The 57,671-nt window shown below is 66.1% G+C and carries 37 protein-coding genes and 2 pseudogenes (1 of these 39 running past the window's edge); 25 read left to right on the forward strand and 14 right to left on the reverse strand.

What is annotated here, in order from left to right; genetic code table 11:
- A pseudogene (locus NA5_RS41340) lies at positions 1 to 448 on the forward strand (IclR family transcriptional regulator); the annotation flags it as partial.
- A gap of 675 nt (positions 449 to 1,123) precedes the next feature.
- On the opposite strand, the gene NA5_RS19500 reads toward NA5_RS41340, so the two are convergent.
- On the reverse strand, positions 1,124 to 1,759 hold the full coding sequence (locus NA5_RS19500; RefSeq protein ID WP_062988224.1) for a TetR/AcrR family transcriptional regulator: 636 nt from the start codon (positions 1,757 to 1,759) through the stop codon (positions 1,124 to 1,126).
- Between the two features lie 109 nt (positions 1,760 to 1,868).
- Here NA5_RS19500 and NA5_RS19505 point away from each other — a divergent pair, with 109 nt between their 5' ends.
- Positions 1,869 to 2,240 carry a DoxX family protein gene (locus NA5_RS19505; protein ID WP_062988089.1) on the forward strand — a complete coding sequence of 124 codons (372 nt, stop codon included), beginning with the start codon at positions 1,869 to 1,871 and terminating at the stop codon, positions 2,238 to 2,240.
- A 195-nt stretch (positions 2,241 to 2,435) separates the two neighbouring features.
- Here the strand turns inward: NA5_RS19505 and NA5_RS39405 are convergent.
- The 3 genes and pseudogenes from NA5_RS39405 to NA5_RS19520 form a co-directional block, all read right to left on the reverse strand.
- Positions 2,436 to 2,678 (reverse strand): annotated as a pseudogene (locus NA5_RS39405) (acyl-CoA dehydrogenase family protein); the annotation flags it as partial.
- Between the two features lie 303 nt (positions 2,679 to 2,981).
- Positions 2,982 to 4,424 carry an MFS transporter gene (locus NA5_RS19515; RefSeq protein ID WP_062988093.1) on the reverse strand — a complete coding sequence of 481 codons (1,443 nt, stop codon included), beginning with the start codon at positions 4,422 to 4,424 and terminating at the stop codon, positions 2,982 to 2,984.
- 297 nt (positions 4,425 to 4,721) lie between these two features.
- On the reverse strand, positions 4,722 to 4,925 hold the full coding sequence (locus NA5_RS19520) for a hypothetical protein (RefSeq protein ID WP_062988095.1): 204 nt from the start codon (positions 4,923 to 4,925) through the stop codon (positions 4,722 to 4,724).
- Positions 4,926 to 5,078: 153 nt separating this feature from the next.
- Here NA5_RS19520 and NA5_RS19525 point away from each other — a divergent pair, with 153 nt between their 5' ends.
- Positions 5,079 to 6,362, forward strand: coding sequence for an FAD-dependent monooxygenase (locus NA5_RS19525; RefSeq protein ID WP_084484270.1), 1,284 nt, complete (start codon positions 5,079 to 5,081; stop codon positions 6,360 to 6,362).
- Positions 6,363 to 6,510: 148 nt separating this feature from the next.
- On the opposite strand, the gene NA5_RS19530 is transcribed toward NA5_RS19525, so the two are convergent.
- Both NA5_RS19530 and NA5_RS19535 read right to left on the reverse strand, forming a co-directional pair.
- Positions 6,511 to 7,566 carry a threonine aldolase family protein gene (locus NA5_RS19530; protein ID WP_062988097.1) on the reverse strand — a complete coding sequence of 352 codons (1,056 nt, stop codon included), beginning with the start codon at positions 7,564 to 7,566 and terminating at the stop codon, positions 6,511 to 6,513.
- On the reverse strand, positions 7,563 to 7,958 hold the full coding sequence (locus NA5_RS19535) for an ectoine synthase (protein ID WP_062988099.1): 396 nt from the start codon (positions 7,956 to 7,958) through the stop codon (positions 7,563 to 7,565). Before NA5_RS19535 ends, NA5_RS19530 begins: the two co-directional genes overlap by 4 nt.
- A gap of 286 nt (positions 7,959 to 8,244) precedes the next feature.
- Here NA5_RS19535 and NA5_RS19540 point away from each other — a divergent pair, with 286 nt between their 5' ends.
- Positions 8,245 to 8,625, forward strand: coding sequence for an avidin/streptavidin family protein (locus NA5_RS19540; RefSeq protein WP_062988101.1), 381 nt, complete (start codon positions 8,245 to 8,247; stop codon positions 8,623 to 8,625).
- 101 nt (positions 8,626 to 8,726) lie between these two features.
- Here NA5_RS19540 and NA5_RS19545 read toward each other — a convergent pair whose 3' ends face one another.
- The 5 genes from NA5_RS19545 to NA5_RS19560 form a co-directional block, all read right to left on the reverse strand.
- Complete coding sequence (locus NA5_RS19545; protein WP_062988103.1) at positions 8,727 to 9,185, reverse strand: MarR family winged helix-turn-helix transcriptional regulator; 459 nt, start codon at positions 9,183 to 9,185, stop codon at positions 8,727 to 8,729.
- 162 nt (positions 9,186 to 9,347) lie between these two features.
- Positions 9,348 to 11,396, reverse strand: coding sequence for an ArnT family glycosyltransferase (locus tag NA5_RS19550; protein WP_062988105.1), 2,049 nt, complete (start codon positions 11,394 to 11,396; stop codon positions 9,348 to 9,350).
- Positions 11,397 to 11,420: 24 nt separating this feature from the next.
- Complete coding sequence (locus tag NA5_RS42870; RefSeq protein ID WP_281201727.1) at positions 11,421 to 11,546, reverse strand: hypothetical protein; 126 nt, start codon at positions 11,544 to 11,546, stop codon at positions 11,421 to 11,423.
- A gap of 71 nt (positions 11,547 to 11,617) precedes the next feature.
- Positions 11,618 to 13,165 (reverse strand): sensor histidine kinase, encoded by a 1,548-nt coding sequence (locus NA5_RS19555; protein ID WP_062988107.1) that lies wholly within the window; start codon positions 13,163 to 13,165, stop codon positions 11,618 to 11,620.
- Positions 13,143 to 13,883 (reverse strand): response regulator transcription factor, encoded by a 741-nt coding sequence (locus tag NA5_RS19560; RefSeq protein WP_157110523.1) that lies wholly within the window; start codon positions 13,881 to 13,883, stop codon positions 13,143 to 13,145. The genes NA5_RS19555 and NA5_RS19560 overlap by 23 nt, the downstream gene beginning before the upstream one ends.
- A gap of 172 nt (positions 13,884 to 14,055) precedes the next feature.
- Between NA5_RS19560 and NA5_RS40515 the strand changes: the two genes are divergently transcribed.
- From NA5_RS40515 to NA5_RS19570, 3 genes are all read left to right on the forward strand, one after another.
- Positions 14,056 to 14,223, forward strand: a complete 168-nt coding sequence (locus NA5_RS40515) for a hypothetical protein (RefSeq protein WP_157110524.1) — start codon at positions 14,056 to 14,058, stop codon at positions 14,221 to 14,223.
- Positions 14,224 to 14,338: 115 nt separating this feature from the next.
- Positions 14,339 to 14,623, forward strand: coding sequence for a hypothetical protein (locus tag NA5_RS19565; RefSeq protein ID WP_062988111.1), 285 nt, complete (start codon positions 14,339 to 14,341; stop codon positions 14,621 to 14,623).
- A gap of 246 nt (positions 14,624 to 14,869) precedes the next feature.
- Positions 14,870 to 15,415, forward strand: coding sequence for a DUF2165 domain-containing protein (locus tag NA5_RS19570; RefSeq protein WP_218020127.1), 546 nt, complete (start codon positions 14,870 to 14,872; stop codon positions 15,413 to 15,415).
- A 30-nt stretch (positions 15,416 to 15,445) separates the two neighbouring features.
- On the opposite strand, the gene NA5_RS19575 is transcribed toward NA5_RS19570, so the two are convergent.
- Both NA5_RS19575 and NA5_RS19580 read right to left on the reverse strand, forming a co-directional pair.
- The gene (locus NA5_RS19575; RefSeq protein WP_218020128.1) at positions 15,446 to 16,279 is read right to left on the reverse strand and encodes a 2OG-Fe(II) oxygenase; all 834 of its coding nucleotides are present in this window, start codon (positions 16,277 to 16,279) and stop codon (positions 15,446 to 15,448) included.
- 69 nt (positions 16,280 to 16,348) lie between these two features.
- On the reverse strand, positions 16,349 to 17,086 hold the full coding sequence (locus NA5_RS19580) for a GntR family transcriptional regulator (RefSeq protein WP_062988115.1): 738 nt from the start codon (positions 17,084 to 17,086) through the stop codon (positions 16,349 to 16,351).
- A 187-nt stretch (positions 17,087 to 17,273) separates the two neighbouring features.
- Here NA5_RS19580 and iolC point away from each other — a divergent pair, with 187 nt between their 5' ends.
- The 10 genes from iolC to NA5_RS19630 all read left to right on the forward strand — a co-directional run bounded on the left by iolC (position 17,274) and on the right by NA5_RS19630 (position 27,374).
- A complete protein-coding gene (gene iolC / locus NA5_RS19585) occupies positions 17,274 to 18,239 on the forward strand; it encodes a 5-dehydro-2-deoxygluconokinase (RefSeq protein ID WP_062988117.1) in 966 nt (321 codons plus the stop codon).
- Positions 18,240 to 18,262: 23 nt separating this feature from the next.
- Entirely contained in the window at positions 18,263 to 19,168 is a 906-nt protein-coding gene (locus NA5_RS19590; protein WP_062988230.1) for a Cgl0159 family (beta/alpha)8-fold protein, read from the forward strand.
- Positions 19,169 to 19,173: 5 nt separating this feature from the next.
- Positions 19,174 to 20,055, forward strand: coding sequence for a 5-deoxy-glucuronate isomerase (gene iolB / locus NA5_RS19595; protein WP_062988232.1), 882 nt, complete (start codon positions 19,174 to 19,176; stop codon positions 20,053 to 20,055).
- A 145-nt stretch (positions 20,056 to 20,200) separates the two neighbouring features.
- Complete coding sequence (locus NA5_RS19600; protein WP_062988120.1) at positions 20,201 to 21,304, forward strand: radical SAM protein; 1,104 nt, start codon at positions 20,201 to 20,203, stop codon at positions 21,302 to 21,304.
- The gene (locus NA5_RS19605; protein WP_062988122.1) at positions 21,301 to 22,533 is read left to right on the forward strand and encodes an ATP-grasp domain-containing protein; all 1,233 of its coding nucleotides are present in this window, start codon (positions 21,301 to 21,303) and stop codon (positions 22,531 to 22,533) included. The genes NA5_RS19600 and NA5_RS19605 overlap by 4 nt, the downstream gene beginning before the upstream one ends.
- Positions 22,521 to 23,774: an ATP-grasp domain-containing protein gene (locus NA5_RS19610; protein WP_157110525.1), complete on the forward strand. Its 1,254-nt coding sequence runs from the start codon at positions 22,521 to 22,523 to the stop codon at positions 23,772 to 23,774. Before NA5_RS19605 ends, NA5_RS19610 begins: the two co-directional genes overlap by 13 nt.
- A gap of 6 nt (positions 23,775 to 23,780) precedes the next feature.
- On the forward strand, positions 23,781 to 24,569 hold the full coding sequence (locus tag NA5_RS19615; protein ID WP_062988126.1) for an SDR family oxidoreductase: 789 nt from the start codon (positions 23,781 to 23,783) through the stop codon (positions 24,567 to 24,569).
- Positions 24,556 to 25,134, forward strand: coding sequence for a histidine phosphatase family protein (locus NA5_RS19620; RefSeq protein WP_062988128.1), 579 nt, complete (start codon positions 24,556 to 24,558; stop codon positions 25,132 to 25,134). Before NA5_RS19615 ends, NA5_RS19620 begins: the two co-directional genes overlap by 14 nt.
- Positions 25,131 to 26,318, forward strand: coding sequence for an MFS transporter (locus NA5_RS19625; RefSeq protein WP_169811332.1), 1,188 nt, complete (start codon positions 25,131 to 25,133; stop codon positions 26,316 to 26,318). The genes NA5_RS19620 and NA5_RS19625 overlap by 4 nt, the downstream gene beginning before the upstream one ends.
- Before the next feature lie 177 nt (positions 26,319 to 26,495).
- A complete protein-coding gene (locus NA5_RS19630) occupies positions 26,496 to 27,374 on the forward strand; it encodes a CE1 family esterase (protein WP_062988132.1) in 879 nt (292 codons plus the stop codon).
- 372 nt (positions 27,375 to 27,746) lie between these two features.
- Here the strand turns inward: NA5_RS19630 and NA5_RS19640 are convergent, their stop codons facing one another.
- On the reverse strand, positions 27,747 to 28,523 hold the full coding sequence (locus NA5_RS19640; RefSeq protein ID WP_062988234.1) for an NAD(P)H-dependent oxidoreductase: 777 nt from the start codon (positions 28,521 to 28,523) through the stop codon (positions 27,747 to 27,749).
- A 141-nt stretch (positions 28,524 to 28,664) separates the two neighbouring features.
- Here NA5_RS19640 and NA5_RS19645 point away from each other — a divergent pair, with 141 nt between their 5' ends.
- The 8 genes from NA5_RS19645 to NA5_RS19675 form a co-directional block, all read left to right on the forward strand.
- On the forward strand, positions 28,665 to 29,516 hold the full coding sequence (locus NA5_RS19645; protein ID WP_062988136.1) for a helix-turn-helix transcriptional regulator: 852 nt from the start codon (positions 28,665 to 28,667) through the stop codon (positions 29,514 to 29,516).
- Positions 29,517 to 29,575: 59 nt separating this feature from the next.
- Positions 29,576 to 30,424 carry a tryptophan 2,3-dioxygenase gene (locus tag NA5_RS19650; protein ID WP_062988138.1) on the forward strand — a complete coding sequence of 283 codons (849 nt, stop codon included), beginning with the start codon at positions 29,576 to 29,578 and terminating at the stop codon, positions 30,422 to 30,424.
- A complete protein-coding gene (locus tag NA5_RS43250; protein WP_157110527.1) occupies positions 30,306 to 30,749 on the forward strand; it encodes a PaaX family transcriptional regulator C-terminal domain-containing protein in 444 nt (147 codons plus the stop codon). Before NA5_RS19650 ends, NA5_RS43250 begins: the two co-directional genes overlap by 119 nt.
- Before the next feature lie 3 nt (positions 30,750 to 30,752).
- Positions 30,753 to 32,198: an NADP-dependent phosphogluconate dehydrogenase gene (gene gnd, locus NA5_RS19655; protein WP_062988141.1), complete on the forward strand. Its 1,446-nt coding sequence runs from the start codon at positions 30,753 to 30,755 to the stop codon at positions 32,196 to 32,198.
- Between the two features lie 70 nt (positions 32,199 to 32,268).
- Positions 32,269 to 33,666, forward strand: a complete 1,398-nt coding sequence (locus NA5_RS19660; protein ID WP_062988143.1) for a hypothetical protein — start codon at positions 32,269 to 32,271, stop codon at positions 33,664 to 33,666.
- A gap of 2 nt (positions 33,667 to 33,668) precedes the next feature.
- On the forward strand, positions 33,669 to 34,121 hold the full coding sequence (locus NA5_RS19665; RefSeq protein WP_062988145.1) for a YbaB/EbfC family nucleoid-associated protein: 453 nt from the start codon (positions 33,669 to 33,671) through the stop codon (positions 34,119 to 34,121).
- Positions 34,122 to 34,182: 61 nt separating this feature from the next.
- Complete coding sequence (locus NA5_RS19670) at positions 34,183 to 35,838, forward strand: hypothetical protein (RefSeq protein WP_062988147.1); 1,656 nt, start codon at positions 34,183 to 34,185, stop codon at positions 35,836 to 35,838.
- Positions 35,835 to 57,671, forward strand: partial view of an MFS transporter gene (locus NA5_RS19675; RefSeq protein ID WP_062988149.1) — the 5' portion only. It continues 19,386 nt past the right edge of the window; 21,837 of the gene's 41,223 nt are visible here — the first part of the coding sequence; it begins with the start codon at positions 35,835 to 35,837; the stop codon falls past the right edge of the window. The genes NA5_RS19670 and NA5_RS19675 overlap by 4 nt, the downstream gene beginning before the upstream one ends.

Consider the following 57,671-nt stretch of genomic DNA (forward strand, 5'->3'; position numbering starts at 1 on the left):
CACCGCGGCATCCGATCGCGGCGGCTTCAGCCTCGCGGTGGCCGACCGAGGAAACACCATGCTCATCGGCGGCATCGGACGCGAGATCGACGAGATCTTTCCGTTGCGGCCGGGAATGCTACTGCCGCCGGGCACGGCAGCAGAGCAGGTCTTGGCCTTCGGTCACCCGAATCCCACACCGCCGGAGGGGTTTTCGTCGCGTGAATGGCGTCGCCGAGTCGACATGAGCAGCGATCTCGCCTATGACACCGATATGAGCCGATTCCGGCTCGCCTGTGTCGCGGCACCGGTGCACGGGCCCGGGGGTGAGATCGTCGCGGCGCTGGCGGCGACCGTGGCCGAAGTCCAGCGCGTCCCGGCCGTGGCCGAAGCGGTGCGGCGGGCGGCGGGCCTGGTGAGCACCAATCTCGCCAAACTTCTCAGATCACACGGGGTGCTGACGCTCTGAGCGGATACGAGACGGCCGGTCCTTGCCACATTACGGCAGGAATCGGCCTTGGATGTGGCCGTGGACTACATGCCCATCATGGAACGCAGGTAGTTCACGGCCATCCAGAACATATCCATCATCATCAGGATTTCACCTTCTTAGCTAGTAGCGCTCATAACCCGCCATACCCAGCGTTATGACAGTTACACAACGACTCACCAGCGACCGGTCGACCCCGCGCTGGGTTGCCGACGCACCCCTCACGCACCGCGGGCACGGCCGACAGCCGGGCCCGAGCAGTCTCGTACTCATCGATGAGGCGTTCGATGACGGCAGCCGTCGGACGCGCCGCATCGATGCTGCCGATGCCCTGACCGGCACACCACACATCGCGCCACGCCCTCGTATTCTTCGCGCTCCGTCGGCGAAATTCATTGCCGCGGAGTCCGATGCAGGTAGGGCATCGGGATCGAGTCCGGCCGCGATAATGCTGCCGCACAGGTAGTTGCCCGTGCGCGCCGGTAAAGAGATCGCTGTAGACGATGTCCGAGGCTGTAGGTGACGGTGTTCGTCTACGTATCCGAGGTCGCCGAGGGTGTTCCAGCCTTTGGCGTTGTATGCGAAAAGCGTTGGACGCGAACCGAGTGGGGCGCAAGATCATCCACCCAGGTCAAGCGACCGTGCGGCGCTCGGCTATCGAATCATCCTGGCATCCATCGGTTTCCGGGTGTCGATTCGTTCGATCAGCCGCTGCCAGCCGTCGGCCAATTGCTGTCGCGCGTCAGCGGTATCCGCCGCGGTCGTGGTGTGCAGATACAGCAGGACGGGGGCTTCCAGGGCCGCGGTCAGCTGGATGGCAAGGATGTCGGTGTCCGGAATGTCGACGCGCGCCTGGTTCAGCAGCATGCGGATGTGGAATTGGGAGATGGTGGCCGCGCCGACGGGGATCGGCTGATTGGCGTCCAAGGATGCGCGGGCGATCGCGACGTGGTCGAACAGGAAGTCCAGGCGGGCGCGTCCGTAGGCGATCAGTCGCTGGATCGGGGCGGCGCCGGGGCCTAGTGGTGGTTGGCCCGACAGTACCGATTGCTGGAAGGCCTTTTCGTCCTCATCCATAAGCGCGTGAAAGATGCCCGCTCTGGTGCGGAATCGGCGAAATACGGTGCCCTTGCCCAGTCCGGCGCGTTCGGCCAGTCCGTCCATGGTCACCTTTTCGACGCCGAGTTCGTCGACCAACTGCCGCGCCACATCCAGCAGATGTCGTCGATTACGTGCGGCATCGCCGCGTTCATTACGCGGCAGGCCCAGGTGTAGCGCGGTCGGTTCCACGGGTTCCAAGTTACCGTCGGGAATGAAAGCGGGGTAAAGTCCGCTTTCGATGCTGTTCGTGTTCGCCTCGCTCACCGCCTCCGGTCGAGCGATTGACTAGGAGTTCTCGATGAACGTCTTCCTCTGGATCCTGCAGGGCCTGCTGGCACTGGTCTTGGTAGCCGCTGGCGCCGGGAAACTCGCCCAGCCGCGCGAAAAACTCGCCGCCAAGATGTCCTGGGTCGAGAGCTTCACCGACCAGCAGGTCAAGGCGATCGGCGCGGTCGAGGTGGTGGGCGGACTCGGCCTCGTGCTGCCCGCGCTCACCGGAATCGTCCCGGTACTTACTCCGATCGCCGCGGTCGGCGTCGCGATCATCATGATCGGCGCCGCCCTGACGCACGCGCGCCGCAGCGAATGGGCCGAAATCGCGCCCAGCGTGGTGCTTTTCATACTTGCCGCCGTGATCGCGTGGGGCCGGTTCGGCCCTTATTCGTTCTGACGCCAGCAGCTGATCGCGGGAGGATACGCGGCTACAGCTGGCCGCACATCCTCCTCGCGCAGCACGAAGCGAAAACCACTGGCACTTCCCATGCTCGGTGGCGCCGCACTCGATCTCTCCGAAATCAGGGTCCGGATCTCGCCGGTTGTCATCGGGATTCTCAGGGTAGCCCCGGTCCGCGCTCTGGATCTGGGTCGGCAGGATCTCGTTCGCACCACCGGCGATGGTGTAGGCACGCGAATACAGGTGCGCGTCCTGCCACCAGCCCGCCGCGACCGCGTCCGGATCGGCCTCGGTCAGCAGTCCGTCCGTGCCCTGTAGCCGCATCCCGAATTCGACCAGGTCGTAATTGAGTTCGCTGAAGAAGATCTTGCCGATCGGGGCGTCGGCGGGCTGTTCGGTGTGGTGCAGCATCCGGGACTGGGCGAGGCCGACCATTGCCGCGTCGACCCGATGCGCCGCCACCTCGACGCCCTCGCCCGCTGGCACTGCCCCACCACCGCACTGCTCCGCGCCACTGCGCCTCTCCACCACCGACAGTGCTGCCGCACACCTACTGACAACCTCGCATACGGTATAGCCTGTGCGAGGCCGTCAGTGGCTATGCGGTAGATGGCGCTGGACGGTATCCGGAATGTTCAATGCATTGGCCGGGTACAGGCCACCTACTGCCGGTGCAGGTTCGGGGCGCCGTTCCCACCGCGCCGCGCTGCGCGCGTGAGCGTTGTCCGCGATTCGGTCTCAGACCCGTACGACTTCGGGTTCGGCATGTTCGGCCGGGTGAGCCGTCACCGCACGACGGACCGGAATGGCCATGGCGATCAATGCCGCGAGAACCGATACGCCACAGCCGATCAAGAACGCGACGCGGAAGCCGTCCTCGGTGGGAATGCTGTGCCCGCCGACCATGACGGTCAGCTGCGCGAGCACCGCGCCGACCACGGCCGCAGAGATCGAGGTGCCGATCGAGCGCATCAGCGTGTTGAAGCCATTGGCGGCGGCGGTCTCCGACTGCGGCACTGCACCCATGATCAGCGCGGGCATGGCACCGTAGGCGAAACCGACACCTGAGCTGCAGATGATGTTCACGATCAGTAGGCCCCAGGTGCTGCCCATCAGGACCTGCGCGGCGCCGTAGCCGACGGCCATGACGGCGGCGCCGACGACAAGGGTGAACTTCGGACCGCGCAATGCCGAAAGCTTCGCGCCCACCGGCGAAATCAGCATCATCATGATTCCGGCGGGAGCCATCCACAGACCCATCGCCATCATCGACTGGCCGAGACCGTAGCCGAGTGAGCTCGGCAGCTGCATCAGCTGCGGGACGCTGAGCTGCAACGCGTACATGCCGACGCCGATCGCGACCGTCGCGAGATTGGTGACCAGCACCTGCGGCCGCGCGGTGACCCGCAGGTCGACCAGCGGTTCGATGGTCCGCAGCTCCCACCAACCCCACACCAGCAGCAGCACCGCGGCCGCGACGAACAGGCCGAGGATGCTGCCACTCGTCCAACCCCACGTCGCGCCCTTGGACACGGCGAGGAGCAGCGCTACCAAACCACCGCCGAGCAGCACCGCACCGAGTCCGTCGAAGTGACCCGACGGCCCCTCGGCAATACCCTCCGGCACGATCACCGTGATCAGCGCGGTGGCGATGGCGACCAGCACCGCCGCCGCCCAGAACAGCACCCGCCAGTTGCTGTACTCGGTGACCGCCGCCGCCAATGGCAGACCGAGCGCGCCGCCGATACCGAGCGAGGAACTGATCAGTGCGATGGCCGAGCCGAGTCGCTCGGGTGGCAGCACGTCGCGCAGCAGCGCGACGGCCAGCGGGATGGTGCCGAAGCCGAGGCCCTGCAGGCCGCGGCCGATGATCATCGGCAGCAACGAACCCGCCATGGCACAGACCACCGAACCGACGATGAGCGGCACGGTCGAGGCGATCACCATCCGGCGCTTGCCGAACATATCGCCGAGGCGACCGGCGACCGGGGTGGCGACCGCGCCCACGAGCAGGGTGACCGTAACCACCCAGGACGTATTGGCCGCCGAGGAATTCAGAATCTGCGGCAACTCGCCGAGCAATGGCACCACGAGCGTCTGCATCAGCGACGCGACGATGCCGGTATAGGCCAGCACGGCCAGGATGGCGCCCGGCCGGACAGCGGAATCAGGCTTGTCCACGCAAATCTCCCTCGGACTCACAACAGTCATACGTGTATCATGCACTAGACGTGCATCATACATTTCGCATGAACAATACACGCGCTGTGTGTGATGCACATTCCCCGAGGACGAAGGCCAAGCGCATAGAACTGGCGTCCGAATCAGCCGCCCGCGACGTGGTCGAAGCCGGGCAGATGCTCGGCGCCGTCTGACGGCGCCCAGCAGCGAGCCAGGCCCAGCTCCGCCGCCCGATCGACCAGTTCCACCCGGAAACCGTTGGCGCCGCGCAGAAATGCGAAGAACAGGCGCCTGGCGTCAGCGGCCCGGGTGGCCCTCGGTGACGTATCCGTGGCGCACGAGTTCGGCGGCCACATCGTCGGACCAGTAGCCGATGTGATGAATCCCGGTCTCCCCCACCGGTTCCCACAGCCTGTGACCATCTGTCTGGCCAATCCGAGTGCGGTTGCTCGCATGGTTGATGCCCCCGACTGCCGAGATCACCTGGGAACGCTCGGTCATGCCGAGTTCAGGGTGTTTGTGGGAACGTGGACGCGATTTCGGCTGTACCGATGAATTTGGTGTGTATCCGTCGTCGATACCGCTGGATACACCGATTGCGGTGGGCCTGTGCTGGGACGGTTCCAGTGCGACAGGAAACAGATGGAGACAATGATGAGCGTCGACGACTCCGCACAGGAGCACACGATCCGGACGAGTGAGCAGGGGGCGCGGGTGAGCGGTCCCACGGTGTTGGTTGCGGGGGCGAGCATCGCGGGGCCCGCGCTGGCCCACTGGCTGCGTAGGCGGGGCGCGGAGGTGACCGTGGTCGAGCGGGCCCCCGAGCTGCGCCCGGGTGGTCAGGCGGTGGACGCACGCGGGGTGACCAAGGAGGTCATCCGGCGAATGGGGCTGGACGCGGCGGTGCGCGCGGCCTGTACCGAGACCGTCGGCGCGTACACCGTGGACGCGGACGGGAACGTGCTGGAGACCTTCCACGCGGACGACCACGGTGGTGACGGGTTCATCGCGGAGATCGAGATCCTGCGCGGCGACCTGTCCCGGGTGCTCTACGACGACACCCGCGATGGTGTCGAGTACATCTTCGGCGACCGGATCGCCGAACTCACCCAGGACGCGGACGGAGTCGACGTCGCCTTCGAGGGCGGCGGGCGGCGGCGCTTCGACCTTGTGGTCGGGGCGGATGGGCTGCACTCGGGGCTGCGTGCGATGGTCTTCGGGCCGCGTGAGCGGTTCGTCCGCCACCTCGGGCATGTGCTGGCCTTCTACAGTGTGCCCAACAAGTTCGGGCTGGACCGCTGGCTGATCGAGTACCAGGAAGCCGGACGCTCCGCTGGCCTGCGGCCCATCCAGGACGCCACCCGGGCGATGGCCATGTTCTCCTTCCCGGCGGCCGACCTCGACGTCGACTACCGCGATGTCGAGGGCCAGAAGCGGCTGCTGCGCGAGCGGATGGCCGGTTTCGGCTGGTTGACCTCGGACATCCTCGCGCACCTTGACGACACCCCGGACTTCTACCTCGATCAGGTCGCCCAGGTGGTGATGGACCGCTGGTCGAACGGACGGGTGGGGCTGCTCGGCGACGCGGCGTTCAGCTCTTCGCCGATGTCCGGGCAGGGCACCGGGCTGGCCCTGGTCGGCGCCTACCTGCTGGCCGGAGAGCTGGCCGCGGCCGGGTGGGACCCGGCGGCCGGGTTCGCCGCATACGAGGCGCGGATGCGCTCGTTCGTCGAGGCCAACCAGGAGATCGGCCGGTTGAACGCGCGCAGCCGCGACGTCCCCGGACCGGACGCCGAGCCGATCCCCGATTTCACCGGCGAATGGTTTACCGAGCTGATCGGGCGTGCGATCCACGGCGTCGAACTGCCCGACTACGCAGGGCTGCCCGACTCCGATGCCCCGGCCGCACCGCCGATCACCTCCTCGGCCAAACCGTAGGTGTCACATAACGTGTCGACAGGGACGACGCTTCGGACGGCTGCCGGACTACGCCCGCTTATCGAGCGATTTTCCGCTGGTCACAACCAGTGAAGGCGGTGCTGGGCACTCGGTCGGCGATTGCCTGGTGCGCCGAGAGCAATCCCGTTCAAGCGGCCATCTCTTGGGCGATCGCTTCCGCGAAGGCGTCCACGTCGGCCTCGGTGGTGTCGAACGAGCACATCCAACGAACCTCGCCGGTGCGTTCGTCCCAGGTGTGGAAGCGGAACCGTTTCTGGAGTCGCTCGGTGACCTCCCGGGGAATTATGGCGAAGACGGCATTGGCCTGGACCGGCCGTACGATCTCGACGCCTGGCACCCGGGCGACGGCCGCGGCAAGCCGGGCCGCCATGGCGTTGGCGTGCCGGGCATTGCGCAGCCACAGATCACCCTCCAGCAGAGCGATGAGCTGCGCCGACACATACCGCATCTTGGAGGCCAGCTGCATCGCGGCCTTGCGGAGGTACGTCACGCCACGCACCGCGTCCGGGTTGAGCACCACGATCGCCTCGCCGAGCAGCGAGCCGTTCTTGGTGCCGCCGAACGACAGCACGTCCACCCCGACTTCGGAGGTCAACGCGCGCAACGGCACATCGAGCGCGGCGGCCGCGTTGGCCAGTCGGGCGCCGTCCACGTGCAGCAGCATGCCGCGCTCGCGTGCCAGCGCACCGATCGCCGCGATCTCGCCGGGCGTGTAGAGGGTGCCGAGCTCGGTGCTCTGCGTGATAGAGACAACTTTGGGCTGGGCGTGGTGCTCCTCGCCGAAGCCCCACGCGTACTGGTCGAGCAACTTCGGCGTCAGTTTGCCGTCCGGGGTGGGCACCGGGATCAGCTTGAGCCCGGCCACCTTCTCGGGTGCGCCGCACTCGTCCAGGTTGATGTGTGCGGACTCCGGGCAGATCACCGCGCTCCACCGCTCGCACATCGCCTGCAGCCCAACCACATTGGCGCCACTGCCATTGAAGACCGGATAGACATCGGCACGCTCGCCGAAATGGCCCTTGATCAGTTCGCGCAGCCGAACGGTGTGGACATCCGCGCCGTAGGCAGGCTGGTGCCCGTCGTTGGCGGCGGCCAGCGCCGCCATGATGTCCGGGTGCACGGAGGCGTTGTTGTCACTGGCGAAACCGCGTATCGGCTCGCACTCGGGAAAGGTGTCGCTCACTGATCCTCTTCCGTCAGCAGGGGGAAGGCGCCGTTCTCATCGTGGACCTCGCGGCCGGTGAGGGGCGGGTTGAACACGCAGACCGCGCGGAACCGGGTGTGGGCGCGCAGGGTGTGATGCTGGTGTGCGTCGACCAGGTACATCACTCCCGGCTCGAGACAATGCCGTTCACCGGTCTCGTCGTCGACCAGTTCACCACGACCCTCGATGACGTAGACGGCCTCGATATGGTCGGCGTACCACATCTTGATCTCCGCGCCTGCGTCCACCACGGTGTCGTGCAAGGAGAACCCGACCTTCTCCTTGGCGAGCACCAGACGACGGCTATTCCACCTGGGGCCCTTCACTTCTCGTTCGGTGCCGGTGATCTCTTCCAGTGAACGGACGATCATGGAGTTCGTTTCCTTTGTCTCGTGCGTTTCCTGCGGATACTGAGATCATGGCCGCTGGCACAGCATCCACAACAGTGGCAGAAATGCCCCCTATCGCTAAAATCGCGCCACACAGCGAACTTTCGGGAGAACATGGCCAGGTTCACCGTAAGGGCCCATCGCGTCGCCCCCACGGGGTCACGGCGAAAAGGTCTGCGACGACTGCTACCACGCGAAGCACATGGCGACATAACCATCCGGCGAGGCACCACTTACGGTCGTGGCCGGGATCTTGCACAGTGGAGTCATGAACGCATCGGAAAAATGGACCGGCATCTGGACGAATGAATACGGCTCACGCCTGCACATCACCGACGACACCGGCGGGCGCATCGAGGGAACCTTCACAACGGCGCTCGGCGACAGTGCATTTGCCGGGTCGACATTCCCGATCATCGGGCTGAGCAAAGGCAAAGGTTTGCACTTCGCATTCGCTACCACGGACGAGCCCAGCACGATCGCCTCATTTACCGGGCTGCTGCGTGGCGACGCTCTGCACATGGCATGGCACGTGGTCTCCGACCGGGCCGTCAAGCCACCGAACCCGCAAGCGGAGCCGACAGAAATCGAACTGCCCTGGGCGCACGCGGTGCTGGCGAACACCGACACTTTTCGCCGACAATCCTGATCCTGAGATCGACTGTGCCGGAGGGCTTCCCCGAGCGAAATCCCGCTGGCTGTGCGGACCCGCACCACGCCGCCCTGTGCAGCGTCTGCGGGAAGCGCGAATCAGCGGCTGATGATGGAATGTCTCGGCCAAGGACGGCCGTGGTAGCGCTCGATATCGGTATTGAAGCGTTCGAGATAGGCCGCGAAGGCGGCGACATCGTCGGGCGACCAGTCGGCCATGATGTTGTCCAGGTCGCGGACGCTCTTGGTGCGGTCGGAGTCGAGTTGGCGACTGCCCTCGGGGGTAATGCGGAACAGTCGAGCCATGCCGCCCTCGGGGTCCGGAATCCGTTCGATCAGGCCCGCACGCATCATCGCGGCGGTTTGCCGACGCAGCGTGGACGCCTCCAACCCCAGCGCCTCGCTCAGCTGGCCGATGGACATCGGACCTTCGCCGCGCAGTCGGTTGAGCAGGGTATAGGCGCTGCGGTCCATACGGCTGGCACCGCGCCGAGACGCCAGACTGTATCGACCGAGCAGCATGGTCTCGAATTCGATCAAATGCGTGGGCTTGTCCATCCCGACCCTTCTGCCGATGCGCGCATCACCAATGCCGCATGTGTATCACACACGCTGTCAACGCCACGCCCGCATGTGCATATTACACGATACGTGTACCGTACACGCCGCTTGGGTCCGAAGGCGGCGCCCGCTCAGGGCAGGCGCGCCTTGGCCGAGTGGTCAGGAGGTGGGCTGGCGCAGGTCGTAGACCGTCGTGCCGCCGATCGTGCTGGCGGTGTAGTGCGCCTTGACCCATGCGGTGATTTCGCTTGCGCTGCTGTTCGATCCGCCGCCGGGGCCACCGCCCATGCCGCCGCCCGCGATGAAGTACGCGATATCGCCGTTCGCGACGTACTGCTGGAATTGCGCGAGTGTCGGGGAGTTGTCGCTGCCGGTGAAACCACCGATCGCCATAATCGAAGCGCCGGTGGACAATTCGAGACCGCTCACCGACATCGAGCCCACCGCCGCTGCGGCCCAACGGGTGTCGGTATCGCGCACCAACTGCTGCAGTTCGGTGTTGGATGAATTCGAGCCGCCCGGTCCGCCGTCGCCGTCACGGTTTGCGGTCGCATCAGCGCTTGCCTGCTCGGTCCCCTTCTGTTCGGCACCCGCTTGCTCAGCTGCCGTGCCGCCGAAAGATGTTGCGCCGGTAGGAGATTCGCCGAATCCATCGGGCGCCGCGCCCCCGCCACCCGGTCCGCCCATCCCCCGACCCGCGACTGCCGGGCCAGAGGTCGGAATGGAACCGGAATGCGCGGTCGCCGCGGTCTCGATCGCATACCCGGTGGTCCCCGCGAGGCCGAACAGCAGTCCGGCGACGGCGACGACTGCGGTTAACCTGCCGAACTGGTGTGCGCCGACCACGACGATGGCCGCGACCACGATCGAACCGATCAGCACGATCCAGCGCAACGCCGGGTACCAGTCGGGTGTGCGGTCGAGCAGAATGAAGTTCCAGATACCGGTCGAGGCGGACATGGCCGCGAGTGCGATACGCGCCGTGACGAATTGGCGACCGCGCCATAATTCGACCACCGCGATACCGATCAGCGCCGCGATCGCCGGGGCGAGGGCGACGGTGTAGTACGGGTGCATGGTGCCCTGCATGTAGCTGAATACGACACCGGTGACTAGCAGCCAACCGCCCCACAGCATCAAACCGGCACGGGTGCGATCGGTCCGCGGGGTGCGGCGGGTGAACCACAGACCGGCCAGCAGACCGATCAAGGCCGCGGGCAGCAGCCAGGAGATTTCGGTGCCCATCGAATCGCCGAACAATCGGGTGATCCCGGTGCTGCCGCCGAAGCCTGTGTTGCCACCGCCACCACCGCCGTTGCCCCCGCCGCCGAGGACACGGCCGAGACCGTTGTAGCCGAGCGCGAGGTCGAGCAGGCTGTTGTCGGTCGAGCCGCCGATGTACGGACGCGAGTCACTGGGCCACAAGCTGACCAGGGCGACGAACCAGCCGCCCGAGAGCACCATTGCCATGAAGGCGGCGAGCAGCTTGGCGATGCGACGCCAGAAGCCGATCGGTGCGGCGACCAGGAACACCAGTCCGAGTGCGGGTAGTACCAGGAACGCCTGCATCATCTTGGTGAGGAAGCCGAATCCTACTGCCACACCCGCCAATACGAGCCAGCGGCCGCTGCCGCGCTCAGTGGCGCGTACGGTGCAGTACGCCGCGACGACGAGCAGTAGCACCAACAGTGCGTCCGGATTGTTGAACCGGAACATCAGTGCCGCAACGGGAGTCACGGCGAGCGCCGTACCCGCGAGCAGCCCGGCGGCCGGGCCGCTCCACCGGCGCACCGCGGCGTACACCAAACCGACCGATGCCACGCCCATCAGCGCCTGCGGCAGCAGCATGGAGAACGAACTGAAGCCGAGCAGCCTGCCGGACAAGCCCATCACCCACAGCGATGCGGGCGGTTTGTCGACGGTGATGGCATTGCCGGAATCCAGCGAACCGAACAGCAGCGCCTTCCAACTCTGCGTGCCCGCTTGGACCGCGGCGGCGTAGAAGTCGTTGGCCCAGCCGGATTTACTGAGTGCGCACAGGTAGAGGACGGCGGCGGCCGCGAGCAGGGTCCACAATCCAGGGCGTGCCCAGCGTGGCTGATCGGACGGGCCGAACAGCCAGCGCGTCGATCGTTTTCGGTGCGCGACCGCGTGCCGCGGACCCGCTGGTACCGCGTGCCGCACGGGCCGCGCTTCGGTCATGGTCATATCGAGTCCTTCACGTGTTTATCGTCAGTGGGTGGTGGTGAGGTCGTAGACCGTGACGCCGTCGATCGTTTGGGCGGCGAAGTTGGCCGATGACCGCGCACCCGATGGCTCGACCGCCGTGGCGGGAGCTCCCAGCAATGTTGTCGTCACGCTTCGATCGTCGCGGGCGGACGTAGTGGCAAGCTATGCCGTAACTGTGAGTTCGCTGTGTGGCGCAGCACTCAATTCGCCGCAGCGGCGCCGGGCAGACGCACGGTGAATTCGGTGCGGCCGGGCACACTGTCGACCGAGATATCGCCGCCGTGCGCCTTGACGACGGCCGCGACGATCGCCAGCCCGAGACCGGTGCTGCCCGCCCGTCGCGACCGCGACGAGTCACCGCGCGCGAAACGATGAAAAACCATCGGCTGCAGGGCTTCCGGGATACCGGGACCGTAGTCGGTGACCCGCCACACCGCTCCCCCGTCGCCGTTGAATTCGAGCGATGTGACCACCGTCGTGCCAGGACCGGTGTGGACGCGCGCGTTGGTCAGCAGATTGGCGAGCACCTGATGCAATCGAGCCGCGTCACCGGTGCTCACCACCGGCTCGTCGGGCAGCTCCAGATCCCAGCGGTGTTCGGGACCGGCGATATGCGCGTCGCTCACCGCGTCCACCGTGAGCTGGGTCAGATCCACCGGCTCATGCTCCAGCCCACGTCCGGAATCCAGCCGCGCGAGCAACAGCATGTCCTCGACCAAGCCCGTCATCCGCCGGGATTCGGAGTCCACCCGACCCATCGCATACGCCACCTCGGCGGGCACCTCGGCCCGTTCGCGTTGCGCCAGTTCGGCATAGCCACGAATGGCGGCCAGCGGAGTGCGCAGTTCATGACTGGCATCGGCGAGGAATTGCCGGACCCGAGTCTCGCTGTCATGACGCGCCGACAACGCGCTGGTGATGTGATCGAGCATCCGGTTCACCGCCGCACCGAGCTGCCCGACCTCGGTGCTCGGATCGGCATCCGCGGCCGGAACCCGCACGGGCAGAACGACTTCGCCGCGATCCAGTTCCAGATCGGCCACCCGCGCGGCCGTCGCCGCGACCCGATCCAGTGGCGCGAGGGCGTGTCGAATGAGCCAGATGCCGACCGTGATCGCGATGATCGACACGATCGCTGTGACGATCCCCAAGATCAACAAGACACGCAGCAGAGTGGCGTCGACCGCGGTCAACGGCATACCGGTGACAACGATCTCACCCGACCACGCCGTATCCGCGACCACTCGATAGCGGCCCTGCCCGTCGAGCGCGACATCGACCGGCTTCCCGTCAGCTGGCACCGCGGCAAGCTGCTGTTGCGCGCTGTGCGAGAGCGAACGCTGTGTGCCGTCGGCACCGATCCGGCCCGCCTTGGTGACAGTGCCCTGGTTCACGATCGCGCCGATCGTGTCGGGCTGGATGCCGCGTCGATCCAGGAAGTCCGGTCCCGGACCGGAACCCGACGGCGGCGGGGGCGGCGGTGGCGGCATCGACGGCTGGCCGCTCGGTCGTGGCCCGAGGCTCGGACCGCCACCGACATCACCGAGTGAACGCTTCTGCACATCGATCAGCTCGGTGTCCAGCTGATGTACCAGGAACTGCCGCAATGCGAATTCCGTCGCCGCGCCGATGCCGACGACCACGATCACTAGCAACAGCACCTGCCCGACCAACAGGCGCGCCCGCAGCGACCAGCGCCTCGGCTTCCGCACTCGGCGCAGCACCTCAGGCCGCGGGCTTGAGGACATATCCGGCGCCGCGCAGGGTGTGGATCATCGGGGCCCGTCCACTATCGATCTTCTTGCGCAGATACGAGACATACAGCTCGACGATGTTGGATCGGCCGCCGAAGTCGTAACTCCACACCCGATCCAGGATCTGCGTCTTACTCAACACCCGCTTGGGATTGCGCATGAAGAATCGCAGCAACTCGAATTCGGTGGAGGTCAGCACGATCAGCTCACCGGCCCGGGTGACCTCGTGGCTGTCCTCGTCGAGCACCAGATCACCGACCACCAACTGCGCGCCGCTGTCCTCGGTGGCTACGCCGGTGCGACGCATCAGCGAACGCAGCCGCAGCACCACCTCTTCGATGCTGAAGGGTTTGGTGACGTAGTCGTCGCCGCCCGCGGTCAGCCCGGCGATGCGGTCCTCGACCGAATCCTTCGCGGTCAGCAAGAGCACCGGCAGATACGGCAGCTGCGCGCGCAACTTGCGCAGCACCTCGAGCCCGGTCATATCCGGCAACATCACATCGAGCACGACCACATCCGGGCGTACCTCGCGCGCTTTCGCGACGGCCGTTCGACCATCGCCCGCGGTAGCGACCTTCCACCCTTCGTACCGCAGGGCCATCGACATCATCTCGGCAAGCACGGGCTCGTCGTCGACGACCAACACGGTGATGGGGCTGCCATCGGCGCGGCGCATGACTACTCGTTCGGCCGGGCCGCTCCCGGCGCTCATCGCGGACATCGTCCTACCATGACCGCGAATGCTGGGGGGTAGCTGTGCCGAATCTATGGGTCAGCTGTGAGCGCGCCCCCAGCCGATCCAGAACCAGCGCACAGCCCATGCCAAGGTAGGCGGACCGAGGTCGGATCCGAGCACTTATCCGGTCCGCACCGCAAGGAGCACCATGAGCCATCCCACTCTCGAGCCGCCATCGGAACCCGACACCGTATGGGGCACACCACAACCCGCGCAGGCGAGAACATGGTCCGCCAAGAAGACCCTGGCCGCGGTCGGAATCGCTGGGGCGGGCGATGCTGCCGTCTACTCGAACCGGCAACTGATCGGTTCATAGCTGGCACTTAACTTCCGCCAACGATGGACAAATGTTGGGACTCAACGATTCTCGGGGTCGGCCCGTGCACGTGGCCGATGGTTTCGGAGCTGATCCGACAACAGGAGGAATGTAGATGAGTTTCACATCGAAGCTGGCAGTGACCGCGGCCGCCGGTGCCGTCGCGCTCGGCATGCTCGGCATCGGAGCCGGTCCGGCGAGCGCCGACGGACAACAGGGACCGATGCCCGGACAGCAGTGCCAGCCTCCTGGCGATCACCCGCAGGGCCCGCCGCCCGGCGACCACCAGGGCCCGCCGCCCGGCGACCACCAGGGCCCGCCTCCTGGCGACCACCCGGATGGCCCGCCGTCCGGCGACCAACCGCAAGGTCCGCCCCCGCAGTGCCAGTCAGGTCAGTAACCCCTTGCACCCCAACATATCCCGATGACGTAAGCGCGGCGGCGGACCCGACTGTCCACTGCCGCGCTTCGTCGGTATAGCCGAATGACCGCACAGCCGAATACAACAACCACCGCGATATACGATGAGCCGAAACCCTTGTGAATTAGCGCATTTCGAATCACGGGGAGTGAAGTATGATGGCCCGGGCGGTCGCTCGGAGTAGTGGGCGGCGAGATCTTGTGCCAATCGACCGAGGTGGCGGATGTGGGTCTGAGTGGTAAGCGGTTCCTGGATGTGGCCGGGAGCCGGGAAGCGGCCGTGACGGTGCTGGCATCGATCACCGGGTTGTACTACCTGATCGTCGCCGTCACCAACTGTATCGACACCGATACCAACCGGCGGGGCGTGCAAGCGGTGCTGTCGATGCAGGCCACGATCCACCATTCCGGTACCGACTGGCGGGCCATCACCAACAGCACGGTCATCCTCATCGCTTACATCGCGATCGTGACCTGGGAGTATCTGGTAGCTCTCGTGCTACTCGCCGCGGCAGTAACCGGTTGGTTGGCACTGTTCGGCCGGAACTCCGCCAGAACCGCACTCGCCGCGAAGTTGTCGAGTCTCGGCTGGACCATGGTGGTCCTGCTGTTCGCCGGGGGCTTCCTCACCATCGGCGGCGAATGGTTCCGGATGTGGGCGAACAAACAAGTGAACGCCACATCAGCGGCGCTGCAGAACTTCCTCATAGCCGCGGTCGGACTCATCCTGGTACACATGTCGAGCCGCGCCGAATCCCGAGAGAAGCCGTAGCAGAAGGTCTTTCGCCCCGCGACCCGCACCTCAGCCAGAGTAGCGGTAGCGGCGCATCCACTTGGTCATGATCCATTTCTCGCCGGACAGGACCGGCGCTCCGGCATGCTTCGTGGCCGGGTCGAGCTGTCCGAGGTCATTGAAATATCGGAAATAGAGCGCATGGCCTTTGCGCGGAGAAATCGAAATGCCTGCCTCCGGAAAGACGGTGTCACCGCCGCCTTCGACATCATTGAGGTAGACCACGAGTGTCGCCGTCCGCTGGCCGCCGCGAGCGATATGAGCGATGTGGCCGGGTTGGTCCGGCGGAAAGTAATCGAAATGGGCACGGTACTCGCCGCCCACTCCATACCGCAGAATTTGCAGGCCCTCACCGTTTTCCAACGGCCAGTTCATCAGGGCGGAGATCCGCCGATCGAGTCGGTCGATCAATGGGGTCTCGGACAACTGAAAAGACGTGCTTTCGCTGGAGCGATTCCCAACTATCTCCGCACGCCCGGTGGCGGGATCGACGATCGTCGACCGCTGCAATTTACCTTCGGACAGCTCGATAACCTGATCACATTCCTCGTCGGAGAGCACATCGGCGAACAGAATCAGCTGCGGCCGCTCCACCCGCAATATCGAGGGGATCGCGCGGTCGTGCGCGTGAATAATTCCATCGGGCGAAACCGGACACGCGTCGTACTCGTGGCGCGCGGGGCCGGGAAGCTCTCCCGCCAGGAAAGCACGCACCGCCGTCGCGGCGACATCCTGGTCGAAACCACCCTTGACCATCGATTCGACCACCGATTCGATAGAACAACCCCGTGCGAGATTTTCCTGTAACCAGTTCCGCCACGAAGCATCCATTGTCGCCGTCATATTCGCAGATTTTATGCTCCGATATCAGCAGGTCTATTTCCGCTGCTGGGAATTATCGGATGAGATCCGTCAGCGGCTCAGCACCGTGGTGTCGAAGAAATGCCGCGAGGCGCGGTACACATGCCTACCCATTTCGATCGGATGCCCGGAGTCATCGAAGGCGACCCGCTGCATGGTCAGCAACGGCGCGTTCGTGCGCTCGTCGAGCAGCCGCGCCTCGGCCCTGGTGGCGCCGCGCGCGCCGATCCGCTGGCGGGCGAGTGCGATGTGGATTCCCTTGGCCCGCAGGCATTCATAGAATCCGTGCAGTTCGAGCTGGTCGGGTGCGGGTGCGAATTCGGCGGGCACGTAATTGGTCATGACAGCCAGCGGCTCACTCCCGGCGCGGCGCAGCCTGCGGAAGGTCACGAAGCGGGCGTCCTCGGGCACGCCGAGTTCCTTGGCGATATCGGGATCCGGAGCGCCGAGCTGATAGTCGAGCAATTCGGTGGTCGGTTCCTGGCCCGCGGTGAGCAGGTCGTCGTACAGACTGGTCAATTCGACTGGGCGATGCACCTGATTCTGCACCACCTGGGTGCCTACCCCGCGTCTGCGCAGCAACAGTCCCTTATCGACCAGACCCTGGATCGCCTGCCGCGTGGTCGGCCGGGACAGATTGAGCCGTTTGGCCAGGTCCAACTCGTTCTCCAGGCGGTCTCCCGGCGCGAGCCGCCCTTCCAGGATGGCCTTCTCGATGCCCTGTGCCAGTTGGAAATACAGCGGGACCGGGCTGGTGCGGTCGATCGCGACATCCAGTGGCGCGGGCATCGTCGGCTCCTCGGGGCGAGCGGGCGCGGGTGAGCGCCGTTTCTTCCACTGTAAATCACGACGAGCCGCGCTTGTTGGTTATGTCTGTAAGTCCATATGTCCTTACAAAGCCTTGACAAGTAGGTATGGCGAGCGCACAGTCTGGATACGCGGCGATGCCCGTGCCCTAGGACCCTGGAGTCAGCCTGTGAATGCTCAATTCGAGGTCGTGTCGACCGGTCGGGTCGGTGTCGACATCTATCCGCTCCAATCCGGGGTGGGGTTGGAGGATGTCGACACCTTCGGCAAGTTCCTCGGCGGTAGCGCCGCCAATGTGGCTGTCGCGGCGGCGCGGCTCGGTCGGCGCACCGCGTTGTGGTCCGGCGTCGGCGCCGATCCCTTCGGTCGGTATGTGCGGCGCGAACTGGTCCGGCTCGGCGTATCGGATGCCCTCGTGCAGACCATCGATCGTCTACCGACGCCGGTGACCTTCTGCGAGATCTTCCCGCCGGACGATTTCCCGCTGTACTTCTACCGCGAACCCAGCGCGCCGGACCTGCAGATCACCAGCGGCCAGGTGGATCCAGACATCATCCGCGGGGCGGGCGTGTACTGGTCGACGGTCACCGGCTTATCCCAAGAGCCTTCTCGTACAGCACATTTCGATGCCTGGTCGATCCGCGATCGGCAGCCGCTCACTGTACTCGACCTGGACTACCGGCCGATGTTCTGGGCCGATGAGAACCAAGCCCGCACACACGTGCGCGAGGCACTGACGCAGGTGACGGTGGCGGTCGGCAATCGCGAGGAATGCCGCATCGCCGTCGACGAGACCGACCCGCATCGCGCCGCCGACGCGCTGTTGGATCTGGGTGTGGAACTGGCCATCGTCAAACAGGGGCCGGATGGCGTGCTCGGCAAGACCCGCCACGAATCGGTGGTGGTGCCTCCTGCCACCGTCGAGGTGGTCAATGGCCTAGGCGCGGGCGATGCCTTCGGCGGCAGTTTGTGTCACGGCCTACTGGCCGGATGGGATCTGGAGACCATCCTGCGCCGCGCCAATGCCGCCGGTGCCATTGTGGCCGCCCGACTCGAATGCTCCACCGCCATGCCGACCAGCGCCGAAATCGACGGTCTCGTCGCGCTGTCATTGATTGGAAAGGCCCGGAAATGAAGGTAGCCTCGCGCAGCGATTCGATGAGGGGTGATGGCCGGAAGACGGGAGTGCGGTCCTATGCCGAGCTGACCGAGTTGCGTGCGGACGACCCCGCCGCCATCGCAAGAGCTTTCGCCACCCGGACCCGCCGCGATCTGGTGCGCGGCGACGGGCGATTGATGATCATCGCCGCCGACCATCCGGCCCGCGGCGCGCTGTCGGCGTCGGGCAACCCCTACGCCATGAACAGCCGCAGGGAACTGCTGGACCGGTTGGTGACGGCTTTGGCCCGGCCGGGCGTGGACGGTGTGCTCGGCACCGCGGACATCATCGAGGATCTGCTACTACTCGGCGCGCTCGAGGACAAGGTCGTCTTCAGCTCGATGAACCGCGGCGGCATCGCGGGCGCGGATTTCGAGCTCGACGATCGAATGACCGGATATACAGCGCGGGCGACCGCCGCGGCCGGACTCAACGGCGCGAAGATGCTCAACCGGTTCGATCTCACCGATCCCGGCACGCTGTCGATGATGACCGCGAGCGCCGCCGCCATCGACGAACTCGCCGCGCTCGGATTGACCGCATTGCTGGAGCCGTTCATGTCGCACCGACCCGACGGGCCAGGAACGAAGGTGGTCAACGATCTGTCACCGGATGCGGTCATCAAGAGCGTGCATCTGGCGCAGGGGCTCGGCTCCACCTCGGCCTACACCTGGTTGAAGCTGCCCGTCGTCGCGGAGATGGAGCGCGTCATGGATGCCACCACCCTACCCACCCTGCTGCTCGGCGGGGATCCGCAGACCGGTCCCGGCGAAACCCACGCACGTTGGGCGAAAGCCCTTGCGCTTCCCGGTGTTCGGGGGCTCATCGTGGGTCGTGCGCTGCTGTACCCGCCGGACGACGATGTCGCGGGCGCGGTCGATGCGGCCGTATCGCTGGTGCGGTGATGGCGATGCACAGCAAGCATTTCGTACCCGCCGCCCGCACCTATCGCGCGCCGTACACGGTGGCGCTCACCCAGGAGGCGGCCGGGTGGGATCATGCCAGCCTGCACGTCATCGAGCTCGCGCCGGGGCAGACGCATCGCACGCACAGCCGTTCCGATGAGATCGTCGTGGTGCCGCTATCCGGATCCTGCATCGTGGCAAGTGCTGGCGAGACGTACGAATTGGCGGGACGCACTAGCGTTTTCGACGGGCCGACCGATTTCGCCTACATCGGAAGGGACCGCTCCTACGCCGTAACCAGTACGGCTGGCGGACGATTCGCGCTCGGCGGCGCCCGCGCCCAGCGGCAGTTGCCACTGCGCTATGTGCCCGCGGCCGACGTGGCGGTGGAGTTGCGCGGTGCGGGCAATTGCAGTCGCCAGGTGCACAATTTCGCGACCTCGGACACCTTCGAGGCCGATTCGATCATCGCCTGCGAGGTGATCACGCCAGGCGGTAACTGGTCGTCGTATCCGGCGCACAAACACGATGAGCTCTCCGACACCGAGACCCCGCTCGAGGAGATCTACTACTTCGAATTCGCCCGTGGCGCAGACGATTCGCCCGGATTCGGGTACCACCGCGTGTACGGGACCCCCGAGCGGCCGATCGATGTGCTCGAGGAGGTCCGGGACGGCGATGTGGTGCTGGTGCCGCACGGCTACCACGGCCCGTCCATCGCAGCGCCCGGCTATCACATGTACTACCTGAACATCATGGCCGGTCCAGGGCCGGAGCGGGCCTGGCGGATCAGCGACGACCCTGCACAGACGTGGCTGCGCGGCACATGGGCCGATATGGATATCGATCCGCGACTTCCCATGGGCGCGAAGCAGACTCGGCGGTAAGTCCGCGCCGATCAACTGAGCGCATCGAGTTCTCAGTGCGGGGAAGAGCCCGCACCTGTCCGATGACGCACAATCTGTCCTGGCTCGAAATGGGCCGCTTTTCGCGGGTGACGGGTGCGAAAACGACTCCAGGACAGGAGATGTCGTGACGACCAGCGAGCGGGACGCGCTCTCGGACAGATACCGCAAGTTCCGGGTCGAGAACTTCCCGCAAACCGATTTGGCCGGTTATCTGCCGGTCGACGGCGTCGAGGTCAAATTCCTCGACGGATGCAATCGGTCCTGCATCTTCTGCGTGAACGAGGACTACATCGGGAAACGGTTGAATCCGTTGGACACCGGGCGCTTCACACAGTCACTGCTCGACTGGATCGACTCGCCGACCGAGCCGGAACGACCCGAGGCGGTCTACGGCACTGGCGGTGAGCCCCTGATGGCGCTGGATCTCGTCGAGGAGGTCTTCCGTCCGCTCGGCGAACGCGGCATCACCACCCGCCTGGTGACCAATGGCACGCTGCTGGACGAGAAGCGGATCGCCCGACTGGTCGATATGAAGTTGTCCGGGGTGAAGGTCACCTACAACACCGCCGATGCCGCTCGGTTGGCGGCCCTGATGAAGGGCTCGAAATACGGTGACGCCGAACTGATCCTGCGCAATATCCGGCTGGCCAAGGCGGCCGGACTGTGGGTGTTCATCCGAATCGGGCTCGGCAAGCACAACTTCGACGAGGCGCCACGGATCTATCGCATCATGCGCGAGATCGGCGTCGATGTCGTGCAGATCAAGCCGTGGATTCCGTCCGGACTCGCGGCGGCCAATCAGACCGAGCTGAGCCTGAGTCCGAAAGTGCTGTTCGATCGGTTCACCGGAATCATGGAAGAGCTGTACGACGAGATCCAGCAACCCGGTGGTCCGGAGGTGACCGTCTCCTGCTATCCGCCCGCGCGGAATCTGGGATTCACGGTCAAGGATTGCGCCAATGTGGCCAAGATCTACTGTGAGCCCTGCGGCCACGCGCTGGTGTGCAATTTCTCCGACGAATACCTCGGTAGCTGGTTTCCCGAGGACGGTGGCCTGCTCGCGTGCGTGCGACGCCGCCGTGAGCTGTATCCGAAGATCATGGACGCCAACGGTGTCGCGTCGTGCCCGGCGCGGCTGAACTGGTCGTCGCCGACCGCGGTGGTGAACCCCGCGCCCGAGTGGAAGCCCGCGTCACTATTGCCGCTCGCTGTCGTCAATGCCGAATGAGTCCGCAGCGGATTTTGCTCCTCTCGCGCAAACCGCTCATCGAGCGCCCACTGCACGAGTGGCTCGCCGAAGTCGTGACCGACACCGTTCTCATCACCGTGCCAGAGGCGTTGGCTGATGTCGGCGCGGACGTGCGAGGGCGGTTCCTGGACTGCCGGACCGTAACGGATTACCAATCGTGGTCCACGGAGTGGACGGCCGAATGTGCGGCGCGCGAACACCGCGTCGGTCTCGTCGCCAGTTCGAGTGAGGACGATGTGCTGCGCAGCGCACGACTGCGCGACCGGCTCGGATTGCCCGGGCAGACAACGGCATCCGCGCTCGCCTACCGCGACAAGCTGATCATGAAGGATACGGCCGGAGTGGAGGCTCCTCGGCGGCGGGCGATCGACCGGCCGACCGACCTGATCGAGTTCACCGAGGAGACAGGACTGCCGGTCGTCGTGAAGCCACGTCGCGGCTCCGCATCCATCGGGGTGCGCATCCTGCGCGACGGAGCGGATGTCACCGCATTCCTGACCTCGGGCGCATTGCCCGCGGCGCCGCAGCGTTCGGGCCGGTGGATCGCCGAGGAATACATCGATGGCGACTTCTTCCATGTGGACGGCGTCATGGCCGACGCGGCGGTGGTGCACTGCTGGCCCAGCCAGTACAACAGCGGCAATGCCGAAGCGGCACAGCGCGAATCCGAGTTGTCCAGCGTGTTGCTCGGACCCGAAGACCCGAGAACCACTCTGCTGCAACGCTTTGCCGCCGATGTCCACCGCGCACTGCCGACCCCCTCCTTCCCGACGAGCTTCCACCTGGAGGCATGGGTACCGGCCCACGGCAGGCCGGTGCTCTGTGAGGTCGCCTCCCGAACCGGCGGCGCCCTCATTGCGCGCACCTATCGGGAAGCGTTCGGTGTCCACCTGTCCCGGGAGAATCTGCGCGGGCAGTGCGGACTTGGCCTCGAACTGACGCATCAACCCACCGCGCCCCGACGCGCGGCAGGCTGGGTACTCTTCCCACCGGGACACGGCCGCTTCGAGCCGCCAACGGGTGACTGTCCGGTTCCCGGGACCGAGTTCGAATTACACATGCCCGCAGGAACTTTCGCGCACGGACCCGAATATGCCGCGCATTCTGCGGCGGCGGTCGCGGTGCATGCCGACACCGCCGAACAGGTGCGGGAGCGAGTCCGGGAGACGACGCGCTGGTGGGTCGAGGAGGTTCGGTGGGTGAATTGACCCGCGAGCGTCCGCTTCGGGTGGCGATGCTGTCGAAGAAGCCGCTGACCACACATCGCTACGACCGCTGGCTATCGGAATTCGACATCCAGACAACACTTTTCGCCGAGGACACCGCCGCGAGTCGCACATTTCTCGCTGGGCCACACCAATACTCGACCGCGAGCCTCTTTCCGGATTGGAAGCGCAACCGAGCTGTCGATCAAGCGGTGGCGGCCGCACATGCCGAAGCGCCCTTCGACCGGATCATCGCGCTGAGCGAATGTGACCTCGTCCGAGCCGCCGAACTTCGCGACCACCTCGACATTCCGGGGCAGGGCCTGGCATCGGCCACCGCGTTTCGGAACAAGTCCGTCATGAAATCACTGGCAGGCCGGGCCGGGCTGGGTATTCCGGAGCACCGGCCCGTCGACTCGGTTGCCACTCTGATGGACTTCGCGGACAGCCATCGCGACGGTGTCGTGGTCAAACCGGTCGACGGGTCGGGTTCGGTTGGCGTCGTCGTGCTGCACGACCGGACCGAGATCGAGTCCTGGGTGCAAGCCCACGCACTGTCGTGTGACGATCCCACCGATTATCTCGTCGAGGAATGGGTTGCGGGGCCGATGCTTTCGGTGGACGGCTTGATGCGAGCCGGACAGGTCCAGGCGGTAATGGTCGGGGCATACACCCGGACCTGCCTGCGCTCGCTGGTCGAGCTGGCGCCGCATGGCATTCTGCTGCTCGACGCCGACGATCCGCGGGTCGCGGCGGCCCGCGATTACCTCACCCGGCTGCTGCGCGCACTGCCCGCCCCGGAGGAGACCATGAGTTTTCATTGCGAGCTCTTCGATCATCCCCGCCACGGCCCGACGCTCTGCGAGATCGCCTGCCGCACCGGTGGCGGCAATCTGAACCTGATCGCTTGCGCAGCACTCGGTATCGATCTGGAGCGGGCTTCCTGTCTCGGGCAGGCTGGCATCGATGTACCGGTCGAACGCACAATGCCCGAATCCGGCCGCTGCTATGGGGATATCGTGGTGCCGCGGTCCCCGCGATCGCTTCCCGCTGGTCTGCGCTGCGATTTGCCCGGCGTCATGCGCTTCCATCGGGATGATCGCCAGGGCCGCGCCGCGAAGGTGTCCGATTATGTGATCGATGCGCTGCTGGCGGCCGACGACCATATCGGTGTGCAACGGGTGTACGACTCGGTCATCGCATGGCTGGACGAGCACATGCTCTCCGCGACGGTAAACTGCTGATCCGCAATGGATCTCGGACTGGCCGGACGCGCCTATTACGTCACGGGCGGCAGCCGCGGCATCGGACGAGCGGTACTGACGCTGCTGCTCGCTGAGGGTGCCGCTGTCGCGACCTGCGCCAGAGATACCGCGGCTCTGGAGCAGATGCGTGCCGCATTATCACCTGAGCACGCCGATCGGCTGCTGACGCACACCGCCGACGTTCGGGATGCGGTTGCCCTCGAACAGGCCGTCGGACAGGCGCTCGAGCGATTCGGACGGCTCGACGGTGTGCTGGCCAATGCGGGAGCCGGAGTCTCCGGCGGGGTGCTGAGCACACCGGAATCGGAGTGGCACAACCAATTCCGGGTGAAAGTGGGGTCGGTGCTGAACCTGGTCGCCTCGGCGCTGCCCGCACTGCGCCGGTCCGACGCCGGGCGGGTGGTGGTCGTCAACGGTGTCACCGCGCACGCACCCGATCCGGGCATGGCCGCCGTCAGCGCGACGCGCGCCGCCGTGGCCAATCTGACCCGTTCGCTCGCCGTCGAATTGGCACCGTCCGGCATTCTGGTCAATGCGATCAGTCTCGGTGCGATCGCGACCGACCGCCAGCACGCCCGATACCTGGCCGCCGACTCGGCCGCGCCGTTCGCGGACTGGTCCGCTGGCGAGGCGAGCCGCCGCGGCATACTGCTGGGACGCTTCGGAACGCCACAGGAGGTGGCTCCCTTTGCGGCACTGCTACTTTCGCCGATCTGCTCCTATGTGACCGGCAGTTCCATCGATGTCTCGGGCGGCTCCGGTGGCCGCACCTGATTGGGAGATCGTCATTGCCAGGCACGGCCCGACCGAATGGTCACGAGCGGGGCGATTCAGCGGTCATACCGACATCCCCCTGTCAGCGGAGGGGCGGACCCGCGCGGCCGAACTCGGCAGGGCACTGCGGCGACCGCGACCGGAACGCATCCTCAGCAGCGATCTGACCCGGGCACGACAAACCGCCGCGGCAATCGCCACAGCCGCCGAACTCGACCCACAGGGCATCACGATCGACAGCGGGCTGCGCGAAGAAGCGCTCGGATCATGGGAAGGCCGTACTCGCGGCCAAATCGCCAGTGCCAGCCGGGATGGCTACGCCCGCTGGCTGGCCGGTGACATCGGCGCGTTCGACGGCCGGGAAGGACTGGTGGCGGTGGCGCGGCGGGCCGTTCCCGTAGTGCTCGACCATTGCGCCGGGCGGCCCCGGACCACCGGCCGCCTCGTCGTGGTCACCCATGCGAATACGGCGGTGGCGCTCATCGGCGCGCTCGGCGATATTCCGCCCGGAGAATGGGCGGATCTGCCGTGTCCCGGACCTGCGGAAGCCATGGTTCTGTGGTGAGCGGGGCGGCTCGGGCACTGGCCTGCGCGGTGCTGATCACCGCCATCGGCAACGGTCTGTATCTCGCCGGTGCGGTGCTCTTTTTGACCCGTTCGGTCGGGCTGAGCGGTACCGACGTGGGAATCGGACTGACCATCGCGGGCGTTGCCGGACTCGGTGCGGGGCCGGTGATGGGTCACCTCGCTGATCGCTTCGGCGCGCGCGAGGTCTATCTGATCACGCTGACTGCCGAGGCGCTCGCCACCGGAAGTCTTGTCCTGGTCCACGCTTTCGCGGTGTTCGTGGTCGTCGCGGCCGCGGTCGGGATTGCCGAGCAGGGCAGCCGAGCGGTGCGTGGTGCGCTGATCGCACGGATCGGCGGGGATGGGCGAGCGCGGCTGCGCGGCTATCTGCGATCCGTCACCAATATCGGTGTGGCTCTGGGTGCCGCCGGTGCGGGTCTGGCCATCCGATCCGATACGCGCACAGCGTATTCGGCGCTGATCCTCATCGATGCCGCCAGCTTCCTGCTCACCGCGCTGATAATCGCGCGTATTCCACCACAGACCCCGCTGCCTCGGCCCGACCGTACTGTGCGCCCCGACCGGTTGGACCTGCCGTTCCTGGCCGTCACCGGCGTGTACGGCGTGCTGTCGCTGCAGTATGCGGTGCTCACCGTGGCGTTGCCGCTGTGGATCGTCACGCATACCTCCGCTCCGGCCTGGCTGGTCTCGCCGCTGCTGCTGACGAACACCGTGCTCGTCGTCGGTCTCCAGGTGCGCGCGGGCCGCCGCGTCGAGTCCATCGCCGATGGCATCGCCATCACCCGCCGGGCCGCTGTCCTGTTGGCGCTGGGCTGCCTGCTGGTCTGCGCAAGCGGCGCAGGTTCGCCGGTATTCGCCGTGACGGTGCTGACGCTCGCGGTGATAGTGCATACATTGGGCGAAATCGGCCACGCCGCAGGCGAATTCGAATTGAGTTTCGCGCTGGCGCCGGAGCATGCACATGGCCGCTATCAAGGGATCTTCGGCATGGGAACGGGAGCCTTCATCGCCGCCGCCCCCGCTCTACTGAGCGTGATCTGCATTGCCTGGGGCCGAGCCGGATGGGTTCTGCTCGGCGGCATACTGCTCAGCGCCGGTCTCGGCATCGGGCCGATAGCGCGCTGGGCGCAGCGCCGCGCCGCACACCTTGTCGACGCCTGAAACCGAGCAGTGCAACTGCGCCCCAGCAGATCTGGACGAATGGCGATTGTGCGGCAAACCGCGCCGGGCGAGGCTGGACCGATGGTCATTGCTCGGATGGCGCGCTGACCGGCACTAGCTCGGAGAAGCTCTTGACCTGGCCGGAGTGGTGGTCGTGACGGTGGTATACCTCTGCTGGTGGGCGATGAATTGGTGACCGGTGAGTTGACCATCGACGGGCTCGCACGCGGCTTTGCCGTGCGTCCGCCGCGCGAACGGAATGCGCCGTTGGCGCTGGTGCTGCACGGCAATTTCTCGGGCAGCACGAGGACGTATGCCCGGCCGATCATGTACGACTGGACCAGTTTCGCCGCCCATGCCGACGAATGGGGCATCGCCGTCGCCTATCCCGATGGTCACGGTGGCTGCTGGGCCGATGGACGCGGGGTCACAACGGCCGACGAGGCCGGTGTGGACGATGTGTCGTTTCTGCGCGCGGTGATCGATTGGTGCGCCGACCGCTTCGGCACCGCCCCGGATCGGACACTCGTGGCCGGTATTTCCAACGGCGCGTTCATGTCTCACCGATTCGCACTGGAAGCCGCCGATCGAGTACCGGTATTCGCCGCCGTCGCCGGGGGTTTCCCTGCGGCATTGTTGGATGTGCGGCCCACCCACGCGGTATCGGCGATGCTCATCAATGGCGATGCCGACCCGATTCAACCGATCACCGGCGGCTACTCCGGTCGCCGTGGTGCCAACGGCGAACCTCGCGGCCGCACACTGGGATTGCTCGAAACAGCCCGACACTGGCAGCGCCTCGATCGCTGCGTAGACGACGGGAACCCGATCACGACCGACAACTCGAGCCGCCACACGGCAACCGGCGGCGTCGGCGGAACCCAGGTCACCGCATGGACAGTATTCGGCGGCAGCCACACCTGGCCAGGCACACCAGTCCCCACAGAATGGGCAAACTCCCCCGGCGCAGCCACAACCCTCGAATTCGATGCCGCAGCCCAGATCTGGCACTTCGCCCACCCCCTCCTCACCCCACCATCAACCCGCCAACTCTGAACCCCGCGTCACTTCAACGTCGAGGTCGCCATCGCGGGCGCGGGCAGCGACACGGCACCGGTCATCGACACTTGCGCACTCGGAATCGACATCGCCACAGCGATTCTGGGCCATCTCGCGTAGCCGCAGGCGCCACATGTGGTTTCACCACGGCGGAGCGGCCCCGCTCACGTCGCGGAGCTCGACCGCGCCGCGCTCGACCACCACCGGTGTGTCGGCGATGCGCCTGCGAGCGAGCACAGCTCTAGCCGATCTCACCTTGAAGCAGTCGGCTGAGCACCGAATCGACCAGCCCGCCATCGGATCCCGATCATCGCGCTCGCCGGGCATACCCGCGGTCACGCGACGGCGCCGCTGGCTACGGCTCTCCGATCAGGCATGAATATGTATTCCGAACCCCGTGCGTCCCTTGGGTTCCAGGCCTTCGCGTAACCGCAGAGCGGGCATTTCGTAGTCGCCGCCGTTCTGGGTGCGGAAGGCGATCGGATCTGTTTGTTCGATCGTCAGCAGGCGCTGCTCCCAGGCCTTGGCAGCGTCGGTGACGTCTTCGGGCGAAATGCGGTCCGTGCCATAGATCGTGAATGGCGGCAGCACGTCCATACCGGGGTAGTACAGGATGCCGTGCTGGATCGGGAAGAGCAGATCGTCGATGGGGCCGTTGATGCCGCGGTCGCTGTAATGCGGTTCGCGGCCGCCGATCGTCACCGACAGCATGGCTCGCTTACCCGCGAGGGTGCCCTCGCCGTAGCGGTCGCCATAGCGGGTGTCGCTGTGTTCGCCTACGCCGTAGGCGAAGTGGTAGGTGAAGACCCGGTCGAACCAGCCCTTGAGGATCGCGGGCATCGAGTACCACCACAGCGGGAATTGGAAGATCACGGTGTCGGCCCAGCGCAGTTTCTCCTGCTCGGCCGCGATATCGGCGCTGAGTGTGCCGGTGTCGTACGCACGGCCGGAGTCCGCGGCGACCCGCAGTGGGTCGCTCGGCTCGCCGAAATCGTCGGCGTCGACCGTCGCCCTCCATCGCATCGCGTACAGGTCGCTGACCTGCACCTCGTGCCCGGCCTCGCGAAGGGTCGTGACCGCGATGTCCTTGAGCGTGCCGTTGAGTGACCGCGGTTCGGGGTGGGCGTGGACGATGAGTGTCCGCATTTGCTGCTCCTTTCGGATCGGATGTGTTCGATCTTCGGACGCCACGCGGACGCCGTTCAGGGACGCTTTTTCCATCGGACGGGACTTCCTGGTATCGACAGGACCACCCTCGCGCCGCGAAGCCGTGGCAATACTGGAGGGATGGACGAGCTCAGCGACTTCCTGCGCACGCGGCGGTCCCGGGTGGATCCCGGATCCGTCGGCATAGCGACCGATTCGCGCCGCCGAGTGGCCGGATTGCGCCGCGAGGAGGTCGCGCATTTGTCCGGGGTGAGTGTCGACTACTACGTGCGCTTGGAGCAGGGACGTGCCCGGCAGCCGTCCGCGCAGGTCCTCGATGCGCTGGCCCGCGTGCTCGGCCTCGACGAGGTGGAGCGCGAGCATCTGCACCGGCTGGCCCGCCGCCCACAGCGTCCGGCGAAGTCGGCACCGAATGTCCGCATCCGCCCCGAGTTGCGGCGGGTGCTGGATCTCATTCCCGACGCACCCGCATTCATAGTCGATCACCGCCTCGACGTGATGGCGGGCAACCGGCTCGCGGAACTGCTGTACGGGCACAGTCCGATGAAGGGCCTGAATATCGCCCGCCACATCTTTTTGGACGACTGCGGCGCGCGCTCGATCTATGCCGAATGGGAGGTTTGTACCCGCGATGTCGTCGGCCACCTGCGTCTCGCGGCGGGCAAGTATCCCGACGATCCGAAACTGTCGGCCCTGATCGGCGAACTCGCCGTACACAGCGACCGCTTCCGCAAGTTGTGGGCGCGCGCGGACGTCCGCTCCCGAACCCACGGCCGCAAGGCCTTTATTCATCCCCTGGTCGGCACCCTGGATCTACATCAGGAAAACTTCGCGTTGCCGGAGGAAACCGGGACCGAACTTGTCATCCTCTCCGCCGAGCCCGGCAGCGAATCCCACGACAATCTGCGCCTTCTCGCCAGCCTGGGTGCCACGGACGCCGCCGCGCCCGACCGTCGAATGACACAACCCTAGCGAGCGTCTTAGTCATGTAATACCGTGAGCTCGGGGGTCGCTGGAGAACGGGGCCGCCGATGACCATCCGACGCGACGCACTCCAACGCGATATTGTCACCGACTTCAGCTCTCGCATGAGCTATGGCGCATACCTGGACCTCGGTACCTTGTTGAGCGCGCAACATCCGGTCAGTCGACCGCAGCAGCACGATGAGCTGCTGTTCATCATTCAGCACCAGACCACCGAGCTGTGGCTGAAGCTGGTGCTGCACGAATTGTGCGCCGCGCGTGCGGCTCTCGATGCCGACGACATCGGCGTCGCACTCAAATGCATTGCGCGGGTCAAACATATCCAGAAGACGCTGACCGAGCAGTGGTCCGTACTCGCGACGCTGACACCCACCGAATACGCGCAATTCCGTGAATTTCTGGGGAACTCGTCGGGGTTCCAGTCCTATCAGTACCGTGCCATAGAGTTCATCCTCGGTAACAAGAACGCGGCCGTACTTCGGGTATTCGAATCCGAGCCCGCGGCGCACGAGATGCTGGCTACGCTCCTGCGCGAACCGACCCTCTACGACGCATTCTGGCGTCATCTCGCCCGCACCGGGCTGGAAGTGCCGCGCTCGATACTGGAACGGGATATCACCGAGGCCCATACGCTCGACCCCGAACTGCTCGCCCTCGTGCAATCGATTTACGCAGCGCCGGAAGAACATTGGTCCGTGTACGAGACATTCGAGGAACTGGTCGACCTGGAGGAGAATTTCCAGCTGTGGCGGTTCCGACATCTGCGCACGGTGCTGCGTGTCATCGGAAGACGCAGCGGGACAGGCGGATCCAGCGGGGCCGGATTCCTGCAACGCGCACTCGAGCACACCTACTTTCCAGAGCTGTTCGCCGTTCGCACCTGGACCGGACACTGAACAAAATCGGCGTTTATTCCGGTCGAGCCGAGTCGATCGCAGCTCGACCTCGACGACCTCGCGACCGAACACCGAACCTTCTACGAAGAGCAGCGCGGAATCCGCGACAGCTCCGACCGCGACGCCTTCGCCCACTTCACCCTGCGAGTGGCGGACCAGCCCCTACGTCGATCCGGGATTGCCCGATGACATGCCGCCCGCCGACTGGCCGGGCCCCGCCAGTGATGACGAACAGGGCATGGGGTGTGCGAACACCGGCGAAGGGCGCGACAGCACTAGGGCTAGGCTGCTTGCGGTAGGTGATAAGCCGAACGGAGAGGGCTGATATATGGCGTCCGCGACAGGATCCGCACAGATCGGGGTTACCGGCTTGGCGGTCATGGGTAGCAATATCGCCCGGAACTTCGCCAAACACGGTTACACGGTGGCGCTGCACAACCGCAGCATCGCCAAGACCGACGCACTGCTTGCCGAACACGGCGGCGACGGCGAGTTCGTGCGCACCGAAACGATCGAGGAGTTCGTCGCGGCGCTGGAGAAGCCGCGCCGGGTGCTGATCATGGTCAAGGCGGGCGATCCGACCGACGCGGTCATCGAGGAACTGGCCGCCGCCATGGAGCCCGGCGACATCATCATCGACGGCGGCAACGCGCTCTACACCGACACCATTCGCCGCGAGGCAGCCATGAAGGCGCGTGGGTTGAACTTCGTCGGCGCGGGCATCTCCGGTGGTGAGGAGGGCGCGCTCAACGGTCCGGCGATCATGCCGGGTGGCCCCAAGGAGTCCTACGAATCCCTCGGGCCGCTGCTGGAATCGATTGCCGCGCAGGTGGACGGCACACCGTGCTGCACGCATATCGGCCCCGACGGCTCCGGCCACTTCGTCAAGATGGTGCACAACGGCATCGAATACGCCGATATGCAGCTCATCGGCGAGGCCTACCACCTGTTCCGCGACGCGCTGGGCTTCGACGCCAAGCAGATCGCCGATGTCTTCACGCAGTGGAACTCCGGCGAACTCGAGAGCTACCTGGTCGAGATCACCGCCGAGGTGCTCAACCAAGTCGATGCGAAGACCGGGCAGCCGCTGGTGGATGTCATCGTCGACGCGGCCGAGCAGAAGGGCACCGGTCGCTGGACCGTGAAGTCCGCACTCGATCTGGGCATCCCGGTCACCGGCATCGCCGAGGCGGTCTTCGCGCGGGCGCTGTCGGGCTCGCGTGCGCAGCGCAAGGCCGCGGTCGGTCTCGCCGCTGGCAAGCTCGGCGAAAAGCCCACCGACGTCGCACAATTCACCGAGGACATCCGGCAGGCGCTCTACGCGTCGAAGATCGTCGCGTACGCCCAGGGCTTCGATCAGATCGCGGCGGGCAGTGCCGAATACAACTGGGGCCTGCGTCCCGGCGATATGGCCACCATCTGGCGCGGCGGCTGCATCATCCGGGCCCGCTTCCTGAACCGGATCAAAGAGGCCTACGACCAGAATCCGGAACTGCCCAGCCTGATCCTCGCACCGTACTTCCGTTCGGCGATCGAAACGGCCATCGACAGCTGGCGCCGCGTGGTCGCCACCGCCACCCTGCTCGGCATCCCGGTGCCCGCGTTCGCGTCCTCGCTCTCCTACTACGACGCCCTGCGCGCCGAACGCCTGCCCGCCGCCCTCACCCAGGGCCAGCGCGACTTCTTCGGCGCGCACACCTACGAGCGGATCGATGCGCCGGGCAAGTACCACACGCTGTGGAGCGGCGATCGCAGCGAGGTTTCGGCCGACTGATTCGAGCGCCATCCCAGCTATGGGAAGACCCCAAAATTAGGGGCCGGGTGTCTCGCATGAGGAGGACTGTTTGGCGGACGAACCACGCGGATCAGCCGCCGAGCAGCAGCTCGCCGATGCGCTGAAAGCGCTCGGACCGACGGGCTGGCAGCAAGCGGACGCGGTATTCGCGGTGACCGTGGCGGGCGAAGTCGGACAGCTCGTGTACTCCGTCGGCGACCAGGTGATTCCGCTATCGCCCCCCGAGTCGGTCCTGGCATTGGTCCGGGAGATGCGTACGGTCGCGGCCGGGGCCAATGGCGGACCGTGGTGGCGGATGCTGGTGGTACTGGCCGAGTCCGGCTCGCTCGATATCGATTACGACTACGGCGAACAGCCGTTCCCACCTGGGCAGCTATTCGCTCCAGAGGCGTATCGCGCGGACCTCGAGGCTTATCCGCGCGCGAGGATACCGGTGTGGTTGGGCGCCTACATCGGCCACGGCGACCGGCAGCGCCGCACGCCACAACAGGCCGCGGCCCAGGCGCGCGCCGATCGATCCGCCCAGGTGTGGGCGACACTGGCGGAGTACGAATTTCCACCCTTCCCGCAGATGTGGGCGCGCTGGGCGACAATCGCCGCGGCATTCGTGGCCGCCCGGTCGGAGCAGGGTCCGCGCATGGAGCCGTGGACAGGTGTATTCGACGGCGCGGCATTGGACGGGTCGACGCTGCATGCGCTCCCGGCCGGACGGGCGGTGCTCTCGGGCGGGGTGTGGAATGCCCCGACCCTGGACGCGGTCTACAACGGCGGCGAGCCGATGCCGAATCTCTATGCCGGAGCGCCGGATTGGGTGGCCGACCCGGTGCTCGACCCGCGCGCCGCATCGGGTCTGCTGTCGTTCTGCTACTGGTGGGAGGCCGGGCGCTGGTATCGCGGAGCGTCGCCGTCGGCGGAGGAGTGCGCTGTGGCGGTGCCGGGCGTGTGGACCAGGGAAACCGTGCTCGGTATCGTCGCCGATCTGCTCGGCGAGCCGAAACCTGGTGCGCGCGAAGCGATTGCCGCGCTGCTAGCGGCGGCCGAGGTCGGCCGGGTCACCCGCCGGGAACTGGTGGATGTATTCGGCGAGGACGGCCGGTTCGATATCGACGGTGCGCTCTATCAGTACTCGATGGCGGGATTGGCGCCGCCGACCCTGGAACCGATCCCGGCGGCGGAGGCGATCTCCCGAGTGCGCGATTACATCACCGGGCGGGTACTCGACACCACGGGCTATCCACTCGACCAGTTGGTCGCCGAACGATTCAGCGTCGGCTGGATGGTGCATGTGCCGGTGCCCGCCGGGATGGTCGCGACCGATCGGGCCATCTTCTACCTGGGCGACGACGGTCTGCTGGAGCAGTCGTCGTCGTCCATCGATCCGCCGCGCTACATCGCCGACTTCGAACGCCGATACGCCGAACGCCACGGCCGTCCCGAAGGAAGGTAGTCATGGACCGTTGGGAGCGAGAAGGATTGCGCTCGGCCAACTTCGGGATCCGCAATCAGGTCGAAAACATTCTCGACGCACTCGGCGAACAACGCGCCCACCGGGCCGAGCTGCAACGGAAGTTGGATACCGCACGATGCGAGGCGACCTCGGCGGACGGTCTGGTGCAGGTGACCGTCGACAACTCTGGTGTGCTGATCGACGTGCGGTTCACCAAGGATGCCGCGCATAGTACCGCCGAGCAGCTGGGCCGGTCGGTCACCGAGGCCGGACGGGAGGCGGCCAGGCGCATGCGGGAGCAGACCACACAGATCCTGGCCCCGGTTGCCACGGCCGTGCACGCCATGCCGGACCTGCCCGACCTGGTACTCGGCGCATCGAGCCTGCGTCAACCGGAAGAAGCCGAGACGCACGGCTATTCCCAGAATCGGGAAGGTGGGGCGCGCCCGAAGTAAGATTCTTCGCCAGGCAATCGCCTTCTCGGTTTCGCTGGTGAGGGTTGAAGGGTGACCGGGTATGGGCCAGTCGTTGCATATCGATCCGGACCGTATTCATGCGCTCGTCACCGAACTCGCCGCGGTCGCCGAATCCGCGCACCAAGATCTGGCCGAACTGACGAACGCCCTGGCTCACGAGGGCAAACCATGGGGTGACGACGAGCCGGGGCGAACGGTCGGCGAAACCTATGAGCCACAGGCGAAGAAAGGGCTCGAGGGCTACAAGAACCTGGTCGACAATCTGCGCGGATTGAGCAAGGGTGTCAGCGAGGTCGCCGATGCACTACATGACCAGGACCGCAACAGCGGTCAGCAGATCCGCAGCACCGGCTCGAACCCGCCGGTATCCGTCACACCGGATCCGGTGTGGTCCGGTACCGGTACACCCCTGGCCCCCTCGCCCGCAACCGATTCCGCGACGAACGCGAACGCGACGCCGACATATCCGAGCACTTCCACTCCCACCTCGTCCACCCAACCGACCGCTACCCCGACCGCCTACCCGCAACCGGAGACCCCCGGCTACAGTCCGGTCGCCACACCCACGCCGGTCGCTCCGCAGTCCGTGTATCCGGATTCGAGCACACCGCCGCCCGGACCGGACGCATCCCAGCCCGCGGCGCAAAGCTCGACCGGCGACGGTGACAATTCCGCGACGCCGTCGGTCGCGGACGATTCGATGCCAGCCGCGCCGGGTGCGACATCGCCCGCCGCCGCAGCGCCACCTCGGACCGGTGATCCCGCGGTCGTCGAGAAGCCGACAGGCACCCCGTGGTCGCGGACTCCGGGCGCGACGTTCCCGCCGATACAGTCGGGCACCCCCTGGTCGGGAGTCCGTACCGGCGCTCGCCCACCGGCACAGGTCTTCGCACCGCCCCCGGCCGGGGTTGGCGCGGCGCAGCCCGGCGATCAGAAACGAAAGGACAAGTCGCGCAAGAAAAAACGTGAATCGCCCGAGGCGGCCCAGGCCCGAGTGCCGACCGATGCGGCAGCACTGGCCGCGGTGCGGGAGCTCGCCGATCGGCACGGACTGCAGATCGTCGGCTTCGACACCTCGGGTATCGGCCAGGAGACGGTCGCGCAATTGGCCGCGGCTATCGACGATATTCTCGGCAAATATCCGTTCGTCGAACTCGGCGGCCTCGAGATCACCGACCTCGGCGACGGCCGGATATCCCGGGTGACCCGCGATCGAAGCGAGGACGAGTCGCAGGCGAGTACCGGCTCTTGGATCCTGCTCGACCGCGCCCTCGTCGCGAATCCGGCCCAACTCAGCGAAAGGGTCTCCGCCGCAATACAATCCGGGAATTCTGTAGCCGGATCCGAGGAGCGACCGATGTATTCGACGATTGTCGGCGACCTCGGCCGGATCATGGAGAGTCAGGCGGGTCAGCCCATCCAGCGACTCGCGCAGCGAGCGCTGATCACCGAATATCGGCGCATCGACGGGCCCTGGGGTGCCAGGGACAGCCTGGCCCGCATCGTCGGCGGGTACCGGCGATGGCGAGACCAATTGGGCGCCAACAGCATCCTCGACGGCCGGTTCCAGCCGAGCGCGGCATTGGTCGCGGCATTCGTCGAGGTCGAGTTGCGTGGCGATGACGCGTGCGGTCCGGCGCGGGCGCTGTATCGGTTGTTGGTAGAGGGCGCGAGAGGGCGGTCGACGCCTCGGTGAGTGTCACTATCCCTCCCGACTGGCCCGACTGGCTGACCCGCTGGGTAATCGGCCACTTCCCGGTCGGTAAACCCGACGACATGCGCGCCGCGGCCGACGCTTGGGCACGCTCGGCCGAAAGTCTCACCGTCACGCTGCGGCACCTGGAACGACTCGCACAGGAAGTGGCCGCCGCGATCCAGGGTGAGGCGGGCGATGCGATCCAGCGACAGCTGAAGACCGAGATCGCCAATACGCGCAATCAACGCGAATTCGCCGACGGTATGGCCACCCTCCTCTACGACTCGGCCAACGCCATCGAACTCGAGCAGTACATCGTCATCGGTATCGCGGCGGTACTGCTCGCCAACCTCCTCATCGATACCGCCGTACCGATGAAAGCCGCCAGCGACCGCATCGCCGCCGATGTCGCCGCCACCGCCGCCCGCCGCGACACCATGGCATTCTTCTTCCAACGCGTCGGCGCCTTCATGCAGCGCTACCCCACAATGGCGCTCGCCATTCGCGCGGCCATCATGGGCGCGGTCTCCATGGGCGGCGTCGTCGCCGGGGCGCAATACGTCCAAATCGTCCAGGGCCACGGCAAACCCGGACGCCGCACCAGCATCGATTGGAACCAGGTCGGGGTGGCGGCGACCGCCGGTGGTGCCGGTGGCCTGTTCGGCGCGCTGGCTACCCGCGCGGTGCTGCCCGGGCTCACCCGCATCGCGGCCAATGCCGCGACACCGATGGGACGCACGACCGGACGCGTGGTGGCCGTCGTACTCGCCAGCGCTACCGGTGGAGCTGCGGGTGGGGCCGGTGCCGCGTTCGTCGTATCCGAGCTCACCGATACCAAGCTCACCGGCCGATTCATGGTCCAGATGATGGCGATGGGTGGCGCCAGTGGCGCCATCGCGGGCATCGGCGCGGCGGTGCGCGTCAGCCGAGCCATCAGCACCGCCCGGCCCCCTGAGGCGACGGCCCCCGAGATCGGCGGTTCTCGCGGCAGTCGCGACGACAGCAATGGCCTCCCGGTCCGATCAACGCCGGACTGGGCCAGGGCGCAGAGTAGCGACGTCACACCCCGGTCGCGCGAGGAGACCGTCCCCGAGATCGGCGGTTCCCGGGACAACAGCTCGCGTGACGGACTCCCGGTCCGAGAAACCACCGATGATGGCCACAGACCCTGGCAGCCGCCCAAGAAGACCGTTGACGATATCAACGAGCTCGGCACGTTACGCGATGACGAGAGCGGCGGGTCATTAGAAGATGCCTTCCGCAAACTCGATGAGGGCGGCACTTCGCGGCCTCCGGATACCGACCAACCGTCATCGGGTACGCCACAGGATCCCTCCGCGTCGCCGACCTCCCCCACAAACAAATCCGAATCCGGCCACGGCCCGAGTCCGTGGGATGACGCGCTGGAAGGACTCATCGCGGGAGAGTTCGATACCGCGCCTGCCGATATCGTGGCCGCACCGGGGAACTCGTCGTCGACCGGCCTGCCCGGAACCGCCCAATTCCACAGCAGCCGACCCGAGACTCCGCAGATGAGCCTCGCCGGAACCATCGTCGCCGCCGAGGGCCAGCCCAGCGCCACACCGGGATCGGTGATGACGATGAGTGCCAACGCCCCCCATGTCGAGAACAACACCCACATGGGCACCGCCAAAGATCTCGGCGGCAACGGAGGCGGCAACGGACCCGGCGTCACCGCGGGACCGCCTGTCTCACACGGGGGTCCACCAACCGGAGGCAGCCCGGGCTCGCGTCCGCCCGCGTCCGGGGAAGGGCCCGGCCAACTACCGCCCGACCCCGACGAGGCCATCCTCCTCGACCTCGATTTCTTCGACTACGAGCCGGTTCCCAACGAGCCGGTCACACCTACCGGTACCTCGCCGACGGCGACGCCGCACGCCGCAGCCACCACACCGGTCGAACCGGTGCCGGGCAGCGGGTCCACGACGCCGACAGAGGCGAAGAGCCCCACGGTACAGACCGGTCCCGGTGGTGCACCGGCAACGCCCGCTGCCACACCCGTGGCCAATACGCCCCCGGCCACGCCACCCCAGCAACCCCACGCGGCACCGCATGGCAACCCGCCCCAACAACCGCCCGTCAACCCGCAGGCAGCACAGGCCAATGCACCGCAGGCCACACCACAAGCGGCGCAAGCCAATCCGGCGCACCCGCAAGGCACACCAGCCAACACACCCCAAGCCACACCAGCGGCGCAAGCCAATCCAGCACACCCGCAAGGCACACCAGCCAACTCCCCACAGCTTCCGCATGCCGCGTCTCCGGGTGCTGCCGCGAACAACCTCGCAGCCCAGGCCATCCCACCGGCAGCATTGGCTGGAGCCGCGGCACTGGGCGGAAATGTGTCATCGAATCCTGATGCCGCCCCGGGACTCTCGGCACCGCCGCCCGCGATGTCCGGCGGGCAGCCCACCGGAAACGACGAAAACCCCGGCGACCCAGAAGAATTCCCCGACCGCATCGGCACTGTCGTCACACCGCCGATGCCCAGCTACGTCCCGGCCCAACCACAGATCGACGAGTACCCCAACAACGCCCCCGACGAGTACACCCAACCAGGCGGCACCACCTACAAGATCCCCGGCCAACCCGACGCGCCGAATGGCCCACCCCCCAACGCGATCCCGATCGTCCCGCACCCGTCGACTCCGGCTCTGCCCGAGACCGGACCTGCCATACCGTTGACGGACCGCCCACAGCTCCCGATTCCGGACCACGCCGTGCCGGGCGCGCCCGCCGAAGGCGACGGGCAGAAACCCCGCGTCCACGACTCCGAACCACCGCTGCCCCGGCACGCCAACACCCCCGCACCGCATCTACCCGCCACACCAGCCGACCGCCCCACCGAACTCAACCCACCATCCCACTACGCCACCACCCCCGACCCCGCAACCCCCGGCGCCCCAACCCAACCCACCGCACCCCAACTCGACCGCCACAGCACCAACTACAACCCACCCCTCACCACCGAACCCACCCGCGGCGGCGTACCCCCAACCACACCCGCCGCACCCCTGCCGCAACCCGTGGCTCCGGCACGCCCGGTCCCGATGATGGCCCAAGCCTCGGCCGTCAAGAAGAAGCCCAAACCCAAGACACCGCCACCTGAACCAGTCAAGTCGACGCTCAAACCCCCGCCGATACCGATACCGGTTCCGATCCCACAGCCCGCGGCCCGTCGGCGCACCCAACCCGCCACACCACCGGTCCGCACGAACGCGACCAGACAGTCGGCACGCACAACGGGACGCGATCTCGCCATAACCCTCGCCAATCCCACCGGTGCGATGACCGCGCCCGTGCTCACCCACACCGAACCACGCGGCCGCAACCTCGCCGAGCAGGTACTCGGCGGCGGCCTCGCCACGGCGACCCGCCCCACCCGAGGCACGGACACGTTGGTCCGCCCCGTGGAGGAAGCCGAGATCGGCCGAATACTCGATCGTCCCGATGACAGTTGGCTCGAGAGTCTGTTGCTCCCCACGGAGCCCGAATCGGCCGACAAACACACCACCGTCGACGGGCACACCGCTCGGCCGCATGAGCAGACGATTGCCGAGATCGAGGAGGTCGGCCGCGCCCTCTTCCACGAACTCGGCCTACCCGACGACGAGGGGTCCCCCTCGGGCGATACCCAACCACCGACCACCGCGGGAAACGCACCCGACAACGGCTGGAGCTCGTGGGACGCAGCCCTGCAAGAACTCACCCGAGGCACCTACAAACCCGCGCCGAACAACCCCATCACCCCACTGGCGAACCCAGCACCGACCGGCCGCCCCGGCACCGGCCAATTCCACAGCAGTCGACCCGAGACTGCGCAGCCAGGCCTCGTCGGAACCATCCCCGCCGCCGAAGGCGAATCCGAGACCGCACTCGGATCTGTGTCCACAGCGAGCACGCCGACCCATGCCGATGCCGTCACGACTACCGATCTCCTTGGCACCAGCAATCAGCCCGAACTGACCGGCGAACCACTCATCCCCCACGCGTCCGCCGAGCAAGGGACGAGCGAACTACCAACCACCACATACGAAGCCAGCCTCGTCGACCGCGGCTTCTCCGTCGACGAGCCAGTTGCCGACCAGCCCGCACCGACGTCGGCCGCCATCCCACCGGGCACGCAGGCCAACCGCGCCAAGCCACAAGCGGCACAAGCCAACTCGGTACAGCCGCCCGAAGCCCTCAGCACGGAATCGAACAACTCCGCGGCCTCGGTGCTTCCACCGGTAGCCCTGTCCGGTGGAATGCCGCCGAGCGGGCATGGACCATCGAATACCAACGCCACATCGGGACCCTCGACACCGCCACCCGCGATGTCGGGCGGACAGTCCACCGACAAAGACGAAAACCCCGGCGACCCAGAAGAATTCCCCGACCGCATCGGTACTGTCGTCACACCCCCGATGCCCAGCTACGTCCCCGCCCAACCACAGATCGACGAATACCCCAACAACGCCCCCGACGAATACACCCAACCCCAGGGCACCACCTACAAAATCCCCGGCCAACCCGACACACCAAACGGCCCACCCCCCAACGCAATCCCGATCGTCCCACGCCCGACCACACCGGTCGTGCCGGAAAGTCGACCCGCTGTCCCCCTCACCGATCGCCCACAGGTCCCGATTCCAGACCACGCCGTCCCCGGCGCACCCGTCGAAGGCGACGAGCAGAAGCCGCGCGTCCACGACTCCGAACCACCCCTACCCCGCCACGCCAATACCCCCGCACCACACCTACCCGCCACACCAGCCGACCGCCCCACAGAACTCAACCCACCATCCCACTACGTCACCACCCCCGACCCCCGAACCCCCGGCGCCCCAACTGAACCCACCGCCCCCCAACTCGACCGCCACAGCACCAACTACAACCCACCCCTCACCACCGAACCCACCCGCGGCGGCCTCCCCCCAACCACACCCGCCGGACCCCTGCCAAAGCCAGTCGTCCCCGCACGCCCGATCCCGATGGCTCAGGCGTCAGCCAGCGACCCCAAAAAGCGCAAACCCAAACCGAAGACCCCACCCCCCGAAACACCACAGACGCCCCCGGAACCACCTGCGCCGGTACCCACCTCGCCGCCACGCCCACAACCACGTAAGCGCAGCAGCCCGTCTAATCCACCGGTCCGCGAACAGTTCATCGTTCGCCGAGACGGCGAAGATACCGGCGTAGTAGGTGCAGAAGGAGAGCGAGTTGTTCCCGCCGGACGTGCCCGCGCATGGGTGCGATCGCTCCCGCAGAAGTTCCCTTGGCTCACCGAGGATCTGGTCCATACCGCAGAGCTGCTGGTGTCGGAGACGGTGGCGAATTCACTGCGGTGGACTGCGCACGAGGTCGCGGTCATCCTCACCGTGACGGATACCGACGACGTCCGCAAGGTCCGTTTCACGGTCACCGACAAGAGCACAGTCGTTCCAGAAGACACCGACATGCCCGACTGGGATGCCGAACGCGGCCGCGGCGGCCCTTTGGTAGACATGCTCTCGGCCGACCACGGAACCACCGTGCAGGACAACGGCAAAGCCACCTGGTTCGAACTGCATTTGCCACCGGGTGACGCATCAGCCCGCACTGATACGACAATCCCGGGCGACGATCAGCCAGGGTCAGATGCGACGCCCCCGTCGCGTCCGGGCTCGCCGACGGATCGAACGGACAACGGATCCGATTCCGCAACAAACGCAGAGCCGCAAGCGCGAGCAGAATCTCAGCGACGAAGTGGCGAACCTGAGCAGGCACCGCCAGCCGAGTCCGATCCCGGCACACCGCCACCGCACCAAGCGGCCGATTCGGACAGCCATGCCGGGAAACCGAATGCCGATTCAGCCTCGCAACCGTCGCCACAAGAACTGCGCGAACAGCACGGGACGGACATATTCCGCAAAATACTCGCCCTGCTCGGTGTTCCGGCGCCACCGGAGGGTCGGGATGCCGCAACCGTGGTGCAGTTGGCTCGCGAAATCAACGGCATAGTGTTCCGTTTTGCGGAGACGCACATGCGGCTGGTTCCCGAGGACACGGATGTCAGCGAGTGGTTGCGTGGCCTCGCAGCGGATGTCGTAGGCCGGTGGCGTCAGCTGAATCCCACTCAGCGAAAGCTTGTCACCGAGGCCATGAACGCAAGGCTGCGTGGCTCGAACATCAGCGTGCTACAGCGCGGTGCGCTCCGCAGGTTGGTCCTGCAGGCACCTGAGGAATTTGACGAAGCACTCGACGACGGCAGTCAGCGGCACGACGACAAGCCACCCGCCGATACCACTCCCGCCGCGCCCGACCCAGAGGCGGCAGAAGCAGCGGCCCGACTTGAGGCAGAACGCACCGCCGCCATCGCCGAGGTAGCCCTCGAGGTCGGCGTCGGTGTCGAGATCGTCGAGATGGTGCTACAGGGGCGGTCTGCGGTCTCCGAGGAGGCAGCCACGCAAGTGCGGGAGGCAGCCGATCGGCTCGGGTACTGGAACCAGGTCACCAAGCCGGACGTCGCCCGTGCGGCGGAAGTCAGCCTTACAACGGTCGACAAGGTCCTGGGTAACGCACGCGGCGGGATCGACGAACGCACCAGACAGTTGGTGCTCACCGTCGCGGCGCAGATCGGCTACACCGGCAGAATCACCCGTGCGGCGGTTGCCCGAGAAGCCGGTGTCGGAGTGGGGACGGTCGAGAAGGTCTTGCGGGAAGGTCCCGTGCTCACATCGGGCATAGCGACCGCCGTCCGGGAGGCAGCCAGCCGTCGAGGACTGCTGAATCCGCCTTCGGATCATGGCCTGCCGAGCCCCGGCCAGGTCGCGACCGGTGCCACCGCAGCCGAGGTGGCGGACCGCGTCGGGGTATCTCGACAGCGGGTCTACGGGGTTATGCGCGGCGAGAACACCCGCGATCCGGAGACAGCCGCCCGCGTACTCGAAGCCGCCGACGCGGCCGGATTCCGAGTTCAGTCCCCAGGCGCCCCCCAGCTGCGCGTAATCACGCGTTCGGCGCTGCAGCGCGCCGTCGAGGACTTGCCGGAGGATGTGGCCGAGTATGCCACGCTTCGCTACCTGGAGGGTCGCGCGGCGGAGAACATCGGCACCGCTCTAGGTGCCGACGCCGATATCGACGAGCTGCACAGGTCAGCGCTGTCTTATCTCAGCGCCTTTTTCGCCGCTGAGCTCAGTGACGACACCGTGGTGTACGGCAGCGTCCGACAGGCAACTGCCGCTGACGTGGCGTGGCTCGCCGGAACGACCACTGATACGGCGGGCCACGCGCTCGCGGGTGACGATGTCACTGACGAGACCGCGAACCGGGTAACGACGGCTGCTAATCGCCTGGGCTTCCGACGCGGCGCTTCGCCTTTGGACTCCGATCCGAACGCGGCCACCGGACTTGTCTTCGAACTGAAGCCAGAGCCGGGTATCGGTCTGCCCGGGGCGGAGGTAATGCAGAATCTGGCCGCCCGACCAAAATTCGTGGATAGACCGAGCCAGCCAACCTTGGCCGACGTTGCCCAAGCTGCCGATGTCGAGATCGCAACCGCGCATTGGGTGCTACTCGGCGGATCCGGTCCCGAGCCGGATACTGTGAGGCAAGTTCTCGAAGCTGCCGAGAGCCTCGAGTACCCGCACCAACCGTCGACGACCGGCGGCGCACGCGGACATCAGTCGTTAACGGTTCCGGACGTGGCACAGCGCGCTGGTACGACCGAAGCGCAGGTCCAGGCAGTGCTCGGCGGCGAAATTATCGATCCGGCCATCGCGTGCCGCGTCTGGGGGGCGATCCGTGCGCTGCTTCCGTACGTACAGTCCGACGCCGACCCACACGCAGGCGCGGTGGCTGTGCCGAGGGAGGCGCTAGAGCACGCTATCGGCCAGCTCCCGGAAAGGCTGGCGACATATGCGACATTGAGGTATCTGGCCGGATACACACCCGCACAGGCTACTTCTGCGGTTGGCCTCCCGCCGCAAGCTTCTCAGCGAATCGGCCAAGCGGTCCTTCGCCAACTGCCCGAGCTCCTATCTGTCGCACTGGAGACCGAACTGCCACGCCAGAGCACTCTACGGCGAGTTCGAATCGAGGACGTTGCACAGGCAGCCGGGGTCAGTCGCACTGCGGTCTTCCGTGTGCTCGGTGGCAAGCAGGTAATAGATCCGGATATCGGCCGTCGTGTCTGGAATGCCGTGGCGCATTTGGGATACCGACGGCTGCGGTACACGAGCGACCCGATACCGGACGATCCCGACGTCCTCACCGGACTGGCGTTCATGTCCGGCTCAGCAGCAGGCGCGACCTTCAGCCTGCCCGAGCCCTCCGATTCTGGGCGTCCGGGGAATGGGACTAGGACTACGGGCCAGGCCCCCGGTCCCACACGTCAGCGACCATCCGGCCCGGGCGCTCGACACCACCACGCAGGCCCGCCGCATCACACCATCGGGATCGGTCCCGCCGATTTCGATTCGAGGCGGCACCACCACCCCCCGACAAATGGCCCAACCGGTCCCAACGGACGCCTCGGGCGCCAATCGGGCGCAAGGAATCCCGAACTCGACGGCACCGCAGCACACCCGAACCAAGATCCTGGCGGCGTTGGTGAAACAGATTCGGCCGCAGGCACTTCCGCGGCGGCCCAGTCACGGCGGGATACCGCAGACCTTCCCGCGCGGCCGCCATCAGAGTCACTCCGACTGGACGAAGAACGGCGCACACACATCCTGGACGGCGATGCGACCGGCGGAGGCCACCGGCACGGTACGGGCAAACCAGGTAAGACCGAATTCCCGCCCGACTGGGACGATGAGAAAATCATCGAAGTCACCTGGGCCGTCGTCGAAGCCTGGAGTGACCCGGAGTTGCGCGAGTCACTGGACGGTAGAACCGGAGACACGCACTTCTGGCAGCTCGAGCAAGTTCATGAGGGCGTTCATGTAGTCGTTCGGGTGGCGTTGGACGGGCGGATCCTCACGGCCTGGCCCGCGAGCGGCCCTGGCGTCGTCCGGAACCCGGCGCCGCCACCTCCACAACCCCAGCCGCCGACCCGGATTTCGATAAACCGCCGGACCGTGCGCAAAGTCCTGGTCAGTCGTGGACCGAACAGTAAGGCACCAGGATTCGCCAAGTTCCCGGCCGATTGGGTCGAAGACGAAGACGGCTTTATGGCCATTGTTGCGACGGCGGCAGAACGCGCCGTCCAGAACGACGCCTTCGCCGATCACCCCGATCGGCCGAATCGGCAATGGTTGGTGCACTGCGAGTACGACGGCGTCACCTTCGTTCTCGATGTCGATGCCGCAGGTCGAGTGACATACATGTGGCCGGAAGGCGGTCCCGGCGTCACCTACAACCCACCGGCCACGCAACCCGGCGGTCACGCCGACCAGCCCGCACCCTCCACCGTTGCGCAAGCATCAAGCGCTACCGACCACGATCAAACTGCGCACGGTGAAACAAATTCGGCCGCAAGCAATTCCGCGGCCGCCGGGCCCCCGGGCGCGGGGGTCGTGGATGGTCCGTCCGTCGCGGACCTGGTGGCGGCGGTCGATCCGCGATCGCTGGCGGCGGTGTTGGCGGGGGTCAACGCGGCGGTCTGGATCCCGACGGAGTCGAACGCGGAGGCCGAGGCGGCGCGCCAGCAGCATCTGTACGGCATACTCTCGCGGCTGAACGAGTTGCGCGACGTGATGAACCATCCGGCGGAGGTCAACCCACGGCGACTTCAGTTGTTGGTGCACCACTTCCACGCGGTGGCGGCGTGGATGGCGGCACATCACCCGTCGAATCCGCTGCGCGATCAGATCGCTGGCCAAGTCTTCGAGCACGCATCTGCCGTGGTGGCGCGGGCGGTCCAGCGCGGTGTCGTCGACCTCGACCAGGACCAACAGCGGCAGCTGGCGCACGACATCACCGAGCAGACACTGCTCATCGCTGATGAAGCCGGTACCACAATGGATATCGAGCAAGTACTACCAATTGCCGATGCCAGTGCCCTGTTTCTGCTCGGATACACCCAGCCCAGTCCCCCGCGGCAGCCGACCGAGCCCGTCGAAGAGCGGTCGACGGACCGCGCGGAGTTGCTGCTGGAGGTATTCCCGGCGGACTTGTCGGCCGAAGAACTGAAAGAGATCGCGCAAAGCATCGGCTGGCGCGACACCGTGAAATTGGCATTGTGCCAGGCGATTCGGTCACAGCGAATTCCAAGGGGGACGCGCCTGCGTGCGGCCAGAGCGGTCGCCGATCTTCTCGGAATGCCACCGTCGAGTGTCGCAAAGGCCTATCAGGAACTGGCCACCGAAGGCTATCTGGTGAGCCGCGGCAAGCTCGGCACCACGGTGACCGACGAAAACCAATGGCCGACCAACCCGGCACCGGACCCCCTCACCGCACGGCAGCTGCTGGACAAACTCGTCGCGGATTCACCGCCCCGGACCGGTCAGCGCGGCGGGGGCAATGCATTCAAACTGCAGTTGCGCCAGGCAATCCGGTCAGGCCGAATTGCGGAGCAGACGCACCTGCCCCCGGCCAAGACAGTCGCCGACAAACTTGGTCTGCCGCAATCGGCTCTGCCCCCGGTATATACGGAACTGGCCGCCGAAGGCTACATCGTGACCAGCCCCCACGGCACTACCGTCGCGAGCCACGATCAATGGCCCGAAGCACAGACCTTCGAGCATGCCCTGGCGGCGGTGGCGCGAGCGGTCGAACGCGGCGTTGTAGAGCTCGATCCGGACCAGCAGCAACAGCTGGCTCACGACATCACCGAGCAGGCACTTGTCATCGCTGACAATGCCGAGTTCACGGGGGATATCGATCAAGTACTCGCGACTGCCGATGCCACCGCCCTGCTTATGCTCGGAAATGCTCGGCGCAGTCCGCGCCAGCCCGCCGAAGATCCGCAACTGCGGCCGACCGAGCCCGTCGAAGAGCGGTCGACGCACCGCGCGGAGTTGCTGCTGGAAGTATTCCCGGCGGACTTGTCGGCCGAAGAGCTGAGGCAGATCGCGCAAGACATCGGCTGGCGCGAAACCGTGAAAATGGCTTTGCGCCAGGCGATCCTGTTGGGCCGAATGCCGAGGGAGATACCCGCCGCCGCACCGGTCGCCACACAACTCGATTTGTCGCCGCGGACCGTGGACTTGGCTTATCAGGACCTGGCCACCGAAGGCTATCTGGTGAGAACCACGCACGGCACGACAGTGGCCGACCGCGATCGATGGCCGAGCGGACCGCCACCCGCCCTCGCGGTGCGGATGACCCCACAACAGCTGCTGGACAAACTAGCCGCGCAATCGCCGACCGAGCCATTGACCGAAATCGCACGGCGGCTTGGTTGGCACGAGACCGTGAAAATGCTACTGCGTGAGGCGATCCGGTCGAGTGCGATAGCGGAGGGCACGTGGTTGCCCACAGCCAAAGCACTCGCCAGCCAGCTCAACCTGTCACCGCCAGCGCTGCTACCGTCATATAGCGCACTGGCCGACGAAGGCTATCTCGAAAGGCCCAACCGTCGCGGCACCAAGGTGGCGAATCACGCCCAATGGCCCGAACCGCATCAGCCACCGCACGCGGCCCACCCGGCGAGCACGCAGCAGAAGACCGACGCGAACTCGGGGCCGGTCGGCGCACCGGCGGCGCCCCCCTCGCAAAGCCCCGCAGACCATGCGGATTCGGCGGCTGCCAGCGGGCTGCCGCAGTTCCCTGGTCGGCCGAGTGCTGAAGCGATGGAATTGTTCGAGCGAATTCTCGACGCGGAGCAGTCCAGTGATCCGCGGGCGCAGGAACTTCGGGCCGAGGCCCAGCGGCTCATTCCCGACGAGACCCAGCGTGCCTACGCCGAGCGCTATGTCGGAAATGCGCGCCGGACCGCGGCGCTGGCCGCGGAATTGGGCATCACGCTCGAAGAGCTCGATGCGAGAATGACCGAAGAGCTGAGGCAGGCGTTCAGGGGCGATATCCTCGTTCGCGTCACTACCTCGACCCTGCGCAAAATTCTCGTCGATGGCAGATTCAAAACGCTGTTCGAGGTCGTCGGTAGGAGTCGGCTGGCGCAAATTCCGCTAGCGGCCAGAGCCGAGCTCGAACAAGAGTTGTTCGGGCATCCACTCGATCTTGCGGTGGCATCGCGGCCGGTCTACGGGCGCATTCGCTCGGGTCGGCTCTCCTGGTTGCAAGAGGGCGACCTGCCCACCATTCGCGAATTCGGCGACGTGGATCTCATCGTCGGCCGGGCGGAACGGGCACGGACAACGGCATGCGTGGGCAGTCCGACATTCACGAAAGTCATACCGAGCAGCGTCGACAATCCGCGGCCCGAGTCGTTCGGCGCGACGCCGAGTCAGCACGGCGAGTTCGGCTACTTCGGACTCGAGGGCATCGACCGCGACTATGACGGGGAGCGATTCCGCAACAATGCCCACATACTGACCCAAACTCATGGTGGAGTCGGGGCCAGCCACATCCCCTACGTCGTGTTCTACCGGGAGCGGCCGGACGAGGCTCTGCAGCAGGCCCTCGCAAACGCCGGAATGGGATGGGCTCACGCGGTCGATCTGGACACTGCGGCCGAGTCATCCGCCCCTGCGGAAATGGAAGCCCTACTAGCGAGGGATATCGCAAACAGGCTGCATCGGAATGGGAGCAATTCGCACCCCAACGGTGAAACCGCCACGGGACCAACGACTTCCGAATCGCTTGAGACCGAATCAGCACACACCGCAACGGATTCCGGCGATACCACGGTCGCTTCCGACCAACCCACAGCGCCTGCTGAAGACAGCCTGGTCTACGACCTCCTGATGGCCCAGGTCGCCAACCCACTGACAGCACGAAACCTCGCCGCCAGAGTTCACGCACGCGCGGCCCAGGAACAGCTAGCCACCGACACCGCCGCACAACCACTGCTCGAGATCATCGACAACGTCGTGGCCGAACACCGAACTGCCATGGCACAACTCGACACAGCCATCGGCAACAACCCCGCACCCGGAAAGCCGAACGCTCCCGCCCACCTCCAGCACGGCGGCGTCTTCTTCCACAACCTCCCCGGCCAACCACCGAACCCTGAAGACCCGAACTCAGGGCCGGTCGGCGCACCACCGGCGACCGGCTCGCAAGGTCCAGCCGAATACGTTGTGGCACAGCCGAGCAGGCCGAACGCGCACCAGCCCGAGGCGGTCCGGGGCGTCGAAGTCCGAAAGCCGACCCTGAAACAGGACGGACTGTTCTACGGCCCGGGTAACCATCTGTACAACAGCAACGAAGCAGAGTACTTCCTGATCGGCGCCGACCCCGAGGACATCCGCTCGGTGAACGCTGACGACGCCGGAGAAGCGGTAAGTCGGCTCGGTGGCACGCATCCGGTCTTGCACAGCACCTACGACAATCCGAACGATGGCCCGATCGCTTTCGGCGTGTGGTTGATCCGGAACGGTCAGCTCGAGTGGTTGACGCCGCTGAGCGGGCAATTCCCCGCCGAGCAGGTAGCAGACCACTTTACTTTTGTCGTCCAGCTTCGGGACTGGTTGATCCGGCACCACGTGGATCTGTCAGCCGTGACGGTCGACGGAACGATGAGCGGCCGGATCTGGCGATCGTTCAACACCGCGCCTTCGGTCGATGAATTGATCGATAGTGGTGGCTCCGGTGCCGATCTGATCGGCCACGGCTTCGGTGTGGATTACCGGGTAGATGTTGTTGACACCGCACCGATTCCCGACGGGCTGTCGATGACGTTGGCATTCGAGCCGATCGGCGCGCGGGTCACCCTGGAACTCACCCGGCACGATGGCGTGACCACCTTCCGGTATTCGCATAGAGACCTGGGCCGCAATGCAGTACAGGCCGAGGCAGCGATAGACGAGTGGCACGAATCGATGCTTGCCCCATGGCTGACCGCATCCGGGGCGGTCATTGAGGACAACGAGAGCGATTCGGCCACAGGGGATTCCGACGCGGCGGAGGTTCGAACGTCGCCCGACATCGTGGTGATCGAATACGACGCGGGCGTCTATACCGACGAGGTGCAGGAGCGACTCGAGGAGTCGGTCAACGCGGCGGTCGACCAGCTCATTGTCGGCCAATCGGCCGACGCGGTCGCGGTGGTGCGGTCGCTGGTCGCTCAGGTGGTGAACGCTGCCTTCACCGACCCGATGGTTGCCAGTGCGCAGCTCTCGGCGCGTCTCGTCGATCGATCGGGCGATCGGGAACTCCAAGTCTCGATGGCCGACAACCGCGGGCGGCGAGTGACCGGCTACGTGGCCATGGTCGAGCAGCCGACGGCTGCGGATATCCGGCTCGAGCGGACCCTGGATGTGTTGCGCAGGGCGGGGGCTAGGGAGCTGGCGACGCGGGTCGCACCGATTCTGTCGGAGTGGCTTGACTACGAGATGGCCGAGCTGGCCTGGGGCGCAATCGATCAGCTCACATCGGCCGCAGGCGCGGACGGATGGTGCGTGCTGCGGACCGTCCAGACCGAGGACGGTACCGACACCCTATCGATCGCATACGGACAGCACCTCGACGGGCGCGAGACCGGGATGTCGCTGGCAGCGGATCGTTCGGTGGATGTGTCGGGCCGCGTGGTGCGGATCGCGCTCGCGCTCGATCCGCGGCAAACGGCTACCACCGACGTCACGGAGATACAGGCAGTTGTCGACGAGTTGACAGCTGACTGGCTGCCGAAGCAACGGCGGCTGCTGGCGGCTACGGCCGAACAGATGCTTTCAGAGGCTCGCCCGGTCGACGAACTGGGTTGGTTCCAGATCGAGGTTTCCGGAGAATCTGGCGAGCGGCTCATGGAATTCCGTGTGCTCGATGGTCAGACGGTGCTATCGACACGGGCGATTCGCCAGATCTCGCGACCGAATACGGCGGAGCTGATGATTCAGACGCTTCCGGCGAACGCCTGGTCGGACGAACAGCTCGACACCGCAACCCTTTTGGTCGACGAACTGGTGGACACCGTTCTGAACCGTGAGGAGGCGCTGGGGGCGCTCGTGCTGACCCGGCTGACAACCGACGATGGTGCGGCACTCGGTCTCGAACTGCACGTTCGCGGGGCGGGGGCCGCCCAGCTGAGCCTGATCCCGGACTACGCCGACCGATACGGCGTCGAGTACCACCCAGAGGGCTACACCGCGTGGACCGTTCTCGGTAACGGCGCGCCCGGGGCAGCGAATCTTGTTGCTGCACTGGCCGATCGCGAGGATCCAGCGCGAAATAGCGGCGAGCGAGTCGCCGTCGTACCGCTTGGCCTCGACACCGACGACCTCGAGCTGGCGCCGACCGAGGCCGAGAATCCCGCGGCATTCGACACCCAACCGGCGAATGTCGTCGAAGAGGATCCCGCCGAACCCATCGCCGCCGTTGCTCCGGACGCCGAAGCGCCCACGCAGACAACCTTGATGCTGCCGGTAGGAGATTCACAGGCACAAGCGCGGACCCGAGCGGCGATCGACGAAGTGATGGCCGGTTGGCCCGCTGCCGCGCGAACCGCGGCGGCTGACACCGTCTGCGCCGTGCTCGCCGACGCGCTCGAACGCTCCACAGACCCGGCGGCCGAGGTGCGGGTTGAACAGTGGCACACCGGACTTCGGGTGAGCGTCACCCACCGCGGTGACGCCGAACTGCCGCCGGAGCTGATGCGTGAGCTGGAACGGGGAGCCACCGCGTGGCAAGCGGTGTTGTGGCCCGACCTCCGACGTGTGGCCCTCGACTTCGAACGGATCGACGACTCGGTCAGCGTCGCGCGCGATACGGTCGGGCAGACCGTCGAGGACCCGGACGTCGGTTTCGAAGTTCTCGACGTGGAAATGAGTCGACAACATGTCAGGGCGGCCCGTCGGATGGTCGCGGACCTGTTCTACGACCATGGCGGGAGCCGCGACCGGGCCGAGGCGAATTCCCTGGTGGAAACCCTCGCACGCGGGGTGACCAACGACGAGACCGTGTTCACGGCGCGGGTATCGCGGTCGGGATTGTTGACGCTGGAGCTCGACCACGATGGCGAAACCACCGGGCGGGCAATACTTCGGCCGGCGGGTCGAGATGAAACCCATATCTTCGTCACCCCGAGCGACGATCCGGAGACGACTGCCGCCGATCTCTGGCAGCTAGCTCGGCGCGAGATGCTGCGCCATGGTTGGACCGATTCCGAGCAGCTCGCCGCCGCCGAGCATGTGGTCTCGCGGCGGGTGACGGAGTATGCGGCCACGGTCCACGAGCGTCTGCCCTGGCGACTGGAGGTGCGGGTATCCGGAACACCGGGTAACAGAGGCCTGGTTGTGCGTGCGCGCGATCCGCGTGGGCCACATGTCCTGCCGCTGGTGGAGCTGTTCCAACGCACAGCGACGGAGCCGAATTCGTCTGCGGCCGTTCGCTTCTACGGCAACCCATGGTTGGCCGATCTGCACTGGTCGGCCGGGGACGGACTGGGGGTGCACGACCCGTTGTTCGGCGGGACCGACACATACTCGCGTGCGGAACATATGTTCGCGCCCGGTGTCGGTGCGGTGGATGCGCTCGGGCAGGCCGCCGAGTTGAGCAGCAACGTATTCAAGACGGTCCCTGAGGAATCCGTCGCACCCGAAACCCGGCAGGAGGCGCGGTCCCAGACCATTGAACTGGTGAACAACCTGGTGCTGGGTGCGAGCGACGCCACCTTGCTGACCGGCGCCATCGTCATGACACCCGAAGGCTTGGAATTCCGTGTCGCAGTGGCGGATCGGAGTCGGGCGAGCGTCGCGGACGAGCCGGGCGGCTGGCACGTGCAGAACCTCGTCGGCCCCGGACGCGCGAGCCGAGCCGGGACGATGCCGCTGGGTCGGTTCACGATCACCTGGGCCGCAATGCCGTTAGCTGCGCATGGAGGCGGTACTGGCGGGGGCAATGGGGATGGATCCGGCTCGGGCACCGGAGGTACAGGCGGACCGGGCCCTGCCGCACCGGTAGACGTCCTGGACAGTATCGCGAACGCTCTCGGCGAGGCACCTGTATCCCCGGCCGCCGAAAGCGAAGTCACCGCAGCGCCGCGCCGTCGCGGCGCGGAGGATGTCATTGCCGACGCCGACGCCGCCCTGCGCGAGCATGCTGAAACGGAAACGCTGCCAGCGACGGATGTCCCGAACAGCGAGCAGCGGGACGGGAGTCACACGCACTCCAGCGGTGGAACCAGGACGGACCCAACGACTTCCGCATTGTCCGCGCCCGCCGCGCACCCTGATGATGAAACCGATCTGAACATCGGCCCCGAATCAGCCCATACCGCAACGGATTCCGTTGATACCACAGTTGTTTCCGACCAACCCGCGGCACCTGTCGAAAACAGCCTGGTCTACGACCTCCTGATGGCCCAGGTCGGCAACCCACTGATAGCACGAAACCTCGCCGCCAGGGTTCACGCACGCGCAGCGCAGGAACAACTACCCACCGAAACCGACGCCAACGCACAACCACTGCTCGAGATCATCGACAACGTCGTGGCCGAACACCGAACTGCCATGGCACAACTCGATGCGGTCTTCGGCAACAAACCCGCCCCCGGAAAACCGAAAGCGCCCGCCCATCTCCAGCACGGCGGCATCTTCTTCCACAACCTCCCCGGCGAACCACCAGCCTCCGAAGACCCGGACGAGCCAGCGGAAACCGGCGCGGAGCAGTCCGCTCCTGCTGGTAGCAAAAATACAACGGGCACAGGCAGTTCCAACGAAACCACCACACCGGCGGCCGCTAAACCGGTGACGAAACGAGAACTACTCGCCGTGAACAAACCGTTCGCGCATCTGTTGCTGGGTACGGTTTACAAACCGGGCGGCGAGGTCCTCAACAAGTTCGGCTCCTCCGTCGCCCTCAGCGCTACGCCATACGTCGCGATGAACGCGGGGGTGCCGCCCGCCGTCGCCGCGGTCGTAGCTGCCGCAGGGTGGGTCCCGAGATTCGCCGACCCCCTGTTCGGCGTCCTCGCCGACCGCAATCGGCGAAAAGCAATGGTCTCCGGGTTAGGGCTCGGCGGGGCAGCCGCAGCCGCCGCCGCCTGGGCGGTCCTGTTCGACGCATCCAATCTCGGAACCATACTGGCCGCGGCGGCAGTGGGTGAATCTATTGGAGCGGGTATCTATTTCCGTGCCTACCAAACGGCGGCCGCTGCTCTTGTCACTGATGAGCAAGTAGACGCGGGAAACGCGCTCAGAAATATCACCAGCTCGTCGGCGGATGCCACAGGACAAGCATTCGGCGCCGGTATAGCGGGCATCCTGCCCGCGGGACCGTTCTTGTTGAACACATTCTCCTACGCATCGAATCTCGCGAATGTCTGGAAATTGCCGCTTCCGCCCCAGAAGCGCGGGAAGCGCCGCAGCATATTTCCTGAAATCGCCGAAGGCGCGCAGGCGCTCTGGAAGGAGAAATTTCTCCGCGAATTCACCGTGGTCGGCTCGATCAATAACGCTGCATGGGCGATGATGGGGTTCCGCACCGCCACAGTGCTGGAAGCCTCCGACCTGCCGGGCTGGGCCACCGGCGCGGTGGTCGCGGCACCCGCGCTCGGTGGGATTATGAGCGGCGTTCTCTCGGAACTGACCCGCAAGCTCGAGCCAACCACCTTCTACCCGGTAGCGCTGGCCAATATGGCCGGATTCTTCGCGCTCCAAGCAGCGACCGCCAACCCCGCCGTGATAGCGGTCTCGACATTCGCGGACTCGCTGGTGATGTGGACCATGAACAGCCGAGTCGGCTCCTACGAACGCAGTGTCTTCCCCGACGAAATCCGCGGCCGAGCCGGTGGTGTGAAAGGCATGTTCCTGGGGTTCGGCCCGGCCGTCGGATTGGCTGCGAGCAGCGCCCTTGTGGGCAGCGCCGCGGCGACCACGCACAGTGGCGACACTCTCGCCGCGTTGGCAGCGACCATCAGCGCAGCCGCCGCGGCTGGCTACAGCATTGTCTTCTTCGTCAGAAAAGGCCGTGTCTTCAACCGGATCATCACCCGAGGCCGCGGCTGGTTCGGGCAGCCGAAACACGCAGTCGCGGCCGAGGCCAAACCACGCCAGATCGAGGCGGGGGCGGGCGAAGAGTCGACCGCGCACGCGGATCCGGACACCCCAAGCCACGAGGTCATCAAGAACTGCGCCATCCAGGTCAGTCGCGTACAACGCGCGCTCGGCCTCGACACCGGACCGGAACCCGACGATACCGACCCCAGATGGAACGCCGAAGACAACTGGCGAATCACCGAAGAAACCATCGGCGCCCAACTCCGACGGCTCAAGGTCCAGGGCGCCGACCCCGTCGACCATGTCGTCGCAACCATACGTGCCGAAGACAACGACATAGGCTCCGCCGTCCTCGCCATCGACGGACATGTCATGGTCGTCGTCAATGTCGGAGGCATCAATGACGACGGCGCAATTCTCATTTTCGACACCCTTATCGATGACGCCCACGACGACATTCCTCGTGTACGGAAGTACAGCGACGAAGAGAACGACGAGAACAAATGGCACCCCTTCTACGAAACCGAAAACTACGAGGGCGAAAAGAAAACCTTCGTTGCTTACTTCAAAGACGACGAGGGCAGGCCCGTGCCCGCCCGCCGCCAGCTGCCCGGATTTCTGCACATCAGTCACCCGAAGGAGAAGCTCGAAGGCACATCCAGCAATCACCAGGACCCCGCTGACCACCCTGACCCCGCACAAACGACGTCCGGCAATGTGCCGGGCGCCCAGGCAAATGCGGACCAGAACTTGCCCGGTAACGAGGCGCGCGGTCCAAGCGGGCAGCCGGGTACCCGCGAGCGTCTGGCAGCACAGCGGGAACAGGCCCGCGCTCACCGTGACGGACTCGCCGCGCAGCATGGACTCGATCCGAAAAACCTGGGGCCGGGCTCCGAAGTGGTACGCGCCCTTCACAAGAACTGCACGATGGCGCAGAGCCAAGCCACCCCGCGCCTGGATGACGACAAGCGCGCCGACCCCCCGCGGCCGCCCGATCTGATCACCCGCACCTATCTCGAGTCGTTCAAGGCAAACCGCGACATGCTGGCGGCAGCCGAGCGAGTCAACGCGCTGGATGCCGAGATTCGGCTGCTCGACAAGGTTGACGCGGCCCGCCGCCATGCCGATTCGAAGGGAACACACGACCTCGATGCGCTGCGGCAGCAACGCGACGAGGCGGGTGCCGAACTCGCGAGGCAGCTCGGCGTCGCCCCGGCCGTGCTGGGCGCTTGGGCGAGCTGGGTAGTCCCCTTCCTGGAGGCCGACGGCGCGGCGGCCGACGACCCCCGACTCCGCACCGCGAAGCAGTTCCTCGAACTCCATTCGCAGACAACGGCCGCCGAGGAAGCCCGGCAGCTGGCGGCACAGCGCGGTCAGCTCGACGTTCTGGCCGAGCAGCGGCGTCTGGCCGAGGCACGGCGCGAGCAGGCCCGCGCGGCCATCGGCGCGACGGCCGACCTGGTCGTTGTCGGACTGACCGACCCGGCCCGGCCGGACGCCCTCGCGACACCGGAGTGCGTCGAGTTCCAGCGCTTGGACCAGCAGGTTGGTCAACTCGACAACCAGCTGGGCACCCTCGCCGACCAGATGCTCGCCCCGCCGCGACAGCCGCGGCCGGTGCTACCGAAGGATTGGGTTGCCGCGCATCCAGAGCTCGATCTGATCGCCGACGGCGCATGGGATCAGCTGGCCACCGTGCGCTACGACGCCGCCCAGACTGCCGGTATCGACGAGATCACCGCGACCATAATGGGTTTCGACTCATTGAACCGCGAGCAGAAATGGGCACTGGTCCCGCAACCACACGATGATAAACGCGCTTTGACCGCGCGGTGGCGCGACCGGATCGCCCGGTTGGGGCTCACGAGGGAGATGCAGGACAGCGACCTACAGCTGGCACTGCAGCAACCCGACGACGACGCGGATCCCATGGCGGCGCTCGAACTGCAATTCCAGCATGCCGATTTCCTTCGCCAGCGGATGCGTATGCAGGCGGCGGTGCTCGGCATGGCCGCGGCCGCGGAACTCGCCGCCGGTCTGACCGGTCACCCCCGCGTGCACGTCTTGGACTACTACTCAGGACATTTCGAGATACCGGCGCATTTGGAACTCGCCATCGGCGATGTCGATGCCGCCGACGAAGTGCATGTTCGCGTCTTCGATCAGGATCTCACGACGGCCTCAGTGGTCACCGCGGTCGCACAGCTGGCGCAGGACGCCGAGACGGCCGCACGCGACAATCCCGGAAAACGCGTCGCGTGGGTGCTGCGCATGACGGGTGGCGCCGGTACGGCTCAGGCTCTTCCGGCGCTGACAGAAGATCTAATAGCGCGCAAGCGAATTCGCGATTACTACGCCACCCGGCCCGGTGGGCGGCCGTCGCTGCCCGGCTTCCATCTCGTCTCCGGGCACGAGAGTGCCGACGAGTTGGTACTGCGTGCGAAGCAGGACCCCGAACTGGCTGGACTCCTGCTTGAAACCCCAGGGCCGCAAACCGATTCGACGGCTCGCGGCGACGGCTCGGTCGCATTCCGAAGCCCGGATGGGCCACCGGTGTCCTGGGACGACTTCGCGCTGGCGCTGCTATTGGAAGGCTCGAACGCCAAGGACTGCGCGCCCAACGTGATCGATGTGCTCGAAAGCGAGGGCCTGCCGGTCCGTCGGCGCCCGGACCAGGACCCGCCCGGAGAAATGTACGCCGAGGAGTTCAGCTGGGCGACGAGCGCGGGCTGGGTGCCCGGTGGCTTCGTTGCCGACCAGTACGGCACCGCCCGCGACAAGGCCGCGGACTTGCATCGTGCCCTGGGTCCCGGAGCACGGGTCGCGGTCGTATTCGACCGTCCGGGTGGCCTC

It is taken from the genome of Nocardia anaemiae NBRC 100462 (genome assembly GCF_001612725.1).
In the GTDB taxonomy this organism is placed as follows: Bacteria; Actinomycetota; Actinomycetes; order Mycobacteriales; family Mycobacteriaceae; genus Nocardia; species Nocardia anaemiae.

What these genes read in the sequence shown, in the direction of transcription:
- NA5_RS19505 (WP_062988089.1), top strand. Translation starts at nt 1,869, where the DNA reads ATGAACGTCTTCCTCTGGATCCTGCAGGGCCTGCTGGCACTGGTCTTG.
- NA5_RS19520 (WP_062988095.1), bottom strand. Translation starts at nt 4,925, where the DNA reads ATGACCGAGCGTTCCCAGGTGATCTCGGCAGTCGGGGGCATCAACCAT.
- NA5_RS19525 (WP_084484270.1), top strand. Translation starts at nt 5,079, where the DNA reads ATGAGCGTCGACGACTCCGCACAGGAGCACACGATCCGGACGAGTGAG.
- NA5_RS19535 (WP_062988099.1), bottom strand. Translation starts at nt 7,958, where the DNA reads ATGATCGTCCGTTCACTGGAAGAGATCACCGGCACCGAACGAGAAGTG.
- NA5_RS19540 (WP_062988101.1), top strand. Translation starts at nt 8,245, where the DNA reads ATGAACGCATCGGAAAAATGGACCGGCATCTGGACGAATGAATACGGC.
- NA5_RS19545 (WP_062988103.1), bottom strand. Translation starts at nt 9,185, where the DNA reads ATGGACAAGCCCACGCATTTGATCGAATTCGAGACCATGCTGCTCGGT.
- NA5_RS19550 (WP_062988105.1), bottom strand. Translation starts at nt 11,396, where the DNA reads ATGACCATGACCGAAGCGCGGCCCGTGCGGCACGCGGTACCAGCGGGT.
- NA5_RS19555 (WP_062988107.1), bottom strand. Translation starts at nt 13,165, where the DNA reads ATGTCCTCAAGCCCGCGGCCTGAGGTGCTGCGCCGAGTGCGGAAGCCG.
- NA5_RS19560 (WP_157110523.1), bottom strand. Translation starts at nt 13,883, where the DNA reads ATGAGCGCCGGGAGCGGCCCGGCCGAACGAGTAGTCATGCGCCGCGCC.
- NA5_RS40515 (WP_157110524.1), top strand. Translation starts at nt 14,056, where the DNA reads ATGAGCCATCCCACTCTCGAGCCGCCATCGGAACCCGACACCGTATGG.
- NA5_RS19565 (WP_062988111.1), top strand. Translation starts at nt 14,339, where the DNA reads ATGAGTTTCACATCGAAGCTGGCAGTGACCGCGGCCGCCGGTGCCGTC.
- NA5_RS19575 (WP_218020128.1), bottom strand. Translation starts at nt 16,279, where the DNA reads ATGACGGCGACAATGGATGCTTCGTGGCGGAACTGGTTACAGGAAAAT.
- NA5_RS19580 (WP_062988115.1), bottom strand. Translation starts at nt 17,086, where the DNA reads ATGCCCGCGCCACTGGATGTCGCGATCGACCGCACCAGCCCGGTCCCG.
- NA5_RS19590 (WP_062988230.1), top strand. Translation starts at nt 18,263, where the DNA reads ATGAGGGGTGATGGCCGGAAGACGGGAGTGCGGTCCTATGCCGAGCTG.
- iolB (WP_062988232.1), top strand. Translation starts at nt 19,174, where the DNA reads ATGCACAGCAAGCATTTCGTACCCGCCGCCCGCACCTATCGCGCGCCG.
- NA5_RS19605 (WP_062988122.1), top strand. Translation starts at nt 21,301, where the DNA reads ATGAGTCCGCAGCGGATTTTGCTCCTCTCGCGCAAACCGCTCATCGAG.
- NA5_RS19615 (WP_062988126.1), top strand. Translation starts at nt 23,781, where the DNA reads ATGGATCTCGGACTGGCCGGACGCGCCTATTACGTCACGGGCGGCAGC.
- NA5_RS19640 (WP_062988234.1), bottom strand. Translation starts at nt 28,523, where the DNA reads ATGCGGACACTCATCGTCCACGCCCACCCCGAACCGCGGTCACTCAAC.
- NA5_RS19645 (WP_062988136.1), top strand. Translation starts at nt 28,665, where the DNA reads ATGGACGAGCTCAGCGACTTCCTGCGCACGCGGCGGTCCCGGGTGGAT.
- NA5_RS19650 (WP_062988138.1), top strand. Translation starts at nt 29,576, where the DNA reads ATGACCATCCGACGCGACGCACTCCAACGCGATATTGTCACCGACTTC.
- gnd (WP_062988141.1), top strand. Translation starts at nt 30,753, where the DNA reads ATGGCGTCCGCGACAGGATCCGCACAGATCGGGGTTACCGGCTTGGCG.
- NA5_RS19665 (WP_062988145.1), top strand. Translation starts at nt 33,669, where the DNA reads ATGGACCGTTGGGAGCGAGAAGGATTGCGCTCGGCCAACTTCGGGATC.
- NA5_RS19670 (WP_062988147.1), top strand. Translation starts at nt 34,183, where the DNA reads ATGGGCCAGTCGTTGCATATCGATCCGGACCGTATTCATGCGCTCGTC.